This is a genomic window from Pseudarcicella hirudinis (assembly GCF_900115665.1).
Lineage (GTDB): Bacteria > Bacteroidota > Bacteroidia > Cytophagales > Spirosomataceae > Pseudarcicella > Pseudarcicella hirudinis.
Window position 1 is genome coordinate 173,015 of record NZ_FOXH01000010.1, and the last position, 49,311, is coordinate 222,325.

Sequence of the window (49,311 nt, forward strand, 5' to 3'; positions counted from 1 at the left end):
TCTGTATCGTTTCAATAACGACTTTCTTTGCTTCCTTGGTAGCGGTAAGCTTAGCTTCTTCGATGGTTTGTTTGATGATAGACGAAGCCTTGGTTTCAGCTTCTCCTCTCAGGGCATCTACTAATTGCTGACGAGCCTCATCCGCAGATAATCCAGCGATTTTTTCCAACTGAGCAACCTGAGAAGCCAGCATTTTTTCTGCTTCATCTTTCTTTCTGTCAGCTTCTTCAGTCTTACGTTTCAGATTTTCTTCCTTAGCAGTAAGTGATTGTTTCTGGCTGTTTAATTCAGCTTCCTGGCGCTTGCTTTGCTCTGCGGTAAGTTGTAGAGTTCGTTCACGTTCTTTCAGTTTTTGTTCATTCTGAACTAAAATCTGTTTCTTTTTATTTGATTCATCTTCAAACTCAGCACGAAGTTTCAGGAATTTTTCCTTGGCCTCTAAAATTCGGTCTTTCTTAATATTCTCTGCAGAAATTTCGGCATTCTTGATGATGTCATTTGACCGGGCATTAGCTTCGGCTTCGACTTTTTGAAAATTTTTCGAGAAAATCATTTTTCCCGCAAAAATCCCACCAATTAACGTAGCTAAAGGGAGAAAAATCTGGAGTAGGTCTGACATTTTATTATATCGTTGTTTTTAGTAAAAAAATAAACTAAAACAGACAATTCAAAATGCCGATAAGAAGTGATTCAGTTGCAGGAAAGATAATTCTTTTATGATAATATGTTTATTTATCTAAGTGTTTATCATTTTTATGACAACTGTTCCGGTTATAAGTTTAAATTAGAAGCGGGAATGGAAAACCAGTATATTCCCAGATAACTTATAATTATTTACATATAACTCAATAAACGAATACGAGAGAAAAGATTGTCTGAGCAGGTTCATTTAACGCCGGAATCTGAAATTCCGGGAAACCGGTAAAACAGAGTAATTGAAATTTTATCAGTTCACCACCCTGTCGGCTAATGTTTCAATTTCCCCTATTTTGGCCATAACCGTCTCTTTTACTTCGGTGAGATTATCATTAAATTTTAAATTATCCACAACATAGTCTAATGAAACCAATGCCAAAAGACGATCCGGATCATGTATTCCGGTGTGTGTTCGATAATAATCTATCCGTTCATTAATCAACGTTTTTGCTTTTCGAACATATTCTTCTTCTTCCGGTCCTACCTGAAGAGAGAAGTCATGAACGCCAATACTTATTTTACAGGTAACTTTTTCTTTCATCAGTTACTGAGTTGATTAATACACTTTTCTATTTCTAAAATATATTCGTCTAGTTTTTCCTTCAATTCGGCAGTATTGCCTGTAGATTTGAGATTGTTAGATACAATCTTAGTAAATTTCTCTGATTTTTTAAAGTTTTTTATATATTCGTTTAATTTTTTGTTCAATTCAGAAACTTCTTTATCCTTTTCCGCCAAATTTTTACGAAGTTCTTCATTTTCACGTTCCACTTCTGCCAATCTGTTTTTTTTCAATTCAAAAGCCATGACAATTCTTCTCAGCTTGGATTCCAGGCTGCTGAACTGATTCATGATTTCGAAGTCGATCATTGTTGTTAGACAAATTTTTGGAAAATTGAACAGGTATTTCTACCGCAAAATACAAATTTCTAAACTTTATTCGAATAAAGTGCATTATGTGACCGCAAAAAGAATGTTTTTATTGAACGGTCATATTGATCCACTTTCTCTTAACTACATTTGCCCCTGATCTCAGCTATCTTAAAAAAGCATATTTCTCTCTGATTTTCAATGGAATAACTGTTTTTCTTTCCACTAAGACTATCCCCAGAATATACAATGTGAGAATTGTCAGGTGATAGACAATTGAAACAAATAAATTTGAAATATGAATCTGACTATTAAAATAAATTAAAAGACCCGCTGAGGCAATATAGCCAAAAGCGGAAATTGTATCATAAGGCATTGGTGCAAATTTCTGGCCAAGTAAATAACATACTGCCATCATAGCGAAACATGATATTAAAAATGTATAGGCACAGCCCATATACCCTAATACCGGGATTAAAAGAAGGTTCAGAATAATTGTCAGTCCGGCACCGAGAAAGGTAATTAATGTTCCGAAATAAGTTCTGTCTGTTGTCTTGAACCAAACCGAAAGATTATAATAAATTCCCAGAAACAGGTTTGCCAGCAAAAGTACGGGAACAACACCTATTCCTTCACTGTAAATATCTTTGTTAAGCAAAAATGCGTCCAGAAAATCAAGGTTAAGACTTACTAACAGCCATAAAAATACACAAACTATTATAAACCATTTCATTACGTTGGAAAATATTTTCGGAGAATTTCTGTCTTCTGCCTTTGAGAAGAAAAAAGGTTCTGCCGCAAACTTAAACGCATTGATTGCCACCAACATAAAAATAGAAAGTTTGTAACAGTTTCCGTAAATACCCAGGGCTTGTTCTGCCGTCCGGTTAGGATAAAAGTTGTCAGGAAGGATATGTTTAAGTAATAGAATATCAGTTCTTCCGTTAATGGTGCTGGCTAGTCCCATAATCATAATAGGATAACCATATTCCCAAAGTTTCTTAAAAACAGTAAAGTCGAATCTGAAATGGAAATCAGAAAAAAGTTTCCATAATAAAGGTATCAGAAAGATATTGGCAATCAGGTTGGCAAGTATGATATATCCTGCGCCGATTTCAGGAAAATAAATGTGCGAAATGAGGGGTTTCAGAAATGTCAGGTATTTCCCTTCATAGATATCTTTGCAAAAAATCAGGAAGAATACGTTAAAAAAGATATTGATGAAAATATTGATCATTCTTGCCTTGACAAACTGGAGGGGTTTTTTCTCCAGACGCAATCTGGCAAAAGGAATGGCCATAACACTGTCGATGGCCAGTGCCATAACGAGCCAGGTCATAAATATTTCCTGATCCGGATAACCCAGCATATTCATAATCGGGGTGGAAAAACTGATCAGGATGATTGATAGAATAATAGAAGTAAGTATAAGAGCACTCAAAATGAGGTTGTAATACTCCATTTTGTTTTCTTTGGAAGCGAACCTGAAAAAAGTTGTTTCCATTCCGTACGTGTATAATACGGCAGCGATACTAAGCCAGCCATATAATTCGGTATTAACTGAGAGTTCTTCCGGTAAAAATACTTTAGTGTGGATACCAACCAGTAAAAAGTTTAGAGAACGCCCGACAATGGTACTGATTCCATATAAAGCGGTTTCTCCGGCTAATTTTTTTAATACAGACATTTTTAGAGTTTTAGGAGTCCCTTGTTAGGGTTTGAATAAACTTCCCGGCAAAAGTATAAAGTGCAAAGTTAATTCTTTGGAAAGAAATAATCTTTAATAGTTAAAAACATCTTGGTTATGTAAATTGCACAATATTAAGATTTCGGATGAAATCTGTGTAAAACAACCTGGTAAAGTGGTCCGGATTAAACCAATTATTCTAAATTTCCTCACCAGAATCCGATAACGGGCTTTACTGAACATTTTATTTGTTGAAATTGCATTTTATTCAGATATTATCTTAAAATAACCCAAAATAAATCACATTGCTAATTTACGGTGGAGATATTTTACGTCTTTACTGTAAAGCAGTTAAACTTTAAACATTTATTCTCTAATGAAAAAAATATGCTCTCCGGCCTTAATAACCGTTATTATTGCTTTGTTCTCATTGAAATCTAACGCACAATCAATCAGTTATTACCCTTTTAATTCTATTCTTTCGGTGGCAACCAACCCTTCAAACGCACTTTGGGCAGATTTCCGTTTGCAAATGAATTCAGCAACTTCTACTTTAAATACTGAGGTGGCTCCTATGATAAATGTTGCTTTTACAAGAAATGCTAATTTTTATGTTGGCGGCGGAGTTAATTTTGGTGTGCTGGGTTATGTAGTGAATAAAGACAAAATTGTAAAAGGATTTTTTGGAAGTATAGGGACTAGGGCATACCCATTTGAAAAAGCGCAGAGAGTTGGTATAAACTTTGAATTATCTCCTTATGTTGACAGAAATGGAGAAAGCGGACTTTTGAGAGCCTGGTTTGGGGTAAGCTATAATTTCGGACGTTCAAATAACTAGAAAGAGAATAAATTTCAGGAATCTTCTCTTTTTATAAATACAAAAAACAACATAAACAAGGCAGCAAATAAGAATGGAACCAGGAGAATAGAAGCCAAAGATCTGAACATTTTGCCCTTCATGTTAATTGAGATTTAAATTTTGCCTTTTGACAGTTCTCACTGCCGAAGGATTAATTTGGTATAGAAAATATTTTAACAATAAAAAAGGTCTTGTTTCCGCATGAAACAAGACCTTTTTTATTGGCCGATGGCTTTGAAAAAATCTTCTGAATAATGCTCACTCACCGGGATTTGGGCCGTACCGATTTTTATTTTCAGATTTCTGATTGACTCGATTTTATCCAGGGAAATAATGAATGATTTGTGAACCCTGAAAAATCCGGCAGAAGGAAGCTTCTCTTCAATTCCTTTCATGGTCATTCGGGTAATAACAGGTTTGGCAGAACTGTTTACATGAATTTTAATGTAATCTTTGAGTCCTTCAATAAACGTTATTTCATTAATCTTAATCTTCACCAGAGAGTAATCTGCGTTGACAAAAATCGAATCTGAAACAGGTTCAACGATTTCAGCGGTTTGTTTGCCAGATCTTAAATTGTATAACTCATAGGCTTTATTTACAGCTTTAAGAAACCTCTCAAAATCGATCGGTTTAAGCAGATAATCAATTACATCAAGGTTGAAACCTTCTAAAGCATATTGCTGATAAGCTGTTACAAAAATCACCATAGGACTGTTTTTCAGACTCTGGAGAAATTGTACGCCTGTAATTCCGGGCATTTGAATGTCAAGAAAGATCAGGTCGATATGCTCTTTTTGAAGAACATCTACCGCCTCAAAAGCATTTTTACAACGCTTAATCAGATTCAAAAAAGGAATTTTCTGAATATTATCCTCAAGTAAATCAAGGGCGAGACTTTCGTCATCTACTGCGATACAATTTAACATATTCTTTAAGTAAAGTCTGGGGAAAAAACTCAGCTTTTGGGCTTTCACTCCAAAAATAGTGTGTAACTCCTGGTTTTCAATATGAGCGGGAAGAAATGGCATATAATCAAAGGCACATAAAGCTAAAAATTGCCTGAGATCGTTTTAATCATTACCAATAATCAAAGTAACCTCGTACCAGTCTTCCTGTTCACTGATAATCAGATTATGGCTTTCAGGATAGAGTAATTCCAATCTTCGTTTTACATTATTCAGGCCAATGCCGGAGCTTCCGTCTTTTGTTTCCTTGAATTGATGATTAAATTTATTCCGAACCATAAATACAAGTTTGTGATCTTCCACACCAAGGAATACTTCTATCAAAGGCCTCTCAATCATGCCGACCCCGTGTTTAAACGCATTTTCGACAAAAGGGATGAGTAGCATCGGTTCGATACTTTTATCTTCTGTAATAAGCCCATGCTCAAATTTTACCTCTACATCATCTCCGAATCGGATTTTTTGAAGCTCAATATAACTTTGCAAATACTTATATTCTCTTTGTAATGAAACTTTTGCATCGTCAGATTCGTACAGCATATAACGCATTAATTCCGATAATTTTATCACTACTGGTTCAACCATCTGAGGTTTTCTTCTCGACAATGAAACAATACTGTTCAACACATTAAACATGAAATGCGGACTGATCTGTGATCTCAGAAATGATAATTCTGATTTTAATCGTTCATTTTCACGTTCTTTTCTGAAGTCTTCCTCCTGCAAGTTATCTGAAAGAATCCTGTAGCTGGTACTGATGGCAAGAATAAAAAGGATTTGAAAGGCAGTTCCGAAACCTGGCAATATACGATAGTTAATACTGTCATTAAGAAGAAATTGTCTCAGAAAGGAATTAAACAAAATCAATAGAAAGATGGTAGCAATAATCGAAATACAATACATGTAAAATCCTTTTATTTTCAGGATTTTCGGAATCAGGAAATTGGTGTTGAAATAAAAGAAGGGGATGTTTGTAAGACTTAGTACCGAAAAGTAATAAGTCGGAATTACAATTTTAGGATTATAATTATTAGCAGTCGGAGCCTTTAACAAGTAAGGCAAAGCCATAATGAATGTCCAGAAAATGACATGCAAAAGTAAAATTTGATTCCTTGTTAATTTATAAGTAGTCACTTGTCTGCGCTATGAAGATGATCTTAAGAAAAATAAAATGATTTCTATGATTGTTTATGTGTAATTTTCAACAAACATACTTAAAGATGTTTGCCTCAGCAATATAAGACTACAACGAAATGGATTTTGAAGATGAATACCTGATTTCCATAGATAAGACCAATTGGTTATTGAACCTGAGAAGACCTCTTTTCTCTGATATGCTTCTGATTTTCGGGAATTTATTCAAAATAATACCTGAAATAAGATAGGGGATATATTATTTTTAATTGTCTTTAGTAACGAACCTGTGAAGTTTCATTAAGGAATTGTATTTTTGCAAGCGAATTAAATGGTAAACCTCTTTTTTAAAGTTTTGCAAATTTCTGAAACTGATATTCTAAATGAAATCCAACAGGGCAATGAGCGTGTTTTCGAAATGATTTTTCGGAAATATTATCAGTCTTTGTCGAATTATGCCTTCAGTTTTTTGAAGGATATGGACGATTCTGAGGAAATTGTTCAGGGGGTGTTTCTAAAACTTTGGGAACAAAGAGAGAGTATTGAAATCTCGGTTTCTTTAAAATCGTATTTATACAGGGCAGTTCATAATACTTGCCTTAACAGAATTAAACACCTGAAAATACAGGATGTTTATAAAGAATACAATGCGGAATTTCTTGAGGAAACATATGATTCTGCAACGGACTTACTTTATAAAAACGAACTTGAAAAGCGGATTGCTGATGCTTTGAATAAGTTACCGGAACAATGCAGATTGATTTTCAAACTGAGTAGATTTGAAGAACTCAAATATCAGGAAATAGCAGATCAGCTGGGACTTTCCATAAAAACGGTCGAAAATCAGATTGGTAAGGCCCTCAGGATTATGAGAACAGAACTTTCAGATTATCTCATTATTTTATTGATTATACATTTTTTTTAATAAATTAATCACAGATATTTTAACATTTTAGCAATCCGGCCACTTTAATATTTATTGAGGTTTTAAAATTAAGAATGAAGATTACTCCTGAAAATATAGACGAACTTTTGGCAAAATACTTTGCTGAGGAGGGTGAACACTCTGAAAAAGAGTCTGTAGATGAATGGGTCGCTTCTGATAAAGCCAATCTTGATCTCTTTGAGAAGAGCGAAAAAGTATGGGACCTCAGTAAACAGTTGAAATCAGAGAGAACGGTTGATGTGGATGCGGGCTGGATGAAATTGAAGTGTTGTTTGTCTGACAAAAAAGAGCCTGATAATGAGGGTGTTGTTATGGAAGATAAACAGCCTCAGATTATTAGCCTTGAAAGAAAAAGAAATGTATTCCCTCTTTTCAGAATTGCTGCCGGAATATTACTGGTTTTAGGCATGGGATTAGCGGCCTATTATTTTACCCGTCCTCAACTTACCGAACAACTTACTTTTGCTACAAAAAATACTTCCGGAGAGAAAATACTTCCGGATGGCACCGTTATATTCCTGAATAAAAATTCCCTGATTTCATATCCTGCTTCGTTTGACGGAGATATCCGGGAGGTGAAATTAACAGGGGAGGCTTTCTTTAATGTAAAAAGAGATGAAAAGCATCCATTTATAATAAAAGCAAACGGAACAGAAATAAAAGTACTGGGAACTTCCTTTAATGTAAAGGCATATAGTTCTAATGTAGAAGTAGTAGTAGAGTCAGGAAAGGTACAGTTCTCTAAAAATACACAGAAAGTTCTTTTAATTAAAGGGGACAAAGCAGTGGTCACTGAAGGGAAAGACTTTATTGAAAAATCTGAAAATACTGATGAAAATATTTTAACCTACAAAACGCAGAAGCTGATCTTTGAAAAGACTTCATTAGAGCAGGTTGCACTTACGCTGACAGAAGTTTATGGGGTTCCGGTTACTTTGAGCCCTAATTTAAAAAATTGTAAACTGACTGCTACTTTCGAAAAAGAGAAATTTGAAAGCATTCTTGACGTTATAGCAGAAACACTCACCCTATCGATCGACAAGAAAGACAATCAGATTTATCTTGATGGGAAAGGTTGTGAATAATTAATCCCCCATTCTTAACCAATGACCAACTTTTTGCAAATTCTACGCAAGATTACATACCCCGGTCATTTCATTGCTGTTTTTCTATATTTTGCCTCCAATAGTTATGCACAATCCGGCTTATTAGACAAGCCTGTTACGGTCAAAGCTTATAATGAGCGCCTTACAAATATTCTTGACCTGATTGCTGCTCAGGGGAACTTTAACTTTTCATATAATTCAAATCTTATTGAAGACCGAAGGATTGATTTGACCGCTGTTAACAAACCAGTCAGGGAAATTCTTAATGTTATTTTTAAGGGTACCGTTAGTTATAAAGTCCGCGGAAATTATGTGATTTTGATAAAAGTCAGATCTAATGAAGAAAGGAATATCAGTTTTTTTGTAAGTGGTTATGTCGTTGATGATGAAACAGGTAGTGCTTTATCAGATGTCAGTATTTTTGATAAGGTTAATTTGTATTCTGCGTTGACGAATAAAAATGGCTATTACAAAATTAAAGTCCACTCGCAGGACCTTCCTGTGAAGCTGATTATTGAAAAGACCTCCTATGAAAAACAATTTCTGTGGATAAGATCAGCTAATAATGACTATCGTGATTTTTTCTTGAATCCTGAGATAAAACCCCAGAATGAGCAGGTTTCTCTCCCTTTCGATGATAATTCAACGGATTTTTTATCAAAACCGGATACTTTAAAGCCGATTGACCGGATTTCTGAGATTACACCTTTGCCAAGAAATCAGGAAAATGGCCCTCCGGACTTGCTGGATATTCCATTACCGGAACTTTATTACGATTCAGTCGGATTGGGCGAAAAGCTGAAGAATCTGGTTACAAGGTTTTTTACCCAAAAGTCCCAGCGAATCCATGCCCATAACTTATCTGATACCCTTTACAGGAATTTTCAGTTATCATTATTACCATTTATCGGGACAAACCGGATGCTTTCTGGAAGTATCGACAACAGAATATCAATAAACCTTATTGCGGGCTATTCCGGAGGAGTTCGAATGGTCGAGTTTGGAGGCGTTTTTAACTTTGTGAGGAATAATGTTTCAGGAACCCAAATGGGTGGTTTTTCCAATATCGTTGGCGATAACGTAGAAGGAAATCAGTTTGCCGGGTTTGGAAATATTGTCGGAGGAATGTTTACAGGCCGTCAGTTTGCCGGATTTCTGAATGTTTCGGGAACATTTAGAAAAGGCCTTCAGATGGCTCCTTTAAATATCGTATTAAAAGAGTCTAACGGTTTACAGATGGGGGTTGTAAATTATGCTACTAAAATCGGTTTAACAGGTCATCAGGTAGGATTATTTAATCTTGCTGACTCTGCCGAAAGAGCGCCGTTTGGTCTGATCTCCATAGTCAGGAGTAATGGATACAGGCGATTTGAATTGAGTACAGATGAAAATCGTGCGGCAAATCTGTATTTCAAAACCGGAATTAAACAGTTTTATAATATTTTTATGATTGGGATTAACCCGATCCGCACACTGCCCACTGCTGATCTGGGTTATGGCATCGGAAGGGCATACCGTCTGGGAAAAGCCTGGATGTTCAATACGGATATAGTGGCTCATTTTTTTGCTGAAAATGATTATGGTGAGCATTTCAATACCGGAGGGCTTTATCAGATTGATTTTGGTTTTGAGAAACAGATTGCCCGAAGAACAGCTGTTGTCTTTGGACCCTCCCTGAAATTTATGTCCCTGAATAATGAAGATTTGCCTTCATGGCAGACCAAACCATTTAAAGGAATTCCTCCATACGACTCCATCCTTTCCGGAAGGGATTATACTTTTTGGATAGGAATCAACCTTGGTTTGAGAATTATGCAGAAAACAAGAATTCCGAAATTCAACAGAAAGCAAAATAGAAGCTACAATTAATAACTTTGCGCATAAATTTTATAAATTCGGAACCTGAATAAATCAGGAAGGAATAAATATTTCTACAGTTTTATTAAACGCCGCTTTTCAATGAATATCAGATCTCTTTTTTTAATACTTTTTCTGTGTCTTGGTTACAGCTCATTCGCTCAGAATGCCATAGAGAATGCTAATCAGCTTTTAGGCAACTGGGAGAAAAGCTATATGGATATGAAGGATGGCAGTAAACTGCTGGATGAATTTACTTTTCAGAAAACATCTTCACTGATTTCCTTCGGAACAAAAGGAATCGGTGCTTTTACTGAAGGGAAGACCTCGTCAAGGTTTAGATATACGATCGCAGGAAAGACATTGGTGATGGGTGGGTTGACGTATGAGATAGAAAAACTTAATAGCGGAGAGCTGGTTTTTTCTGAAATAGACCTCAATCGTAAAGATTATCAGTTACTGAGATATCATTTTATTGCCACAAAAGATTCGCCGGAACAGTTTTTTATCAGAAAGTTTATTAATCCGAACGTGCGAATAAAAGCAGACGGCGACACGGCGTACTTATTTTGCAGTGCAGTTCATCCTGTATTTATCGCTGACGGGAGATACGGACAGGTAACCGAGAGTTCTTTTGAAGGAACGTATCAGAATTCCTATGATTTCATTGAACGTAGCTTTTTGTTTCCTCCCAATAAAAGTGGAAGATTCAGGATTAATTTTACCGTTACGAAAACAGGTAAGGTAGATAATATCAGGATAGCAGAGAGTACAGACTCGCTTCTTAATGCCAGATTAATTGAGGCAGTAAACAGTACCCAGAGAAAATGGATTCCGGCAGAAAGAAATGGTAAAAAGGTTGATGTTTATTTCTTCTATGAATTTGAATATAATGCAAAACTGACGGCCGATGATGAGTTTGAATATGTGCAGTACAGTGGATTTGAAGAAAGAGCTGATGCTTTGAAGGAAAGAAAGAAATATGCCAAAGCTATTGAATTATACACCAAATGTATTCTGATGAGAGACAATGCGATTGAACCGCTTTATAAAAGAGCCGATTGTTATTTCGCTTTGAATATTGTTAAAAATGCCTGTTCTGACTGGAGTTATCTTTCAAAACTAGGACAAAAACGGGCGGAAGGATTATTTATTAAGAACTGTCTCAGGTAGATTTACCGGAAATACCGGAGAGAAGAGAGGTTTTCAGAAGAAATGTACAGTCATATCCGATATTAAGTACCTGTTATGTAGCAACTATAAAAAATTAGCATAATTTAATTGAAATTAACTTATTGATTTACAGTAAATTGTGTTGGTTTATTCTAAAAGCCAAAAGCTAAATCTTAATTCCTTTTTGCTCTTTGAGGTTTTGAATTTACCTTTACGTAACTTTTACAACAATTCAAATAACGACACGAAAAATGAGTGTACTTGTTAATAAAAACTCAAAAGTAATCGTACAAGGCTTTACGGGTTCGGAAGGTTCTTTCCACGCTCAGCAAATGATAGAATACGGCACGAACGTAGTTGGTGGCGTTACTCCGGGAAAAGGAGGTTCAACTCACCTTGACAAGCCGGTTTTCAATACAGTTGCTGAAGCTGTTCAAAAGGCAGGAGCTGATACCTCTATTATTTTTGTACCACCGGCATTTGCTGCTGATGCAATTATGGAAGCTGCTGACGCCGGAATCAAAGTGATTATCTGCATTACCGAAGGTATTCCTACCAAGGATATGGTTTATGCAAAAGAGTATATCCAGGATAAAGATTGTCGTTTAATTGGTCCGAACTGTCCGGGTGTAATGACTGCGGAAGAATGTAAAGTTGGGATTATGCCAGGTTTTATCTTCAAAAAAGGTAAAGTCGGAATCGTTTCTAAATCCGGTACATTAACTTACGAAGCTGTAGATCAGCTGACTAAAGCTGGTTTAGGACAAACTACTGCAATTGGTATCGGTGGTGACCCGATTATTGGAACTACTACTAAAGAAGCTGTAGAATTGTTGATGAATGACCCTGAAACAGAAGGCATCGTAATGATCGGTGAAATCGGTGGAGGAATGGAAGCAGAAGCTGCATACTGGATTAAGGCTACTGGTAATAAAAAGCCGGTTGTTGGATTTATTGCAGGACAAACCGCTCCGAAAGGCCGTCGTATGGGACACGCTGGTGCAATCATCGGTGGTGCTGATGATACTGCTGCTGCTAAAATGAAAATCATGGAAGAGTGTGGTATTCACGTTGTTCACTCACCGGCTGATATTGGTGAAACAATGTTGAGAGTACTTGGAAATAATTAATTTTTAACCATTGGTCATTGATCGATATTGGGTTATAAATGAGTAAAATAGCAATATTTTTAAGATATTTCTTCCAAAACAAGCCTGTGGGAACGTCAAATTCTCACAGGTTTTTGGTTTTAAAGTTAAGTGTAATATTGCTCATTTCAGTATTCAGTGTTGAAAGGATTTCGGCAAAAGGAGTTGGCCCTGCGGAAGGTTATTACCTGGTACATGATTACCATGATGACTGGCAGATTTATGATGAAGGGTATAAGGCTTATGTACCTTATGTAAGAGAAAGACATCAGGAATACAGTTCTTTCAGTCTGTTTTTTGACTTTGAGAATTACAAAGGATATAAGCTTCTGTTTTATTCAAAGAAAGAAAATTATCTGTTTATAGACGCATCCCTTCAAAAAAAGCTTCCGGCTGATGTCTGGACCATCATGGATGTGGATAGTTTGCAAAAGGTTTACCGGAAAACACGTTTATTTCTTACTTTTTATGGAATAAACACTAATGCGGAGGACCTTAAAGTAATAGTCGGAAATAAAATTTCAAAAACAGAAAGGAGTATAGAGCTGACGGAATATCAGCTGACAGTAAGACCGAAGGCAATACCTGTTTTTAATAACTTTTTTGTGCTGGGATTGGTATTCTTATTGATTTGTTATGCTTTCCTGTACAATTTTCAGCCTAAAACCTTTGAACGATATTATAATTTTCAGGATTTATTAACCATTAATGTCCGGGATGATTCATTTGTAAACAAACCATTTGATTTGGGAAATTTACTATTTGTAATCAATCTAAGCTTTACGCTGGCGTATTTGTTCATGATTATACGAAACGAAGAAACGGACCTGTTTAACGTCAGTAATATTTTAAATGAAGAAGAAACCGTTTTAGGCTTGTTTCTGAACTTTATTGCTATAGCAATTTTGATATTTATTGCATTGATAATCAAATACTTGTCTCTTGCTATTTTGTCGAATCTATACCGGTTTGATAACGTGACAAATGTTCATTTCTTTAAGATTATGCAGGCTTCGAGTATATTCTTCTTATTGGTACTTTTTTTAGTAAGCTATAGCGCAATTTCCTATCCTTTCATTCTGCAGAACTTTGAAAAATACCTTTTAATTCCAGTAGTTATTTTCTTCATACTAAGGTTGTTACTGATTTACTTTACGATAAATAAATTGACTTCACTCAAAAATCTGTATTTATTTTCGTACCTTTGCATTGTGGAATTAATCCCGGTAATCATAGGCATTCGTTTCGCCCTGTGATTTTGTTATAACCAATTGAGCGTTTTGAGTGAGACTTTTGTGTTTAGAAAAGAGTTTTATCAGATAACCATTTTTATTAAATAATAGAGGGTTGAGCTCAATTATATCAATTCAAAAAGATTAACTACATTAAAGGATGAGTGAAACAACATTAGTTGCTAATCCAGACAGATTAACAAAAGTTTCCAGTATATTAGTTTCTCAGGCACGCCCTGCCGATGAAAAATCTCCCTATTTCGAATTAGCAAGAAAGTACAATATAAAGGTAGATTTTCGTCCTTTTATCGAGGTACAAGGCGTTTCTTTTAAAGACTTCAGGAAACAAAAAATCAATATTTTAGATCATACGGCCATTATCTTTACCAGTCGTAATGCCGTTGATCATTTCTTCAGAATTTGTAAAGAAGCAAGAATTGAAGTCCCGGCTGATATGAAGTATTTTTGTATCACGGAACAGACTGCCAATTATTTGCAGAAATACATAGTTATTCGTAAACGTAAGATTTTTACAGGTACGAAAACTGCTGCTGAATTGTTGGAATTAATCAAGAAACATAAAACTGAAAAGTTCTTGTTCCCATGTTCTGACAAGCGTAGAAATGACATTCCGGAATTTATGGGAACCAATGATCTTCATCTTACCGAAGCGGTAATGTATGAAACGGTTTCTGCTGACCTTACTGATCTGGAAGATGTTTATTATGATATTATTGCGTTCTTCAGTCCTTCTGGTATAACGTCTTTATATCATAATTTTCCGGATTTTGAACAGAATAAGACCAGAATTGCCGCCTTCGGGCCAACTACTGCAAAAGCAGTAACAGGTGCAGGCCTGATTCTGGATATAGAGGCTCCGCTTCCTAATGCTCCTTCAATGACCGGAGCACTGGAATTATACATTAAAAAAGCGAATGGTTTGTAGAAAATAGAACGGTGGTGTTTTATTGAAAAAAGCCACTTCTTTTTTCTTGACTTTCAACGAATTGACCTGATAGATTGTACCTTTCTGTCAGGTCTTTTTATTTTTAATACTTTATAACAATTTCCGTGAAATCTTCGTTAAATAGTTCTAATGCCCAAATTTTTCAAAAAAATCTATATAAGTTCTTACATTTAAATCAGTATTTTCATATATCTTTCCAAAAGAATATTCAATGAGGGCAAAGCTTTGGAAAGATGCCTGTCGCCAACTAAACTATGCGTAAAATTCTATATTTTTTGACTTTTACAATGATGATATTTAGTGTTCTGCCAACTTTTGCTCAGCAGGATGCTCAATTGAGTCAATATATGTTTAATCCTTTGTATCTGAATCCAGCTACTGCAGGGGCAGACGGGGTTACTCGTTTTCAGCTTCACCTTCGTAACCAGTGGGCAGGTTATCAGGCTACCTATGATGGCGGCGGGTCGTTGGGAACCCAGATTTTGACAGCCTCAGTACCACTGAATTTTATTAAAAGCGGAATTGGTTTACAATTTGCAAATGACAAAACACCTTCCGGTGCCGGTTACCAGAATGTGCTGCTCTCTTATGCTTATAAAATTGGTTTAACAAACGGTTCCAGTCTTTCGATCGGAGTCAGAGGCGGATTTCATACTTCATCTTTTGACGGGACACTTTACAGACCAAGAGACCCGAATGATCCCCTGGTTGATGCTGTTAGCGGTAAGAAAATTAATGAAACTCAGCCGGATTTTGCTTTAGGGGCTTATTATAATGCAGAAAGTTTTTTTGCAGGAGCAAGTTTAGGGCATATTAATAGTTCAAACTACAGATTCGGCTATAATGGTGCTCAAAACCCGCTTAAACAAGTTTTGAATGTAAATGCCGGATATAAATATTATCTTAACGATATGGTTGAAATGATGCCGACGGTACTTTGGCGAACTGATTTCTCCACAAACTCAATAGAAGGGGGGATGATTTTTACTTATGATACCAAATATTGGATTGGAGGTTCATATCGTGCGGGAGATGCTGGCATTGTTATTGCTGGTATCAATTTATTGAACAATTCATTGCGATTAGGATATTCGCTTGACCTAACCTCAAACGGAGCTAACGCAAAGAGTCCTAATTCGCATGAAGTTTTGATAAGTTATTCCTTACCCGCCCCGAAAATTGGAGGAAAAAAATCAATCGTGCGAACACCAAGGTTTCGTCATTAATTCTGATTTGGACTTAATTGACAGCCAGAATTAACAGGATAGCCACTCTAAGGTTTTCAGACTGACTTTTAATAGTAAAATGTCAGAAGCCACAAATCGTTAAGGTATTGAATAGCAATCAAAATTTTTACTAAATTTGCATGTTTGGAAAGTACCGAAAAGTACGTTGGATTTGTTTTTTTAACAATTTTTAACGGAGATACAATTTTAAGCATCATAACCCGTTTTTAGACAGGTATCAATCGAAAAGTTATAAAACCATGAATTACAGTGAAATATTCAGGAAATTCGTTCTGCTTCTTCTTGTAGCGATTCCTGTCTTTTTTCTCGACAGTTGTAGCTCTTCTGGAGGAGGGAAAAAGACCGCAAGCAGCAAGAAAAGTGGTAGAGGAAGAGCCGAGGTTGCTTCAAAGAGCAAAGGAGGTAAAGGTAAAGGGGGGCGTAAAACTAAGGAAGACGCAACTATGCAAAATGGTGAAATTGCTGCCTCTGCCAGAAAGGGCTGGAAGCAATCTACTCCACTTGGAATGGTACTTATTCCGTCAGGTTCATTTATGATGGGCCAGGCTGACGAAGATGTTACGGCTTCAGATGTAAGCTTTAACAAACGTGTTACTGTTGCTCAGTTTTTCATGGATGATACTGAGATTACAAATAATGAATATCGTCAGTTTACTAATGTCATGCTTACTGACTCCATTTCAATCATTGGAGAAGAAAAGATTATGGCGGAATATTATCCTGATACTGCTGTGTGGAGTAAAGATTTTACTTACCACAACGGAGACCCGATGACGGAATATTATTTCTCAAGCCCTGCTTTTGATATGTATCCGGTTGTTGGTGTTTCCTGGAGAGCTGCAAGGTATTTCTGTGAATGGCGCACAAAAGCGTTGAACGATTACCGTTCATCTGAAGGAATGTTTATTTCACCTCGTTTTCGTTTGCCTTCTGAAGCAGAGTGGGAATGGGCAGCAAGGGGAGGAAAGGCTTCTGCCAAATATCCCTGGGGTAACCCTTATGTAGCTAATGGCAAAGGTTGTTTACTGGCTAACTTTAAACCTCACAGAGGTAATTATGATGCTGATGGTTATGCATATACTGCTCCGGCCAATGCCTATAATCCAAATGATTACGGTCTTTACAATATGGCAGGAAATGTGGCAGAATGGTGTGAAGATGCTTACGCTGATAATGCTGTTGCAGTAACCTGGGATTTGAACACATTGAATAAAAATCCTGACGAACCCCGCAAAGTAATACGTGGAGGCTCATGGAAAGATGTAGCTTATTACCTTGAAACAGGGACACGTACTTATGAATATGAAGATAAAAAACGCTCATATATCGGTTTCCGCTGTGCAATGAACCACTTGGGACGTTCTTCAGGGAGAGAATTTAAATAATATAACGATTCTGAATCGGAAAGCGAGGGAGACCAATCGCATAGCGCGACAAAGTTCCCTCGCTTAGTTTTAAAATAGAGTTTGAACAAAATCACGAATGCTTTTTGAAATTTAGTAACTTAACAACTTAAAATCTCGAAAATATTTACACTAATAACTGAATCATTCACTTTAACATCTTTTTAAAATCAAATGAAGGGCTTAGAAAAAATCATTAATGTTATTGCCAGTTTTGGTGCCTCTGTAGTTATTGTAGGAGCTTTATTTAAAATTTTACACTTTGACGGAGCAAATCAGATGCTGATGATTGGGATGTTAACTGAAGCTGCGATTTTCATCCTTTTTGGTATATTATACTTAACTGCAAAACCTGAAAAAAGCTATGATTGGGAAAGAGTTTACCCTGAACTTTCAAAAGAATTTCAAGGTGAATTGCCTAAAGCAGTATCTCGTCAGACTTCTGGCGGAACTGGTATTACTGCAAAAATGGACGAAATGCTGGCAAATGCAAAAGTTACACCTGAAATTTTTGACAGCCTTGGAAAAGGTTTGAAATCATTGACTGAAACTGTTTCTAAAGTAGGTGATATCACTGATGCAACTGTTGCTACAAAAGAATATGCTTCTAATGTGAAGACTGCTTCAGGCGCAATGCTGGAAATGAATAAATCTTATGGTTCTACAATTACTGCATTGTCTGAAATGTCAGGTGCTTCTGCTGATGCAAAGGAATACAGAGTACAATTTCAGAAAGTAACTCAGAATATGGGAGCTTTAAATGCTGTGTATGAATTGGAATTACAAGATACTAACAAGCATTTGAAAGCCATGAATGCTTTCTATGGTAACCTGACTTCTGCTATGGAAAATATGTCTGAAGCCAGCAAGGATACACAACAGTTTAAGCAGGAATTATCTAAATTGACAAACAATCTTTCTTCTCTTAACAATGTTTACGGAAGTATGTTGTCTGCCATGAAAGGTAACTAATTCCTTTTTCAATATTCAATTCGAATATTTTATTATTTGAAAGGAATATTGTTTATCCAAGAATCTTAAACTAAACTCCTTAAGCATAGAATAAAATGGCAGGTTTAAAAGAGACTCCCAGACAGAAAATGATTGGGATGATGTATTTGGTGCTGACAGCCTTGCTTGCTTTGCAGGTGAGCGATGCCCTTTTACAGAAATTTGTGTTATTAAATAATAGTTTGGAAACCGCAAACCAGTCGGCTACAGATAAGAATAAAGGTACCGTTAAAGGAATAGAGGAAAGAATTAAAGACTTACCAAACCCGGGAGCGTATGCTGATATTATCAAAAAAGCATCTGAGGTGAGGAAGATTTCTGATGCTATCGTTTCTCAGATTGATGAAATTAAGTCAAAAGTAGTTGAAGCGGGTGGCGGTGTTGATCCTGAAACCGGAAATATCAAAAATCCTAAAGAGGAAGAAAAAGTATATCATCTGATGGTAGGCACCGGTAAAAAAGGAGAGGCTTACAAACTGGCAGATGATATGGATGCTTTTGTAAAAACATTAACAACCCTGGCAGATAAAGGGACTAGTTTTCCGGCTCTGGCTTTGGATGCAAAAGATGACCCTATTGTTAGTAAAGACGGAAATCAACGTAATAAAGATTTTGCAGAATTGAATTTTGCGCAGACTCCGGTTCCGGCTGCATTGGCAACATTAAGCCAGAAACAAGCTGAAATCAGACGTTATGAAAGTGAGGTTTTAAGTCAGCTTGCTGCTAAAGTTGGTGCAAAAGAGATTAAGTTTGATAAAGTTTTTGCTCAGGTTTCGGCAAATGCCAATACGGTTGTTGCCGGAATGGATTATGAAGCAGAAGTATTTATTGCAGCAACATCAAGTGGCTTTACACCAAGAATGAGCTTCAATGGTGGTTCAATCCCTGTGAGAGATGGACGTGGCCAGATTAAATTTAAAACTTCCGGCGGTGGTTATGATGCAAATGGTCTTTCTAAGAAATCTTATACTGCTGCGGTTTCATATATGAGTCCTGAAGGTCCGAAAACAGAGACAATTACGAAAGAGTATTTTGTATTAAAACCAACATACAATATTGAAACAGCAACTTTACCAGCTTTATATTTAGGATGTGCTAACCGCTTAAGTGTAGTTAGTCCGGGATTAGGTTCTCTATGGAATCCATCTTTTTCTGCGGAGGGCGGTGATGCTATTGCGGGTGAAAGCAGAGGAAAAGTAACAGTTGTTCCTTCCTCTTCTGTTGTTACATTAAATGTTAACAATGGAGGTACTTTACTTGGTAAAGAGACATTCAGAGTAAGAAGAGTACCAAGACCTGAAATTAAGATCCTTGGAAACGGTGGAGAACTGGAAGAGAAAAGAGGTGCCAGTGCTTCAGGTTTGAGAAGCATTTCAGCAGTAGCTGTTGCGGATGAGTCTTTCAAAGCAACAAACCCGGAGGATGCGCAGTTCAGAGTTACAGAGATTTATATTGCTTTGGCAAGAGGTACACGTAAGATCAATGACCTGACTTTACAAGGTGGTGGTTCTATCGCTTCTCTGGCAGCACAGGCTCAGGCTGGTGACAGATATTATATTGAAGTGAAAGGCGTTCAGCGTAAAAATTTCAGAGGTACTGTAGAAACCATTCCGATTGGTTCAGTAGTTAAAAATATTCCTTTGAACTAATTACAATATTCAAATAAATGATTGGTTTTGCCTGATATTAAACAATAAAGGAATCGACTAATCGTTTTTTGACTGTAATTATTTGATAATCAGCAAAAAGATTATGAAAGCATTAGTAAAAACAATTGCAGGAGCAGCTATACTATCTGTGGCGACCTGTACAATGGTATCAGCTCAGGAAAGAGATAATAATAAGAATTCAGATTCTGTTCGTCCGATTGACGACTCGAATGTGATGTGGAAAGCTCGTTTGTGGAGAAGAATGGATTTGAATGAAAAGCAAAATCAGCCTTTCTTTTCTGCAAATAATGAAATTACTAAATACCTCATTGAATGGGTTCAGAGTGGTGTTTTACAGGCTTACAGAAATGACTCATTAAAGACTAAACTTACAAAAGAGCAGTTTATGGGTAATCTGGAGGTGGATGATGCGGGTGGTGACGGACTTTCAGATGCTGAAAAAGCCGCCGGATTTGGAAACCAGACAGCTGCTGCCAGTGGAGTAGATGATGGCTGGGGCGATGCGAAACCTAAGGCTAAATCGGGAACCGGAACTGCTGCTACTCCTGCTGCAAAGCAAGATGATTTTAGTAATCCTCCTGCAACAGCAGGAACAGGAATCTATTATTTTCCAAAAGAATTAACGATTCTTGAGCTAAAAGAAGATGCGATTTTTGATAAACAGAGATCAAGATTGTATTTTGATATTCAGGCAATTACTATAATCATCCCTGCTAATAAAACAAAGGCGGGTTTTGATAAAGCTGTAGCCTCATTTAAATACAAAGATCTTGATAAATTATTCAGAAGTAACCCGAACTGCGTCTGGTATAATTCAGAAAATGAAGCTCAACACAAAAACATGGCTGATGCTTTTGACTTAAGATTATTTTATGCCCGTCTTGTAAAAAAAGGAAATCCTTTGGATAAGGCGCTTGTTGATATTTACAATGGCGAAAGACAAGGTTTGATTATGTCTCAGCAATTAGAATACAAATTGATGGAAATGGAGCATAACCTTTGGGAATATTAATCCTGATTCATTGAACTTACAAAAAAAGGAAAGCAACTATGCTTTCCTTTTTTTGTGAATAAGCTATCTTACCTCATCATTAATCGCCTGTAGTTGTTCTTTTAACCTCAATGCTCTTGCTTTTCCCAGTACTTTCTCAAGTTCTTCAATCGGGGCATCATAAATGTTTTTTACCGTATTGAAATGCTTTAATAGTTTGGTAGCGGTTGTTTTACCTATGCCCTCAATACTCTCTAATTGGCTGACAATAAAGTTTTTACTTCTTTTGTCTCTGTGATTTGTAATACCGAACCGGTGAGCTTCATCTCTTAATCGTTGAATAAGTTTCAAAGATTCTGATTTTTTATCAATGTACAACGGAATGCTATCTTCCGGAAAATATATTTCTTCAAGTCTTTTTGCAATACCGATTATAGGAATTTTTCCATAGAGCCCCAGACTTTTTAAGGCATCCCCGGCTGCACTTAATTGCCCCTTTCCACCATCAATAATGATTAAATCCGGAAGATCCTGATCTTCTTCCAGGAGGCGTTTATATCTTCTGCTGACTACCTCATTCATGGTAGCAAAATCATTCGGTCCGATAACAGTTTTGGGAGTAAAATGCCTGTAATCTTTTTTAGAGGGTAATCCGTCTTTAAAACATACCATCGCTGAAACAGGATTTGTTCCCTGAATATTTGAGTTATCAAAACATTCGATATGTCTTGGAAGGCTTTTCAACTGTAAATCATTTTTTAGGGTAAGCAGAATCCTCATTTTCCTGTCTCCGCCACTTTCCTCAGAAGCTTGTCTGTCAGCTTTCTCTTTTCTGAAATACAGTACATTTTTCAGAGACATTTCTAATAGCTTTTTCTTGTCTCCGATTTGGGGAATGGTATTTTCAACCCCTTTCAGTTCTATTGACAAAGGAATATTTGTAATTACTTCTTTAGCCTCACTGTCATACTGTTCCCGCATCTCCCAGACCATCATTGTCAGAATGTCTTCATCTGTCTCATCTAATTTCTTCTTAACTTCCAGGGTTTGTGACTGAGTGATCGTTCCGTTGATGACCTTCATGAAATTGAGAAAAGCGGCATTTTCATCGGATACAATGGAAAATACGTCTGCATCCCGGATATTAGGATTAACAACCGTTGACTTGCTATGAAATTTATCAAGAATAAGCAGCTTTTCTTTAAACTCCTGTGCTTCTTCAAATGCTAACCTGGAAGCAGCATTTAACATCAGTTCTTCAAAATGCTGTTTGGGTTGGTTTAAATTCCCTTTAAGAATATATTTGGCTTGTTCTATCTCCTTATTATAGTCCGTCTCCGTCTGCAAGCCTTCGCAGGGGCCTTTGCAATTGCCGATATGGTATTCGAGACAGACCTTAAATTTACCATCCTGAATATTTTTAGGAGACAGATTTAAGTTACATGACCTGAGTGTATAAAGTTGTTTAAACATCTCAAGAACAGTATTCATGGCTTTGGGGTTAGCAAAAGGGCCAAAAAAAGTCCCCAGCGAACGATCTACTTTTCTGGTGGTAATAATTTTAGGGAAAGGCTCGTTGGTGATACAAATGTAAGGGTACATTTTATCATCACGAAGCAAGATATTATAACGGGGCTGATACTTCTTAATAAGTGTATTTTCAAGAAGCAGGGCGTCAAATTCAGTGTGAACAATCGTAAATTCGATTTTACGTATCTGGGTAACAAGTCTTTTTGTTTTACGATCGTGCTGATTGGATTTGGCAAAATAGCTGCTGACTCTGTTTTTCAGGTTTTTAGCTTTACCAACATAGATAATAGTACCTTCTTCATCAAAATAACGATAAACTCCGGGAGTATCCGGAATTTTAGCAAGCTCTACTTTATAATCAAATTCAGTCATATTCATCAATAAGTTCTTTACGAATATAACGCTTTTTGCCGGAATAGAGTTTTTCGGAATCGTAGTGATTTAAGGTAAAGAGGAAGAGGAATGATTCTATAATGAACCACGGATGATTAAAGAACTGGAGCTGGCAACTTTACCTTTTTTCCGGTTATGGATAATTTTAGCTGCCATTTTTCCCATTTTAGTAAAGTCGTTTGTTATAACCGTTATCCCTTCATCAGCAAGTATCTCCTTTACTGGCGTATCATCATATGACAAAAGTCCTATGTCTTTCCCAAGTTTCAATCCCATTTTATTAGACCAGTTGACAAAGCGGATAAGATCGCTTTCCAGAAAAATGATATAAGCATCACCTTCTACAAGGTATTTATCTTTGATGTCGTCATTAATGATTTCCCCTTTTATTTTAAATTCCTTGCAAAACCGCTCAAACCCTCTGATAATTCCCTTAGGGGTATATTGGAATTTATTTTTACTTACGACAAGTTTTATGGTATTGTATTTATTTATCAACTGGAGTCCCTGCTGAAGCCCCTGATACATATTGGTTTCAAAATCCTGATAAAGCACAGAATATTCTTTACCCAATTGAGGCACATCAATGTCAAGGATCAGCAATTTATCCGGAGGAATCTGTTTAACAATTTCTGAAACATCCTCATTGAAATGAGGCATTACAATGTAATAATTATAATTACCGATGTTATTAAGAATAATATTTTCAAAAACCTTTAAATCATGGTAGTGGAAGAACAGGTTCGTAGTCACGTCCTCCCCAAGTGCTTCTCTGAGAGAATTAAACAAAATTTCCTTATAAGCATTCATAGCATCAAAGAGCACAAATATGTGCATAGATCTTTTGACATCTGTCGTAGCTACATAATACCCTTTACCATGATGCGCAGCAATAATGCCCTTTGAGCGAAGTTCCTCATAAGCTCTGATAATTGTCATTCTGGCAATTCCTAATGAGCTCTGAATTTCATTGATAGTCGGCAGCTGATCACCTCTTTTCAGTTTGCCTGTTTTTATCATTTCAATGATTTCATCTATTAGTTGCTGGTACTTTGGTTTGGGAGAGTTTGGTTCAATTTGAAAAGAGTTTTTCATGAAAAAATTCTAAGTAATCTTCTTATTGTTAATAACTAATCCGTTTGTCGAATTTGATAAAGGCTTTAAAGATATAAAGGTACTCTAAAGATATAATGATTTTTTTTGTAAAACCTAACAAAATTTGCCAAAATATAATATAATCAATATAAAATATAATTAAATTGAATGTATGCTGTGCTATGCTTATCTTTGTTGAAGATAAAACCATAAAAAAATGAAGAAAAATTTGCACGAAAAAAATATTGTAATCAATTTTATGCTGTAGAACAGTTGATAAAAGAAAATGCAAAACTGTTTCGGCAATATCCACCCGATTTTTTTCACATTTATAAACCAGAAAGGAGGTATTTTAACCAGAAACGTGTACTAAAATTTCCGCGTATTTACCAATACAATCAATTTTACCCAAAACAAAACTCCTATGAAAAACAACTATTTTTATTGTCTCAGAAATGTCTTCGTAATGGCAGTTCTGATGGCACTAAGTTTTACTGCGTTTTCCCAAGATCGCAGAGTGACAGGAACAGTGAAAGGTCCGGACGGACAAGGAATCCCAGGTGTAAGTATTCTTCTTAAAGGAACTCAAACAGGTACCACTTCAGACGCTAATGGTAATTTTGCCATCGCTTTAAAACAAGGCAAAGATGTATTGACAGTGACAGCAGTAGGTTACAAAGCTGCTGAGGTAAAAGTTGGTGCTCAATCCAGTGTTGCAATATCACTTGAAGATGACATCAGCCAATTGAGTGAAGTTATTGTAACAGGTTATAGCAGTGACAGTAAACGTGAATCAACTGCGGCAGTTGCCACAGTTAAAGCAAGGGATTTGAAAGCAATTCCTTCAGGTAACGTTGAACAGCAGTTACAGGGCCGTGTTGCCGGGGTAACTGTAATCACTAACGGTCAGCCTGGTACAGCAAGTATCATTCGTGTACGTGGTTTCGGTGCTTTTGGTGGTAACGAGCCATTGTATATCGTGGACGGGGTTCCGGTTCAATCGACCGACTTCTTAGCTCCGGATGATATTGAAACAACAACTGTGTTGAAAGATGCTGCTTCTGCTTCTATTTATGGAGCTCGTGCAGCTAACGGTGTAATTGTTTATACTACTAAAAAAGGAAAAAAAGGTGCCAGAAACCTTGAAATAAGCTACGATGGACTTTACGGATTTACTGATCCGGGTAAAGGACAACAAATGTTGAATCCACAGGAACAAGCTGACTGGACATGGAATGCTATCAGAAATACAGCAACAGCCAACGGTGAAACTCCTGTTTTCAAACATGATCAGTATGGTTCTGGTTCAACTGCAGTTCTTCCTGATTATATCAATGTCGGAGGCCGTTCAGGTGTTATCGGATCTGTTGATTTAAATGCGGAAAGAGCTAAATATAACATCAATCCGAATGCCGGTGCGATTTATCAGGTTGTAAAAGCGAATAAAGCGGGAACAGACTGGTATGGTGCTATTACAAGAGTTGCTCCATTAATGAGACATAATCTTGGATTTTCAGGCGGAACGGATAATAGCCGTTATTATTTCGGTTTAGGTGTGCAGGAGCAGGCGGGTATTTTGATTTATAACCAGTTCAAACGTTATGATTTCAGAGCAAACGCTGAGTTCGATTTGAGTAAGAAAGTTAGAATTGGTGAAAACCTGCAGTTTACTTACCGTTCAGTATTAGCTCAAGGTGGTGGTAATAACGGATTAGGAAGTTCATCAGATGAAAATGATATCTTGTTTGCATTCCGTATGCCTCCAATCATTCCTGTATATGATGAGTTTGGTGGATATGCCGGTACTGCCGCTAAAGGTTTTAACAACCCTGCAAACCCGGTTGCACGTCGTGACAGAAGTTCTAATGACAGAAGCTTTAACGTAAATGCCTTTGGTAATATTTATTTAGAGTATGATGTTATTCCTGAGTTGACTCTTCGCAGTAGTTTTGGGGGTCAGTACAATAACTTCTATTCTTATTCATATAGCCCGCAGAGTTATGAGAATGCTGAAAACAATGCCAGCTTTAGCTATAATGAAAGTTCAGCATACAATTATTCTTATACTTTCACAAACACTGCTAACTTCAAAAAGAAATTTGGCGTTCATTCAGTAGATGTTTTGGCTGGTATTGAAGCATTGAATACTGCACCGAACCCGTATTCACCTGCAACAGGAAGATCAATAAGCGGTTCAGGTTTGAATCCATTCTCTTTAGACCCTAATTATATTACTTTATCTACTGTATCATCAACTGGTAAAGTTGTAAATAGTGGTTTGTCTAGCGGTATTAACTTCTATTCATTATTTGCTCAGGGTAAATATTCGTTCAATGACAAATATTATCTGACTGGTATCATTCGTCGTGATGGTTCTTCAAGATTTGGTTCTAATACACGTTATGGTATATTCCCTTCATTCTCAGCAGCATGGAGAGTTTCAAGTGAGGAATTCATGAAAGATATTCCTGCTATTTCAGATTTGAAAATTCGTGCAGGGTGGGGACAAATGGGTAACTCTAACAACGTAGATCCGAATAACCAGTACAGTTTGTATTCTTCAAGTGTAGCTAACTCTTACTATGACTTAAACGGAAGCAATACAAGTGTGGTTGAAGGTTTCTACAGAAGCCGTATCGGTAACCCTAATGCGAAATGGGAAACCAGTACTACTACTAACATTGGTATCGACATTGCATTATTCAAAAGCAAATATGAAATCGGTATTGATTTGTGGAGAAAAGAAACGAAAGACCTTTTATTCCAGGTACCGGTTGCCGGTGTAACCGGGGTATTGGCCAGTGCTCCTTCTGTGAACATTGCAAGTATGATGAACCAGGGTCTTGATATTCAGTTTATCAGCCGTGGAAAAATCAGTAATGATGTTAAGTATGAAGCAACTGTTAATGGTTCATTCTTACATAACGAAATCACTGGTTTAGCTCCTGGAATTTCATATATCCCTGGTAGCCCGAACTTCAGAGGTATCGAACCGACCCGTAACCTGGTTGGAGGAACAATTGCAGGATTCTATGGATATAAGGTAATTGGTTTGTTCAAAGATGCTGCTGAAGTATCTGGTGCTCCGAAACAAGATGGTGCCGGCCCTGGCCGTTTCCGTTATGCTGATATCAATGGTGACGGTGTAATTGATGCAAATGACAGAACTTCTTTAGGAAGTCCGGTTCCTAACTTTACTGGCGGTATTACTTTGAGATTGAATTATAAGGCCTGGGAACTTCAGACTTATATTTACTCATCTTTGGGTAACAAAATCTATAACTTCTCTAAATGGTATACAGATTTCTATCCGTCATTTACCGGGGCTGCTGTTAGTGCTCGTGTTAAAAATTCTTGGACTCCAAGTAATACTAACACTGACCAACCTATTTTTGAAGGTGCTTCAAACTTTAGTACGAATACCCAGTCTAACTCATTTTATGTTGAGAACGGTTCTTATTTGAGAATGCAGAATATCTCTTTGGGATATACTTTACCAAACTCGTTCCTAAGCAAAGTCGGAATTAAAAGAGCAAAAGTTACAGGATCTGTAAACAACATCTTTACAATTACCGGATATAAAGGTCTTGACCCTGCTGTAGGTGGTGCTGCTGATACTAACTTCGGTATTGATGTTGGAAACTACCCGGTGACTAGAAGTTTCAACATAGCTCTTAGTCTTGGTTTCTAAAATTAAATAAGAAGAATTGTGAAAGAAGTAATATTCTCAACAATTATTAAAAATATATAAGAATGAAAAACAACTTTAAAAATAAAGCGATAATAGCATCAACAGTCTTGTTGACCACGCTCGTAGTTTTTGCTTGTAAGGATAGTTTTTTGGAAGTACCCCCTACAGGACAGCTAACGAATGCTCAGCTATCATCTAAAAGTGGAATTGAAGGCTCTTTGGTTGGGGCCTACAGCATGCTGAACGGTAGAGGAACTGACAGATTGGCCAGTTCTGAGAACTGGGTTTGGGGTAGTATTCTGGGTGGTGATGCCAATAAAGGTACCAACGCCGGTGACTATAACCAGATCAACCCGATTCAGCGTTATGCAACACTTGCTTCTGCTGCTGAGGTAAACAATACCTGGAATGCAAAGTATGAAGGAATTGCAAGAACTAATGCGGTTCTTAGAGGCCTAGCTTCTGCGGGCTCTGATGTTAGTGCTGATGATAAGAAGAGAATCTCTGGTGAAGCCCGCTTCCTTAGAGCTCATTACTACTTTGAATTGAAAAGAATCTTCAATAATACTCCGTATGTTGATGAGACTTTAGATTATGGTACCGGAATTGACAAGGTTAACAATTCAGCTGACTTATGGCCTAAAATTGAGGCAGATTTGAAATATGCTGTTGATAACCTTCCTGAAACTCAGGCTGCTGTAGGTAGAGTTAACAAATGGGCTGCTGTTTCTTATCTTGCAAAAGTGTATTTATATCAGAAAAAATACCCTGATGCAAAAACGTTGTTCGACCAGGTTATTGCTAATGGTAAAACTACTAATGGTAAGAAATATGGTTTAGTGGCGAGATATTCTGAAATCTTCAATGCTACCAATGATAACCACGAAGAATCAGTTTTCGTTATTCAGTCTGCTGCTAACACTGGTAACGTTAATAACTCTAACTGGGAAGATGATTTGAACTATCCTTACAATACAGGTTCAAACGGTCCTGGTAACTGTTGCGGTTTCTTCCAGCCAAGTTTTGAGTTAGGAAACTCATTCCGTACAGATAATAACGGTTTACCATTGTTGGATGGATCTTATAACACTGATGCAAATGCTTTGAAAACTGACTTCGGTCTTGGTTCAGCTGATGCGTTTACTCCGGATGCCGGAAACGTTGACCCTCGTCTTGACCATTCTATCGGTCGTCGTGGTATTCCTTATTTGGATTGGCAGGATCACCCTGGTAAAGACTGGATTCGTGATCAATCTTACGCAGGTCCGTATTCTCCTAAGAAATATATCTACTATAAGAGCCAGGAAGGTACATTAACTGATGGTAGTTCATGGACAAGAGGTTATGCAGCGATGAACCACTTATTGATTCGTTATGCTGACGTATTATTGATGGCAGCTGAAGCTGAAATTGAAGCGGGAAGTGTTGAAAAAGCAAGAGAATATGTAAACCTTGTTCGTAAAAGAGCATCAAATCCTGCCGGATTTGTATCTAAAGGCGGAGCTCCTGCTGCAAAATATGTAATCGGTCTTTATAATACTCCTTGGACTGACAAAGCCGCAGCTCGTACTGCTGTTCAATTTGAACGTAAAATTGAGCTTTCAGGTGAAGGTCACCGTTTCTTCGACTTAGTTCGTTGGGGAACTGCGGGTACTGTATTGAATGGATATTTGAACTATGAAGGTAAAAAACTGGTAACAATGTTCGGTGGTGCTACTTATACAGTTGGCAAAAACGAATACCAGCCGATTCCTCAGACTCAGATTGACTTACAGGGTAAAGATGTTCTGAAACAGAACCCTGGATATTAATATTGTTTGTGCATTTGGAATGCAAGGTGTAAAAACCAGGCATTTAGTTCATGTACCAGTTCTAAAACCCCTTCTCCGACCGAGAAGGGGTTTTGCTTGAATATGAATGCTTTTTCAGAAGAAATTTCTAAGATTCACAATGCCTGCTTATTAAGGACAGACAAAAATTGACCTATTTATTTCATCCAATTATTAACTTGCGCTGACTGTCGGATTTAGTAATTTGGAGTTAAATTGCAATCAGGCTATTTTGGAATTGCTTTTAAAATCTCCCTTCGGAAGATGAAAACACTCTTTAAAATGAAAAATAAACTTTTGCGATATTTTCTGGGATTAAATGTCCTCCTTCTCGTTTCCTGTGGACAGGAGAGTACCCTGTTTACGCAATTAACCGCTGGGGAAACAGGAGTGACATTCTCTAACCGACTCACTGAAACCGACTCATTAAATGTGCTGACTTTTGAGTATTTCAACAATGGAGGCGGTGTAGCTTTAGGAGACTTTAATAATGATAATCTGACTGATATCTATTTTACCGGAAATCAGGTAAGTAATAAATTATACCTCAATAAAGGGGATTTTAAATTTGAAGATGTTACTGATAAATCAAAAGTAAATGGTAATCATAACTGGTCTTCAGGTGTGGCTTTAGTGGACATAAATAATGACAATAAACTTGATATTTATGTATGCGCCACTGCTAAAAAGAATGCAAATCAGAGACAAAATCTATTGTATGTAAATCAGGGTGTGGACAAAGATAATGTACCCGTTTTTAAGGAAATGGCACATGAATATGGCATTGCTGATACTACTCATACAACCAATGCTGCTTTCTTTGACTATGATAATGATGGTGATCTGGATTTATTCCTGGTTGTCAATGAAATGGATGATGTTCGGTTCCCTAACAAATACCACGAAAAAATTAAAGATGGTTCTTCAAAAAGGACTGATAAACTGTATAGAAACGACTGGGATGAAAAATTAAAACATCCTGTTTTTACCGATGTATCAAAACAGGCCGGCATTCTCATTGAAGGTTACGGCCTTGGTATAAATATTACTGATATTAATAAAGATGGCTGGAACGATATTTATGTAACGAACGATTATCTTACCAATGACCTGCTTTATATCAATAACCATGATGGTACATTTACCGATCAGGCGGGAGACTACTTCAAGCATACCTCATATTCTGCTATGGGAAATGATGTAAATGACATTAACAATGATGGCCTGGTGGATGTAATTGCGTTAGATATGATGCCTGAAACGAATTATCGTAAAAAGATGATGACTCCGGCCAATAACTACGTGACTTATCAGAATAACGAGAAATTTGGCTACCAGTTCCAATATCCGAGAAATACGCTTCAGGTAAATCAGGGCGTTAACCCTTCAACAGGTAAACCTATTTTCAGTGAAGTGGGATTACTGGCAGGAATTGCTGAAACAGATTGGAGCTGGACTCCGATGGTAACGGACTTCGATAATGATGGATTGCGGGATATTATTATTACAAATGGTTACCCACGTGATATTACCGATCAGGATTTTATTGTTTACAGAGCCGAAATGTCAAATATCATGACAAAGCTCATGCTCCTGAATTATATCCCTTCTGTGAAAATCAAAAATTTTGCTTTTCATAATAAAGGAGATCTGAAATTTGATGATGTAACAGACTCATGGGGAATTAATCAGCCTAGTTTTTCAAATGGTGCTGCCTACGCAGATTTGGATAATGACGGAGATTTGGATTATGTTGTAAATAATATCAATGATTCGGCTTCGGTTTATCGGAATAACCTGACTCAGGTGAAGCCAAATGAAAGTAATTACCTGCGAATCAAATTTAAAGGAGCTGATAAAAATCTGATGGGGCTTGGAGCCTGGATTGAAGTCTCGTACGATGGAGGGAAAAAACAGGTTTATGAAAATACACCTTATCGGGGATACTTATCTACCATAGAGCCAATCGCTCATTTTGGACTCGGGAAAAATAATACTATCGAACAGGTAAAGATTATCTGGCAAAGTGGTAAAGTTCAGGTATTGAAAAATGTAAAAGCTAATCAGGTGTTGACACTTGAAGAAAAGAATGCCTCAATTCCTTCAAAAACTGAGCAAAAACCGCTTGAAGCTGCTTTGTTTAAGGATGTAACAGAATATCTGAATGTAGCATATAAGCATGAAGAGACAGATGTTATCGATTTCAATGTGCAGAAACTAATGCCTCATAAATTATCTCAGTTTGGCCCTGCAATAGCTGTAGGGGATGTTAACGGAGATAAACTGGAAGATATTTTTGTCGGAGGATCAAATGAACATAAAGGGAAATTCCTGATTCAGAACAGCTCCGGGAAATTTGCTGTACAGGATCTTTTGCCAGGCATGGATGGTGCAGATAAAAAATCGGAAGATATGGGTGTTCTGTTGTTCGATGCTGAAAACGATGGTGATCTTGATCTTTATATTGTAAGTGGGAGTTATGAATTTCCTTCGGATTCTCCTTCTTTACAGGATCGTTTTTATATAAACGATGGCAAAGGGAATTTTCAGCTGAATGAAAAAGCAATACCTGCTTTACTGAAAAGTGGTTCCTGTATCAAAGCGGTTGATTATGATAAGGATGGTGATCTTGACCTTTTTGTAGGAGGAAGGGTTGAACCAGGCTCTTATCCTAAACCGGTAAGCAGCTATATTCTCAGAAACGAATCACCTAAATTGCAGTTTACAGATGTGACGGTACAGGTTGCACCGCAATTACAAAGAGTAGGTTTGACATGTGACGTCTTATGGACTGATTTTGACAATGATGGCTGGCAGGATTTGGTTCTGGCAGGAGAATGGATGCCAATTACTTTTCTGAAAAACAATAAAGGAAAATTTGAGATACATCGTACGCAGTCTGATGTTGATACAAAAGTTGGTTGGTGGAGTAGTCTTTCTGCCGGAGATTTTGACAACGACGGGGATGTGGACTTTATCGCCGGAAATTTAGGAATGAATACCTTAAACCGGGCCAGTGATGAATTCCCGGTGAGTGTTTATGCCAAAGACTTTAATAATGACGGCAATTATGATGCAATTCCGACAGTTTATTACAAAGACCTGAAAGGAGAGAAGAAGGAGTTTCCTTACAATACCCGGGATGATCTTGCGAAGCAGTTTATTCAGACAAGACAGCGATTTGATAATTTTGCTAAATTTTCACAGGCAACTATCACTGAGATTCTGAAACCGGAAGAGCTGAAAGATGCTTTGGTTTTAAGAGCGAACTGGCTGAAGAGCAGTTATATTGAGAATAAGGGAAATGGAAAATTTGAGATAAAAGAATTACCGGTTGAGGCACAATTCGCTCCGATTTTTGGTATGATTACTGAAGATTTTGATCAGGATGGAAATCTGGACGTACTTATTACCGGAAATGATTACTCCTCAGAAGTTTCAGTGGGACGTTATGACGCTTTCAACGGATTATTGCTAAAAGGTAAGGGAAATGGCACATTTGAACCTTTATCTCTGCAAAAAAGCGGATATTCTGTTCTCGGAGATGCTAAAGGACTGGTTAGATTTATCAATGCACAGGGCAAAGTACTGACCGCGACTTCTCAAAACAGGGATATTCTGAAGTTTTTTGAATATGCTCTGCCTGTCAGAACGCAAACTCTGGGAACATTTGAAACAACTGCCTTATTGAAATTGAAAAACGGTAAAATCAGGAAAGAAGAGCTGGGATATGGTACTTCATTCTTGTCACAATCTTCAAGAACATTGCTTTTAACACCTGATGTAATAAGTGCAGAGGTGATAGATTCAAAAGGGAAGAAACGGATTGTAAAATAAACGAAGAAACGGGATGTTAAAATAATAAGCAAGATTATTTTAACATCCCGTTTTTCAAACATGAGATAATGCCTTCTTATTTGCCCCTTAATTCTTATTGCAGCAAACCTTCATCTTTTGGTTTCTGTGTCGGTGAAATCACCTGAATGCTATCCTGTCCGGCTACCGTGCCACAATTGAAATCAAAACTAAAATTATCAGGTTTCTTGAAGGGTTCTTTTTTATAGCCGATTTCCGCAAGAGAACGATCGGCGTAGACCTTATCCATAAATAAACCAAAAGCAGGCATGGCCATTTTTGCTCCCTGACCAAGGTTAATATTTCTAAAGTGAATACTACGGTCATCACCGCCAACCCATACACCCGTTACCAGATTCTGTGTTGCTCCCATAAACCAGCCATCTGAGTAATTGGAAGTAGTACCGGTTTTAGCACCAATTTCATTTCCTTGTGCGCAGGCATATCTTTTTAAGCCTTCTGCTGTTCCGCCCGGTTCTAACACCGCACCTCTCAGCATATAGGTCATCAGATAGGCGGTCTGATCAGTAATTACAGGTTTTGAAATGGTGAAAAACTCTTTTAAAATATTCCCGTCTTTGTCTTCAATTCGGGTAATCATAATCGGGTCAACCTTGTCTCCTCCGTTAACAAATGTACTGTATGCAGCTACCTGTTCAAATACAGAAACTTCACTTGCTCCCAGACATAAAGAAGGTACTTCGGCTAATGGACTTTGTATGCCGACTTTATGAGCAAAATCTGCAATTTTCCGGGGACCAATTTGTTTCATTAATCTGGCGGAAACAGAGTTAATAGATCGCCCCATAGCCCTTCGCAGGCTCAATGATTCTCCGGAATATTTACCATCAGCATTCTGAGGAGTCCAGCTTTGTAAAACACCATCTTCCGGACCGAATGTGACAGGTTCATCAATGAAATGATCACATGGTGTGGCTATGTCATTTTCAATCGCTGTGGCGTAAACAAAAGGCTTAAATGTTGAACCGGGTTGACGCTTACTTTGACGAACGTGATCGAATTTGAAAAATTTATAATTAATTCCGCCTACCCAGGCCTTCACATGACCATTATTCGGATCCATCGCCATAAAACCGCAATTGAGGATTCTTTTGTAATAGTTCAGAGAATCCATCGGACTCATGGTCGTGTCAATTTCTCCCTTCCATGAAAAAACAGTCATTCTTACCGGACGTTTTAAGTCTTCCCATACTTTATCTTCATCACCATTGTAAACTTCCATCAGCGCTTTGTATTTCTGGGTTCTCATCATTGCCGTTTTAAGAAAACCTTTCAACTCACGCATATGCTCATCCACCCATGGGTTACGGCCTTTCCAGTGCTCATAAAACTTTTGCTGTTCCTGTTTCATGTGCTGCAAAAGAGATTCCTGCGCATATTCCTGCATTCTTGAATCAATGGTTGTATAAATTCTTAAACCACTGGTGTAAAGATTCAATTGGTCTTCTTCATCTCTGGTGCTGTTCAGATCAGCAATAATACCCTGTAATTGCTTTTTGATCGCCTCCCTGAAATAAGGAGCAAAACCAGTATTCTGATTTTCGACTCTGTAGTTAAGATCAAGGCTTTTTTCCTGTAAAGACAAAGATTCTTCTTCAGTAATAAAGTTATATTTAGCCATTTGTCCTAAAACTACATTTCTTCTCATACGTGCCTTATCAGGTCTGAGTTTAGGATCATAAAGAGAAGGATTTTGTAATAATCCAACCAAAAGTGCAGCTTCCTGAACACTTACACTTGAAACATCTTTTCCAAAATATGTTTTACAGGCCACTCTGATTCCATAGGAGTTGTTTCCGAAACTTACCTCATTCAGATACATTTTCATGATCTCCTGTTTGGTATATCGGCTTTCAAGACGAATCGCAAGTATCCACTCTTTAGTTTTGGCAATGAGGGTTTTTAACCCTTTGATTCTCATCAAAAGCCCGCGGTATTGGTTTCCTTCTTCAGGGTCATCGGCATCACGGGTATCAAATAAATTCTTGGCAAGCTGCTGAGTAATTGTACTACCGCCACCTGAAGTACCAAAACTGGTAATAACCCTGAATGTACTTCTCAGATCTATCCCGGAATGTTTGGAAAACCGGGCATCTTCTGTAGCCAGAAGTGCATTGACAATATTAGGAGAAAGCTGCTCGTATTCAGCCGGACTTCGGTTTTCGCGGAAATACTTTCCAAGTTCGGCACCATCTTCTGAAATAAGCACTGATGCTAGCTGGCTGCGGGGATTTTCTAATTCCTGCAGACTCGGCATATCTCCGAAAAGCCAGAAAACATTATAATTGACGGCTGCAATGTAAAGAAGGAAAGCAATCAGACCCCGGAATGTCCATTTCCATAGGCCGGTTATTAATGATTTATATTGACCAGCTTGTATTTTTACCATGTAACTTTTGTATTATTTTTCAGGCAGTTAACTTTAAAAAAAAATGCCGGAAAAGTATCATTTTTTATGACGATACCCGTATGATATTTAATTGAGAAAATTGCAGATTTACAAATTTAGATAATTATTATTAATACGATTGAATTCAATAAAAAGTATTCGATCCGAAATGATTTGAACCCTGGATTAAAGGTAATTACAGCATTTTCAAATAAGAAATGATAAGGCTGTCTGTACTTTTTGTAATTTTGGAAGATGTACTATGCCAGGCAGAGAAGTTTGGCCGTGATTGTTTTTCCGGGTAAAGCGACAGCCGGATGTATTGAAAATGAGTTAAAGTTTAATAAAAATAAGAAATGAAACAAAACCTGAAAGACCGTAGGGAATTTATAAAAAAGAGTTTGGGGACTGCATTATTTTCAGCAATCGGAACCGATATCGTCTTTGCCGATAAAATCCCTGCCGGGGTAAAGATTCTGGGTGAAGAAAAGCCTTTTGAAATGGCCGGAAAACACAAGGATCTTGTTGTACTGAATGACCGCCCCTGGAATGTGGAAACTCCGGCTCATCTGCTGGATGATGAAGTTACGCCAACAGATAAAATTTTTATCAGGAATAATGGAAATCCACCTGAAAGTGTGGATGTTAAGAATTGGACCCTGACGATAGAAGGGGAGTCAGCCAGAACCAAAAAAAGTTTTAGCCTGGCTGATCTCAAAAAGAAATTTAAAACCTATACTTATCAGATTCAGCTGGAATGCGGAGGAAACGGAAGAAGTGGTTTTTTCCCGGTAACTTCAGGGAATCAGTGGAAAGAAGGAGGAATAAGTTGTGCTGAATGGACCGGAGTAAGGCTTAGGGATGTCCTGGAAGCTGCCGGTATTAAGGAAGATGCTGTTTATATAGGATACTATGGAAAAGATGTGCATTTGAGCGGAGACCCTTCCAAGCCGGTTATTTCCAGAGGAGTTCCTATAAAAAAGGCCCTGGAAGATGAAAGTCTGATTGCCTGGGCTCTCAACGGACAGGATATACCAATGATTCACGGTTATCCGCTTCGTTTGATTTTAGGGGGTTATCCTGCCTCTGTGTCCGGAAAATGGCTGCAAAAGATCGTAATCCGTAATAAAGTACACGATGGGGAAAAAATGGACGGAAACCATTACCGGATTCCATCATATCCTGTTGAACCTGGGGCAAAAGTTCCGGATTCGGATATGAAAATTATAGAGTCTATGCCGGTAAAATCTCTTATTACCTATCCGCGCTCAGGAGCTATGCTGGAGGAAGGCAAGGTTTTAGACGTTCGGGGACATGCCTGGGCAGGTGACCTTTCTGTAAAAGAAATGTATGTGTCGATAGATTTCGGGTCCACCTGGCAGAAGTGTGAACTGAGAACTCCTAAAAACAGATTAGCATGGCAGCATTGGTCTGCTAAGCTTTCTTTTCCCCGTAAAGGATACTATGAAGTATGGGCCAGAGCAGTAGATTCCGAAGGGATAAGCCAGCCTATGGTAATGCCTGCATGGAATCCGGGAGGATATCTCAATAATTCATGCCACAGAATAGCTGTAAAGATTGTGTAAATAATTCTCAGGATCTAATGAACTCAAAAATGAAAGCTTTTTTGACAATATTAATTTTTACGGGAATGGGACTGATTTTTATCAATGCTGGAACAACTGACAGAGTTCTTTCCCCACCCGAAAAACATTATTCTGCAGGAATTGATTCTACCAAAGGAATTGATCCTGAAACAGGTTTGGTTAATGGCCCGGGCATTGACATGGTAAAAGCCCAGTGTACCGCCTGCCATTCCAGTAAACTGATTACCCAGTTCAGAGCAAATCGTGAAGGCTGGACAGAGAAGATCAGATGGATGCAAAAGAAACAGAAACTATGGGATCTGGGAGAAACAGAGCCGATCATTCTGGATTATCTGACCAGATATTATGGTCCTGGTGTAAATCTGCAAAATGCCAGAAGAACGCCTCTGAAAGACATTAAATGGTACAAATTGGAAAAATAGTTACGATTTTTCAGTAATTAAATACTTACAGGAACCTTTCTGTCTTAAAATCATTAACCAATATCAAAATGTCATTACAAGGTAAAACAGTATTAATTACAGGAGCCTCTAAAGGGATTGGCCGTGCATTGGCGCTGATGCTAGCGCAGAAACAGGTAAATCTTGGTCTGGTGGCCAGAAGTGAGATAGAATTATTGAATCTGAAAGCAGAAATTGAACTGCTCGGAGCACAGGCTGAAATTTTCGTCGGAGATGTTTCTGATTCAGAATTAAGCAGAAGAACTGTGGAAACACTTCTTTTGAAATTCGGAAAATTGGATGCTGTAATCAATAATGCAGGTTATGGCGTATTTAAGGCCGCCGAAGATGTTACTGAAGAAGAGTGGGAAAATGTCTATAACGTAAATGTTAAAGGGACATTCCTTTTTTCTAAAGCTGCGATTCCTGCCATGAAAGCTGCCGGGTCAGGGCATATTATCAATATTGCTTCTGATGTTGCCAAACGCGTATTCGACGGAGGTTCTCTGTACTGTTCTTCCAAGTTTGCGCAGGATGCTTTCTCAATGGCATTGAGAAAGGAAGTCCGCCGATATGGAATTAAAGTGTCCGTCGTGTATTCAGGGCTGGTTGATACACATTTTCATACTGATCCGCAGGGAGATGAAAAACATAACGACTGGTTGAAAGACACTGATATGGCAGATGTGATTACTTATATACTTTCGGCTCCTAAACATGTTGTAATAGATGAGTTGATGATTCACCCGATGAGTCAGGAGTATTAAGGCAGATAAGAACAGGTCTTTAAAGTAACAAGCGGGAGGTTTCGAAAATCATCGAAACCTCCCGCTTGTTACTTTAAATCTTATTTCGGAGTCTTTTCCAGGGCCGTTACCATTTCCTTCGCTCTTGGAATCAGCGGACTTTTCGGATAACTCTTCAGAAATGTATCAAGTGCTTTTTGATAAGCCTGTAAATCCTGGGTTTTTCCCAGCAATAAGATCTTAAGGAATACAAACTTATCCTCCAGATGATTATTGGGATATTCTTTGAGTGCAGTATCAATAAAGCTTAATGCATCTGTATAATTCTGCTGAGAATAATATTCGTACGCTTCTTCATAAAGTTTCTGAGCCTCAGATTCTTTTCCCGAACTTAAAGGGGAATCCTCACCTTTGGTTACGAGTCTGGTAAAATAAGAATCTGGGAATTTATTAAGCAGCTTCTCTTTATAGAATGCCTGACCGGTTGAGTTTCCTTCACTCAGCAGATATAGTAAATACAGCACTTCAACCTCATAGCTTGTTTTAGGGAAATCCGACAGTAATTTCTCAAAGGTAATAACTGCATTTCTCGGCTGATTTAAGCTGAGTTTATAAATCTTTCCCAAAGCAAAATAGGCATCTTCCTGTTTCTTTTTAGACGCTGATAAGGTTTCAGGCGTAAAAGGGATTTTGGCAAGAATTTCCTGTTTCATAGCCTTTAATTTACCTTCATTTACATCTGCAACAGGCTGAAGATTGGCCGGCTGGCCTACTCCGGTCGGATTGGAAAGAGAATTTCCGTCTCCAAAACCATTTGAATCTTTATTTCTTCTTCTCCAGTTATCTTCCAGCGGCCGGATACTCCATTTTTGAACAAACTCTCCTTTCCCTTTCAAAACGGCTACTGAATTATAAAAGTAAAAGGATTGCAGTGAAGGATCCGCAGGATTTCTTGCCGCAAGTTGTTGTTGTCCTCTGTTTACTACTTCCTGAGCTTTGGCCATTTCCATAATTTCTTTGGCCTGTTTATCACGGATAATTTTATCAATGGCTTTGTCCAGCGCATTCCGGTCCAGTTTTGCTAATTTCTGAAGAGAATCTTCAGTTTTAATGATGGTAACCTGTTTCACATAATCGTCCAGGAAAGCTTTTCTTTCAGATACTTTTTTTGCCTGAGGATCTTTGGGCGGAATTAAAGCAGCCGTGCTGTCGTAATAGGCTGCAGCAATTTCGTAGTTCTGAAGTTTTTCATAATTCAGGTCTGCCAGTTTCAGGTAAATAAATGGAAGCTGAGCCGTATTGGTATTTTTTCGAATAGACTCATTCAGGTATTTAGAAGTTCCGTCAGGATTATTTTTACGTTCTTCTACCGAGGCCATAGCCTCATAAATTTTATCCTGAAGGTCTTTATTTTTAGAATCACTTAAAAGTTTCTGGAAACCTTCTGTCGTTCCTTTCAGAAGAGAATTGTTAAGATTAGCATAGAAACCTAAGTCATAGGAAGGACGGTTTTTCCGAACCTGATCATAATGATACATTGCTCTTTCCATGCTTCCGAGTACTTCATACATTTGTCCGCATGCGAAATGAATCCTGGCCTTTTGTTCATTTTTCTTCATCAGCGGAAACGTCTCTTCCAAAATTGCGACACTGGTCTTATATTCTTTTTTCTGTTGATGAAGATAAGCTTTCGTGATATAGAAATCCCTGAGGTTTTCATCGTTTAAGGGCTCTTCTCTCAAAAGTTCTGCTACACGTCCGGCAGTCTGATAATCTTCCTGCTCAATGTAGGCACGCATAAGCTGGATAAGACCTTTGTCTTTGGCATTATCATCGTCACTGATCGTGTTGACATATTTAAAAGTTTCTACTGCATTTTTAAAGTCTTCTTTCAGCAAGCGGGCGATACCAATTAAGACATAACTGTCGTCAAGCCACTTTGAATTCTGGTGTCTTTCTGCAACAAGTGAAGCTTTCTTAATAACGGCATCCAGCTGGGTTTTCACAGATCCGGCAGAAATGGAATCAGTAGGAATAAGAATTGGAAGAATCTGGCTGTAATTATCGTTTCTTGAATCAAATAATTTTTTTTGAGCTTCTTTCAATAAAAGATTAGCTTGCCAGTAAGCGTTATATTTTGCGTTAAGATTGTGGAATCCTACGTTAACAGGGGAATTGCTGTATTGAGAGCAAGCTCCTGATAAAATACTGATAATGAAAAGATAATATATTTTTTTCATCCAAAATTGATGTAAGAAACAAGAAGAGGTAGGTTGAACGAAACAAGATTTTAAAACCGGAAGCCTCCGGGAATTTATTTGTCATGTTTACCCTAACGTAAATTAATGCAAATTTAGTATCAGTTTCCATGCCAATTCTTTAAATTGACAACTAAGTTTAAATTTAAGTTAATAATCGTTGATTTTTGATCTGAAACGAACATTTACAAAGATTTTTATATGGAAAACAAGAATCAGGAACCCGATCAGAACCCCTACCTGAAATATATGGGAGCAGGTACACAAATGCTGGTGAGTATTGGTGCAGGAGTGTACCTCGGCCTTAAGCTGGATGAATGGTTTCAGACAAAAACTCCATGGTTTACCATTGCCTGTTCTATGCTTTTTATTTTTGGATCGATGTACCTCTTTATTAAAAGCCTTCCCAAAGAATAACTAATCAGGTTAGTCCGGGATCAGGGATGAAACCAGAAAAAGGTTCTGATGACAATTATTAAAAATTCTTCAATGTAAGCCCTAAAAATAATACAACTCTTTCGCTAATAACTTGATAATCTTCTGAAAAAATTCAAATTTTGTATTAATTACAAAAAGGGAGAAAAAAATAGGGTTTTACTCATTGTTTCTTATCCTTTTGGTGGATGGAAAAGATTTTTTCGCTCTTTTGCATTTAATATTGAAAGCCATTCGTTAAAATTTCAGAAAGTATAATTGCCTAAATTAACCAGTAACCCGTAGCGTATTAAGAAGTAGTGGACGAGTTAAGAAAACGAGTAATTCAAGGATTTTTCATATTGGTGGGATTAATCTTTCTCATCAAACTATTATTTATACAGGTATTGGATGATACTTATGAAAGAGCTGCGGATAATAACGCCATTCGTAAGGTCGTTCAGGTGCCGTTCCGCGGAGAAATCTATGACCGGAATAAGAAATTAATCGTGTATAACACACCTGTTTACGATCTGTATATCACACCCAGAAAAGCCAGAGTACAGGATACCCTCAGATTTTGCAGGATTTTTGATATCAGGAAACGGGATTTTGACAGCCTCACCACAATCGCCAAAAGATTCTCAAAAGTAAGACCTTCGCTTTTTCTCCGTCAGCTTTCCAAAGAAGATTTTGCGAGAGTACAGGATGCTTTGGTAGATTATCCGGGCTTTACTTTTTCTACAAATGCCCGAAGAACTTATCAGGCACCTACCATGGCAAATGCCCTTGGATATATTGGCGAAATCAGCCCGGAAAGACTTGAAAATCAGGAGGAAGAGTATTACCAGCAAGGCGATTATATTGGTGTGACCGGACTTGAAAAGCAATATGAAGATGTTTTGAGAGGCCAGAGAGGTGTGAAATATATGATGGTAAACAGCAATGGTGTTGAAAAAGGAGCCTATAAAAACGGAGCGCTTGATATCAACCCGGTAGCCGGAACAAATCTTATTTCTTCTGTGGATTTAGGAGTTCAGGAACTGGCAGACAGCCTCATGCAAAATAAAGTAGGAAGTATTGTAGCCATTGAGCCTAAAACCGGAGAGGTGATTGCTATGGCTTCAGCACCAACTTATGATCCGTTTCTCTTGTCGGGTCGTAATTTCTCCAAATATTACCGCACACTTGCCTTAAATAACTTAAATCCTTTACTGAATCGTCCGCCAAGTGCGTATTATCGTCCCGGATCAACATTTAAAATAATCCAATCTCTCGTTGGTTTGCAAATGGGTGTGATTACTCCCAATACAATTCAGGGTGATGGCGGCTCTCCGATGCATTGTCATGGTCATAGTGCACTTAATTTAAGGGGAGCTATTATGCAATCCTGCAATGGTTATTTTTATCATACTTTCAAACGAATGATTTATAATAACAATGAACCCAATCTGTTTAAAAAATCGGCAATCGGATTGAGAAAATGGGATGAACTGGTTGCTAAATTTGGAATCGGACAGGAGCTGGGTATTGATTTGCCAAATGAGAAAAGAGGAAAGTTACCGGACGTGGATTACTATAACAAAGTCTATAAAGGTCAGTTTACCTGGAAATTTTCCAATTTCTACTCTTTAAGTATCGGGGAAGGAGAGTTAATCGTAAGTCCTTTGAAAATGGCAAACGTCGCCGCTATCATAGCGAACAGAGGCTGGTATATTCGTCCACATCTGGTGAAAGGAATAGGAACATACGGTAATATTGACCCTAAATATAAAGAGAAAATAAGTGTTGGGGTGGCTGAAAGGCATTTCAATGTGGTGATTGACGGGATGATGGATGTGGTAAATCATGGAACAGGTACCGGCGCAATTGTTCCGGGAATTCAGGTTTGCGGTAAGACAGGAACTTCCCAAAACAAAAAAGGAAAGGATAGTGCCATTTTTATTTGCTTTGCTCCTAAAGATGATCCCAAAATTGCTGTAGCTGTTTTTGTGGAAAATGCCGGATTCGGGGGGTCAGCAAGTGCTCCGATTGCCTCATTGATTATAGAAAGATATTTAACCGGTAAGGTTGAAAGGGAGGCTATGAAGCAGAAAATTATTGCCACCAGCTATGAAGCGAATGTTATTCCTACCGGAAGCCCTGTGAGATCGAGAGTTGATTCTCTGAAGATCCAAATGTATAAATCTTTAAAAGACGGAATCAGAAACCTGGACATCTTTAAGGGGAATTATTACCCTAAAAAGGTTGACAAACCAGTACCGCTTGTACTATTACCCGGCAATCCGGAAACAAAAAAACAATAAAATTTTCATACAGTAAATTTTGGCAAGAGAAGAGCAACAAATATCGAGAAACCTGGATTGGGTGACTGTCCTTTTATTTTTAATTTGTGTAGGAGTAGGATGGTCTAACATTTATGCAGCCGTGTATGACCCGGAACATCCGCTGTGGGTTTTTGATAAGGAATTTTATGATACCAATGCCGGAAAGCAGATTATCTGGATTGGTACCACTATATTGCTGATTATCTCAATATTGGTAATAGACTACAGGTTTTATGAGACTTTTGCCTTTTTCATATATGGTTTCTTTATTTTACTGCTGATAGGCGTAATTCTTTTCGGGGCGACAATTAACGGTTCTCACTCCTGGTTTAAAATCGGAGGTTTTTCCCTGCAACCCGCCGAATTTGCCAAGATGGCCACAGTACTGGCACTGGCAAGGTATATCAGTACCCCTCTTGTAAATTTAACCCGTTTCAGAGACCAGTTCAATGTGGCTTTAATTGTCGCAGTTCCTCCATTATTGATTATTGCTTCAAACGAAACAGGATCAGCTCTGGTCTTTGCTTCTTTAATGATTGTGCTATACAGAGAAGGCCTTCCGGGGATTTATCCGGCTATTTTACTGACGCTGATTACTTTGTTCATTCTGGCTCTTTTAGTAGAGTCTCTGTATATTTTTATAGGATTGCTGATATTGGCCGGAATCATTATTCTGATACAGCCACGTTACGAAAGAACCGTCAGAAATGCAGTTCTTTTAGGGGTTATTATTGCCGGAATGATGGCACTGGTTTTTGCTGTTGATTTTGTGATAGAGGATGTTCTAAAAGAACACCAGCGCAATCGTATTAAAGTACTCATCGACCCGACTATCGATAGAAAAGGGGTTGGTTATCACGTAACACAATCTAAAATTGCGATTGGCTCCGGTGGTTTATTGGGAAAAGGTTTTCTTGAAGGAACACAGACTAAATTCGATTTTGTACCCGAACAAAGTACAGATTTTATTTTCTGTACCATTGGAGAGGAGCATGGATTCCTGGGAAGCATTTTTGTTATTTCCTTGTTTATAGCACTTTTGCTCAGACTGGTTTATCTGGCAGACCGACAGAAGTCGAGGTTTGCCAGAGTATACGGTTATGGGGTGGCTTCCATTATTTTCTTCCACTTTTTGGTAAATCTGGGGATGACCATTGGCTTAATGCCCGTAATCGGAATCCCATTGCCTTTCTTTAGCTACGGAGGGTCTTCTCTCTGGTCTTTTTCAATCTTGTTATTTATCTTCCTCAAACTGGATTCTCAGCGTTCTCAAATGCTGGCCCGTTGGTAGTAAACAGGTTTTCCGGTAATAAATGAGCTTTTTGGTGCACAGCAATTGATTTTCAATATCAGGATAATCTTTTGCTGTGTTTCGAAGGGGCAATACTTCATTTCTCCCATATCAAAACTCCTCAGGTGATCATCAGGGTATTATTTTTCCGAAAATTGTATCAGGATTCATTAAAACGAAGTAAATTCAGTTTCTAACTCTTTTTTCTTTGAAAATGACTGAAACTTCTATCTCACGAAACACTAAAATTCTTATTGCAGTAGCCTCCCTGGGCTACTTTGTAGATGTATATGACCTGATATTATTTGGCGTGGTAAGAAACCAAAGTCTGGCCAGTTTAGGACTATCCAAAGAACAACAATTGTCGCAAGGTTTAAATCTGTTGAATATCCAGATGGCAGGTATGCTGTTAGGAGGCATAATCTGGGGGATCTGGGGCGACAAAAAAGGAAGAAAATCGGTATTGTTTGGCTCCATTCTCCTGTATTCACTTGCCAATGTTGCCAATGGATTTGTACATGACCTTACTACCTATGCAATTCTCAGATTTTTAGCAGGAATAGGGCTGGCAGGAGAATTAGGTGCCGGGATAACACTCGTTAATGAATCTCTGCCCAGAGAAAAAAGAGGAATTGGTGCTTTGTTTATCGCAGGAGTCGGGGCATTGGGAGCTGTGACTGCCGCAATCATTGCCGGTTTAAGTCCTGACCCAGAATGGTGGAGGATTTCCTATTTTATCGGAGGAGCAATGGGGCTGGCGTTGCTGGTTTTGCGTGTCGGAACGTTCGAATCTGTACTTTTTAAGAATGTAAAAGAAGATGTTTCCAAAGGAGATTTTATAAGTCTTTTTACCAATACAGAGCGATTTAAAAAATACATTTACTGCATTTTGATAGGCTTACCTGTCTGGTGTGTTGTCGGTATTCTGATTCTTGCCGCTCCTGAACTTAGTAAAGCGTTAGGTATAACAGGAGAACCGATTCTCGGGAATAAAACGATCATGTACACGTATATAGGTCTTTCAATCGGGGACTTTTTAAGTGGTTTAATAAGTCAGCTGTTACGAAGCAGGAAAAAGACCGTCTATATATTTGTCGGGATCTGCTTCTTTTTTATTGTCTGTTATCTGTATCTCTGTAACGGAGTTTCTTCTGACATTTTTTACATCATATGCTTAATGCTGGGCTTCTTTGGAGGATACTGGGCGGTTTTCGTAACGATGGCTTCAGAACAATTTGGTACAAACCTGAGAGCCACTGTTACCACCACGGTACCTAATTTCGTTCGGGGAGCACTGATTCCTATCACCATAGGTTTTAAAGCATTAATACCACAAATAGGTATTGTAAATGCCGCCATGGTAGTAGGGGTGGTTTGTTGCTTTTCAGCACTTTGGGCTACCACTAAACTGGATGAAACTTTTACAAAAGACCTCGATTACCTGGAATAATTATCGTAATCCTGATTTCAAGGCGCAGAGAGCCTTTTTATTTTTTCAGTAAACTGTTTGAAATGGCCCTTATTACAAAGAAAAAAATACCGTTCAGAATTAATAATCAACTCCGTAAGTATTTGATGAAATACAACCGTGAGTTTCCGTTACCAATTCAATATGAGGATCTGAAGCGTTTCGAGAATACGATTTCTTTGTATGACAAAAAAGGGAATGATACTTTATGGGAAACCGTTTTCTACTCTCCTTCAGAAATTGAAGAGATTTATGAGGCATTAAAAACAATTTATGCCGATTTAAAGACTGACGGAGATGAAAAGGTAATCAAACACCTTACTGTTGACAGAGTGGATATTTGTTCTTATGGCAATACCCAACCTTTCAGAATCAGGATTGTTAACCGGGTGAATGACAATTTTGACTATTTCTATATCAAAAGAGCTGATGCATCCAGGGTGTATGGCCTGGAACTTGAACATATTCTTTCTCCAAATCGTATCAGTTATATCACCAACCGGGAAACGCTTATAGAAGAACATATTGCCGGAATACCGGGAGATCAGTTTTTCAAATCAAATCTGACCGCCCCTGATCTGAATCCTATCAGGTTGGCAAAAGAGTTTATTAAATTCAACGAGCGCTGTTTTGTACAATTGCTGGGAGATATGCACTCTTCCAATTTTGTTATAGTTACTACTCCTGATTTTGAGGAAACTTATTACCGGATCAGAGCAATTGATTTCGATCAGCAAAGTTATGAAGCCAAGAGATCTGTTTATATGCCACAGTATTTTAAACAGAATAATCCGCTGATAGAGCTGGGAATGAAATACATGACGCCGGAGTCGGTAAAGCAATATCAGTATGAAGAAAGAGCCTTAATGTCCGGAAGACTAAGGGTGGAAAGCCAGCGGACATATGATTTAATGGACGTAATGGCTAAAGATGAAATATCATTGCCTGAGAATATCGACCAGCTCAGAAAGGAACTGGCTGATTTCTATGGAGACAAGAAGTTTTTGAAATGCAAAACAATGGGAGAGATTGTCTGGACAAGTCTGGAGCTCGTGATGATGCATTAAAAGGATTTTGAATAAGTATTTGTCTTATGCAAAATCCTGGAAAAGGGATATTTAGGTTTAAGCCGATTTTTTGGGAATTGAAAATTATACTCATTGGCAGTTATAAAGCAATAGCAAAAAATGTTTTGAATCAAGCGGGGTAAACCCTTATCTGTTTATTATTCCCGGAAGATATTTTCGATGTTGCTTGCGATTTACTCATTTATGCGGACAGATGAGGGGAATGATCTACCAAAAAGAAAAGCAAGCCTTCCAGCCTGCTTTATTATAGCTATTCTACATCGTTTTTCTTTATCCAGCCTTCGATGGTTTTCGAGCCATAGTATCGGATTTTTAGCCAATCATCTTGGGTTTCTAAAATCTCTACTTCATCACCTTTGAGGAGGTACATTTGGGATGGTTTCCCGGGGGATTTATTAATGATAACTTTATTGTTGCTTATCTTATCCATTTTATCTCTACGTAGGTATCTAATAAAATCTTGGACAGACTGGGGAGGTTCTAAGATACGTGTTATTCCACCAATCGTTGTAGGGGACGGAAGCCAAGTCCTATTCGTTTCAATATGATTTGGCATACTAATTACAAATGAATAGGACATCGTTCCATGTTGATTCTCAATATTTGGATTTGGAATCGTATCAGCATCCTCAGTAACGAAAAGGTTGTTATTCCCTATTGGATTTATTTTCAAATCCAAAAAAATCGAATCTTTGGGAATAGGAATATAAACATCATTTTTAACAGAATCTATATACCGAAAAGGACTTCGTTCGAAAAAACAATAAAAGCTAATTGGTTTCTTGGGAATTTTCTCATTCTCAATATTATATAATCTATTTTCATTATATATCCAGATGCTTTGATCAGCATTAGGAAAATTATCATTTCTTTCATAAACCCATGCATATCCTTCTAGAAATTTATTTGCAGTTAATACTGTTTTATTTTTTCTATTTGAAGCTTTATCTTGTTGTATTTGTGCTGTACCTTTTGTAACAATCAGCAAACATAGTATCCAAATCTTATTCATTTTTTTAAGACATTATATGCGTTTGTAAATATTCTCTTTCTGTTTTCATTGTTCTCGGCTTTTGTGTTGACTACCTTTGAAACAAGTTTAAACTTTTCATCAAAATTCTCATTACTAGGTATGGCTTCATCTGAAGCTTTATTTCCATCATTTAATTTCCAATACCACATACCAGATAGACAAGAGATTTCCATATCATCAAAGGCTTCATCTGGATCTGACACCACTTTTTTGTAATCTCTACCCATTCCCTGAGCATAAAGCCAATCATCAAATTCTTTATATTGTTTTTTCCATGTTAAATGTAAGAAGCCATGCCCCCTATATGTATATCCATCACAACTAGCTTCCCCTCCATTCCCTCCTTCACATCTGTACACATAACAAAATAAGTTTTTACCAGCTTCTTTTGCTGAAATCTCACCAGCCCCACACCTGTATTTTTTAGGAACATCAGATAAAGTATTCCAATTATTTTTCTCATGACCTACATTAACATCACTACACGATGCTCTATCATAAGGAGCCTCCTTCCATGTTTGATTAAACCATATTGACCATTTTCCTGTTTCGCTATAGCAAGTCCCTTCCTTGAAACTGTTACCTTTAAATTCTCCAGTTTCATGACCTACCTGCCCCAGGAAATGAGCCATCCTTAGTGGAGTATTTATCTCAAACTTATCTGAATATTTGTTCAACAAAGCAGCCACCTCATCACATCTGTCTTGTGGTGTGTCCGGAAATGTTTCATGTAATTGAGTACCTGTAACCGGAAAGGTAGCTTGATGGTCTTCCTGGGTTTTATCCCCATCACCCAAATACCCCCAAACAGCCTCTATTTTCTTGTCCTTCTCTGCTTTATCCAATACATTTACATTCAATACTATATTGC

At 37.7% G+C, this 49,311-nt stretch carries 37 protein-coding genes (1 of these 37 running past the window's edge); 25 read left to right on the forward strand and 12 right to left on the reverse strand.

What is annotated here, in order from left to right:
• From rny to BM179_RS16995, 4 genes are all read right to left on the reverse strand, one after another.
• Positions 1 to 619, reverse strand: the 5' end (the start) of a protein-coding gene (gene rny / locus BM179_RS16980) for a ribonuclease Y (RefSeq protein WP_092018349.1). Its footprint begins 965 nt before the window's first position; 619 of the gene's 1,584 nt are visible here — the first part of the coding sequence; the start codon lies at positions 617 to 619; the stop codon falls past the left edge of the window.
• A gap of 327 nt (positions 620 to 946) precedes the next feature.
• Positions 947 to 1,237 carry a cell division protein ZapA gene (locus BM179_RS16985; RefSeq protein WP_092018350.1) on the reverse strand — a complete coding sequence of 97 codons (291 nt, stop codon included), beginning with the start codon at positions 1,235 to 1,237 and terminating at the stop codon, positions 947 to 949.
• Positions 1,237 to 1,548 carry a hypothetical protein gene (locus BM179_RS16990; protein WP_143095253.1) on the reverse strand — a complete coding sequence of 104 codons (312 nt, stop codon included), beginning with the start codon at positions 1,546 to 1,548 and terminating at the stop codon, positions 1,237 to 1,239. Before BM179_RS16990 ends, BM179_RS16985 begins: the two co-directional genes overlap by 1 nt.
• 184 nt (positions 1,549 to 1,732) lie before the next feature.
• Positions 1,733 to 3,253 (reverse strand): lipopolysaccharide biosynthesis protein, encoded by a 1,521-nt coding sequence (locus tag BM179_RS16995; RefSeq protein ID WP_092018352.1) that lies wholly within the window; start codon positions 3,251 to 3,253, stop codon positions 1,733 to 1,735.
• Between the two features lie 376 nt (positions 3,254 to 3,629).
• Here BM179_RS16995 and BM179_RS17000 point away from each other — a divergent pair, with 376 nt between their 5' ends.
• Entirely contained in the window at positions 3,630 to 4,091 is a 462-nt protein-coding gene (locus BM179_RS17000; RefSeq protein ID WP_092018353.1) for a hypothetical protein, read from the forward strand.
• 239 nt (positions 4,092 to 4,330) lie between these two features.
• Here BM179_RS17000 and BM179_RS17005 read toward each other — a convergent pair whose 3' ends face one another.
• Positions 4,331 to 5,041 carry a LytR/AlgR family response regulator transcription factor gene (locus BM179_RS17005; RefSeq protein WP_092018394.1) on the reverse strand — a complete coding sequence of 237 codons (711 nt, stop codon included), beginning with the start codon at positions 5,039 to 5,041 and terminating at the stop codon, positions 4,331 to 4,333.
• Positions 5,042 to 5,185: 144 nt separating this feature from the next.
• Positions 5,186 to 6,148, reverse strand: coding sequence for a sensor histidine kinase (locus tag BM179_RS17010; protein ID WP_092018354.1), 963 nt, complete (start codon positions 6,146 to 6,148; stop codon positions 5,186 to 5,188).
• 185 nt (positions 6,149 to 6,333) lie between these two features.
• Between BM179_RS17010 and BM179_RS25735 the strand changes: the two genes are divergently transcribed.
• The 13 genes from BM179_RS25735 (at position 6,334) to porN (ending at position 20,986) form a co-directional block, all read left to right on the forward strand.
• Positions 6,334 to 6,465, forward strand: coding sequence for a hypothetical protein (locus tag BM179_RS25735; protein ID WP_262503428.1), 132 nt, complete (start codon positions 6,334 to 6,336; stop codon positions 6,463 to 6,465).
• A 104-nt stretch (positions 6,466 to 6,569) separates the two neighbouring features.
• Positions 6,570 to 7,139: an RNA polymerase sigma-70 factor gene (locus BM179_RS17015; RefSeq protein WP_092018395.1), complete on the forward strand. Its 570-nt coding sequence runs from the start codon at positions 6,570 to 6,572 to the stop codon at positions 7,137 to 7,139.
• A 74-nt stretch (positions 7,140 to 7,213) separates the two neighbouring features.
• The gene (locus BM179_RS17020; protein WP_092018355.1) at positions 7,214 to 8,245 is read left to right on the forward strand and encodes a FecR family protein; all 1,032 of its coding nucleotides are present in this window, start codon (positions 7,214 to 7,216) and stop codon (positions 8,243 to 8,245) included.
• A gap of 21 nt (positions 8,246 to 8,266) precedes the next feature.
• A complete protein-coding gene (locus tag BM179_RS17025; protein WP_092018356.1) occupies positions 8,267 to 10,135 on the forward strand; it encodes a hypothetical protein in 1,869 nt (622 codons plus the stop codon).
• A gap of 90 nt (positions 10,136 to 10,225) precedes the next feature.
• The gene (locus BM179_RS17030; protein WP_092018357.1) at positions 10,226 to 11,296 is read left to right on the forward strand and encodes an energy transducer TonB family protein; all 1,071 of its coding nucleotides are present in this window, start codon (positions 10,226 to 10,228) and stop codon (positions 11,294 to 11,296) included.
• A gap of 251 nt (positions 11,297 to 11,547) precedes the next feature.
• Complete coding sequence (gene sucD / locus BM179_RS17035; protein ID WP_092018358.1) at positions 11,548 to 12,426, forward strand: succinate--CoA ligase subunit alpha; 879 nt, start codon at positions 11,548 to 11,550, stop codon at positions 12,424 to 12,426.
• 38 nt (positions 12,427 to 12,464) lie between these two features.
• Complete coding sequence (locus BM179_RS17040; RefSeq protein WP_092018359.1) at positions 12,465 to 13,700, forward strand: DUF4271 domain-containing protein; 1,236 nt, start codon at positions 12,465 to 12,467, stop codon at positions 13,698 to 13,700.
• Between the two features lie 136 nt (positions 13,701 to 13,836).
• Positions 13,837 to 14,622, forward strand: coding sequence for a uroporphyrinogen-III synthase (locus BM179_RS17045; RefSeq protein WP_092018360.1), 786 nt, complete (start codon positions 13,837 to 13,839; stop codon positions 14,620 to 14,622).
• Between the two features lie 275 nt (positions 14,623 to 14,897).
• Positions 14,898 to 15,869, forward strand: coding sequence for a PorP/SprF family type IX secretion system membrane protein (locus tag BM179_RS17050; RefSeq protein WP_092018361.1), 972 nt, complete (start codon positions 14,898 to 14,900; stop codon positions 15,867 to 15,869).
• A 260-nt stretch (positions 15,870 to 16,129) separates the two neighbouring features.
• Complete coding sequence (gene porK / locus BM179_RS17055; RefSeq protein WP_092018362.1) at positions 16,130 to 17,275, forward strand: T9SS ring complex lipoprotein PorK/GldK; 1,146 nt, start codon at positions 16,130 to 16,132, stop codon at positions 17,273 to 17,275.
• Positions 17,276 to 17,467: 192 nt separating this feature from the next.
• Entirely contained in the window at positions 17,468 to 18,265 is a 798-nt protein-coding gene (gene porL, locus BM179_RS17060; RefSeq protein WP_092018363.1) for a type IX secretion system motor protein PorL/GldL, read from the forward strand.
• 95 nt (positions 18,266 to 18,360) lie between these two features.
• Positions 18,361 to 19,953 (forward strand): type IX secretion system motor protein PorM/GldM, encoded by a 1,593-nt coding sequence (porM, locus tag BM179_RS17065; protein ID WP_092018364.1) that lies wholly within the window; start codon positions 18,361 to 18,363, stop codon positions 19,951 to 19,953.
• 103 nt (positions 19,954 to 20,056) lie between these two features.
• On the forward strand, positions 20,057 to 20,986 hold the full coding sequence (gene porN / locus BM179_RS17070; protein ID WP_092018365.1) for a type IX secretion system ring subunit PorN/GldN: 930 nt from the start codon (positions 20,057 to 20,059) through the stop codon (positions 20,984 to 20,986).
• A 63-nt stretch (positions 20,987 to 21,049) separates the two neighbouring features.
• Here the strand turns inward: porN and uvrC are convergent, their stop codons facing one another.
• Entirely contained in the window at positions 21,050 to 22,867 is a 1,818-nt protein-coding gene (gene uvrC / locus BM179_RS17075) for an excinuclease ABC subunit UvrC (RefSeq protein ID WP_092018366.1), read from the reverse strand.
• A gap of 96 nt (positions 22,868 to 22,963) precedes the next feature.
• Positions 22,964 to 23,983, reverse strand: a complete 1,020-nt coding sequence (locus BM179_RS17080; protein WP_092018367.1) for a GntR family transcriptional regulator — start codon at positions 23,981 to 23,983, stop codon at positions 22,964 to 22,966.
• A gap of 424 nt (positions 23,984 to 24,407) precedes the next feature.
• Between BM179_RS17080 and BM179_RS17090 the strand changes: the two genes are divergently transcribed.
• The 3 genes from BM179_RS17090 to BM179_RS17100 all read left to right on the forward strand — a co-directional run bounded on the left by BM179_RS17090 (position 24,408) and on the right by BM179_RS17100 (position 33,340).
• Complete coding sequence (locus tag BM179_RS17090; protein ID WP_092018369.1) at positions 24,408 to 27,674, forward strand: SusC/RagA family TonB-linked outer membrane protein; 3,267 nt, start codon at positions 24,408 to 24,410, stop codon at positions 27,672 to 27,674.
• 62 nt (positions 27,675 to 27,736) lie between these two features.
• Complete coding sequence (locus BM179_RS17095) at positions 27,737 to 29,485, forward strand: RagB/SusD family nutrient uptake outer membrane protein (protein ID WP_092018370.1); 1,749 nt, start codon at positions 27,737 to 27,739, stop codon at positions 29,483 to 29,485.
• 300 nt (positions 29,486 to 29,785) lie between these two features.
• On the forward strand, positions 29,786 to 33,340 hold the full coding sequence (locus BM179_RS17100) for a VCBS repeat-containing protein (protein WP_092018396.1): 3,555 nt from the start codon (positions 29,786 to 29,788) through the stop codon (positions 33,338 to 33,340).
• 94 nt (positions 33,341 to 33,434) lie between these two features.
• On the opposite strand, the gene BM179_RS17105 is transcribed toward BM179_RS17100, so the two are convergent.
• Positions 33,435 to 35,768, reverse strand: a complete 2,334-nt coding sequence (locus BM179_RS17105) for a penicillin-binding protein 1A (protein ID WP_092018371.1) — start codon at positions 35,766 to 35,768, stop codon at positions 33,435 to 33,437.
• A gap of 356 nt (positions 35,769 to 36,124) precedes the next feature.
• Between BM179_RS17105 and BM179_RS17110 the strand changes: the two genes are divergently transcribed.
• The 3 genes from BM179_RS17110 to BM179_RS17120 all read left to right on the forward strand — a co-directional run bounded on the left by BM179_RS17110 (position 36,125) and on the right by BM179_RS17120 (position 38,582).
• The gene (locus BM179_RS17110; protein WP_092018372.1) at positions 36,125 to 37,354 is read left to right on the forward strand and encodes a sulfite oxidase; all 1,230 of its coding nucleotides are present in this window, start codon (positions 36,125 to 36,127) and stop codon (positions 37,352 to 37,354) included.
• Between the two features lie 29 nt (positions 37,355 to 37,383).
• Positions 37,384 to 37,797, forward strand: a complete 414-nt coding sequence (locus BM179_RS17115; protein ID WP_229632971.1) for a hypothetical protein — start codon at positions 37,384 to 37,386, stop codon at positions 37,795 to 37,797.
• Between the two features lie 68 nt (positions 37,798 to 37,865).
• Positions 37,866 to 38,582, forward strand: a complete 717-nt coding sequence (locus BM179_RS17120) for an SDR family oxidoreductase (RefSeq protein ID WP_092018374.1) — start codon at positions 37,866 to 37,868, stop codon at positions 38,580 to 38,582.
• 80 nt (positions 38,583 to 38,662) lie between these two features.
• Here BM179_RS17120 and porW read toward each other — a convergent pair whose 3' ends face one another.
• Positions 38,663 to 40,801, reverse strand: a complete 2,139-nt coding sequence (gene porW / locus BM179_RS17125; RefSeq protein ID WP_092018375.1) for a type IX secretion system periplasmic lipoprotein PorW/SprE — start codon at positions 40,799 to 40,801, stop codon at positions 38,663 to 38,665.
• Between the two features lie 219 nt (positions 40,802 to 41,020).
• Between porW and BM179_RS17130 the strand changes: the two genes are divergently transcribed.
• From BM179_RS17130 to BM179_RS17150, 5 genes are all read left to right on the forward strand, one after another.
• Positions 41,021 to 41,236: an AtpZ/AtpI family protein gene (locus tag BM179_RS17130; RefSeq protein WP_092018376.1), complete on the forward strand. Its 216-nt coding sequence runs from the start codon at positions 41,021 to 41,023 to the stop codon at positions 41,234 to 41,236.
• A gap of 362 nt (positions 41,237 to 41,598) precedes the next feature.
• The gene (locus tag BM179_RS17135) at positions 41,599 to 43,539 is read left to right on the forward strand and encodes a penicillin-binding transpeptidase domain-containing protein (protein ID WP_229632972.1); all 1,941 of its coding nucleotides are present in this window, start codon (positions 41,599 to 41,601) and stop codon (positions 43,537 to 43,539) included.
• Between the two features lie 19 nt (positions 43,540 to 43,558).
• Positions 43,559 to 44,851 (forward strand): rod shape-determining protein RodA, encoded by a 1,293-nt coding sequence (rodA, locus tag BM179_RS17140; RefSeq protein WP_092018378.1) that lies wholly within the window; start codon positions 43,559 to 43,561, stop codon positions 44,849 to 44,851.
• A gap of 214 nt (positions 44,852 to 45,065) precedes the next feature.
• A complete protein-coding gene (locus BM179_RS17145) occupies positions 45,066 to 46,301 on the forward strand; it encodes an MFS transporter (RefSeq protein ID WP_092018379.1) in 1,236 nt (411 codons plus the stop codon).
• 62 nt (positions 46,302 to 46,363) lie between these two features.
• Positions 46,364 to 47,386 carry a hypothetical protein gene (locus tag BM179_RS17150; protein ID WP_092018380.1) on the forward strand — a complete coding sequence of 341 codons (1,023 nt, stop codon included), beginning with the start codon at positions 46,364 to 46,366 and terminating at the stop codon, positions 47,384 to 47,386.
• A gap of 271 nt (positions 47,387 to 47,657) precedes the next feature.
• On the opposite strand, the gene BM179_RS17155 is transcribed toward BM179_RS17150, so the two are convergent.
• Both BM179_RS17155 and BM179_RS25375 read right to left on the reverse strand, forming a co-directional pair.
• A complete protein-coding gene (locus tag BM179_RS17155) occupies positions 47,658 to 48,419 on the reverse strand; it encodes an SH3 domain-containing protein (RefSeq protein ID WP_092018381.1) in 762 nt (253 codons plus the stop codon).
• On the reverse strand, positions 48,416 to 49,311 hold an 896-nt coding region (locus BM179_RS25375), incomplete at its 5' end, for a glycoside hydrolase family 19 protein (protein ID WP_177219434.1). The genes BM179_RS25375 and BM179_RS17155, both read right to left, overlap by 4 nt.

What these genes read in the sequence shown, in the direction of transcription:
- BM179_RS17130 (WP_092018376.1), top strand. Translation starts at nt 41,021, where the DNA reads ATGGAAAACAAGAATCAGGAACCCGATCAGAACCCCTACCTGAAATAT.
- BM179_RS17000 (WP_092018353.1), top strand. Translation starts at nt 3,630, where the DNA reads ATGAAAAAAATATGCTCTCCGGCCTTAATAACCGTTATTATTGCTTTG.
- porM (WP_092018364.1), top strand. Translation starts at nt 18,361, where the DNA reads ATGGCAGGTTTAAAAGAGACTCCCAGACAGAAAATGATTGGGATGATG.
- BM179_RS17080 (WP_092018367.1), bottom strand. Translation starts at nt 23,983, where the DNA reads ATGAAAAACTCTTTTCAAATTGAACCAAACTCTCCCAAACCAAAGTAC.
- BM179_RS17105 (WP_092018371.1), bottom strand. Translation starts at nt 35,768, where the DNA reads ATGGTAAAAATACAAGCTGGTCAATATAAATCATTAATAACCGGCCTA.
- porL (WP_092018363.1), top strand. Translation starts at nt 17,468, where the DNA reads ATGAAGGGCTTAGAAAAAATCATTAATGTTATTGCCAGTTTTGGTGCC.
- BM179_RS17005 (WP_092018394.1), bottom strand. Translation starts at nt 5,041, where the DNA reads ATGTTAAATTGTATCGCAGTAGATGACGAAAGTCTCGCCCTTGATTTA.
- BM179_RS17025 (WP_092018356.1), top strand. Translation starts at nt 8,267, where the DNA reads ATGACCAACTTTTTGCAAATTCTACGCAAGATTACATACCCCGGTCAT.
- BM179_RS17050 (WP_092018361.1), top strand. Translation starts at nt 14,898, where the DNA reads ATGCGTAAAATTCTATATTTTTTGACTTTTACAATGATGATATTTAGT.
- BM179_RS17100 (WP_092018396.1), top strand. Translation starts at nt 29,786, where the DNA reads ATGAAAAATAAACTTTTGCGATATTTTCTGGGATTAAATGTCCTCCTT.
- BM179_RS16995 (WP_092018352.1), bottom strand. Translation starts at nt 3,253, where the DNA reads ATGTCTGTATTAAAAAAATTAGCCGGAGAAACCGCTTTATATGGAATC.
- BM179_RS16985 (WP_092018350.1), bottom strand. Translation starts at nt 1,237, where the DNA reads ATGAAAGAAAAAGTTACCTGTAAAATAAGTATTGGCGTTCATGACTTC.
- BM179_RS17145 (WP_092018379.1), top strand. Translation starts at nt 45,066, where the DNA reads ATGACTGAAACTTCTATCTCACGAAACACTAAAATTCTTATTGCAGTA.
- BM179_RS17030 (WP_092018357.1), top strand. Translation starts at nt 10,226, where the DNA reads ATGAATATCAGATCTCTTTTTTTAATACTTTTTCTGTGTCTTGGTTAC.
- BM179_RS17045 (WP_092018360.1), top strand. Translation starts at nt 13,837, where the DNA reads ATGAGTGAAACAACATTAGTTGCTAATCCAGACAGATTAACAAAAGTT.
- BM179_RS17010 (WP_092018354.1), bottom strand. Translation starts at nt 6,148, where the DNA reads ATGGCTTTGCCTTACTTGTTAAAGGCTCCGACTGCTAATAATTATAAT.
- BM179_RS17110 (WP_092018372.1), top strand. Translation starts at nt 36,125, where the DNA reads ATGAAACAAAACCTGAAAGACCGTAGGGAATTTATAAAAAAGAGTTTG.
- sucD (WP_092018358.1), top strand. Translation starts at nt 11,548, where the DNA reads ATGAGTGTACTTGTTAATAAAAACTCAAAAGTAATCGTACAAGGCTTT.
- BM179_RS16990 (WP_143095253.1), bottom strand. Translation starts at nt 1,548, where the DNA reads ATGAATCAGTTCAGCAGCCTGGAATCCAAGCTGAGAAGAATTGTCATG.
- uvrC (WP_092018366.1), bottom strand. Translation starts at nt 22,867, where the DNA reads ATGACTGAATTTGATTATAAAGTAGAGCTTGCTAAAATTCCGGATACT.
- BM179_RS25735 (WP_262503428.1), top strand. Translation starts at nt 6,334, where the DNA reads ATGGATTTTGAAGATGAATACCTGATTTCCATAGATAAGACCAATTGG.
- BM179_RS17040 (WP_092018359.1), top strand. Translation starts at nt 12,465, where the DNA reads ATGAGTAAAATAGCAATATTTTTAAGATATTTCTTCCAAAACAAGCCT.
- porK (WP_092018362.1), top strand. Translation starts at nt 16,130, where the DNA reads ATGAATTACAGTGAAATATTCAGGAAATTCGTTCTGCTTCTTCTTGTA.
- BM179_RS17020 (WP_092018355.1), top strand. Translation starts at nt 7,214, where the DNA reads ATGAAGATTACTCCTGAAAATATAGACGAACTTTTGGCAAAATACTTT.
- BM179_RS17120 (WP_092018374.1), top strand. Translation starts at nt 37,866, where the DNA reads ATGTCATTACAAGGTAAAACAGTATTAATTACAGGAGCCTCTAAAGGG.
- porW (WP_092018375.1), bottom strand. Translation starts at nt 40,801, where the DNA reads ATGAAAAAAATATATTATCTTTTCATTATCAGTATTTTATCAGGAGCT.
- BM179_RS17090 (WP_092018369.1), top strand. Translation starts at nt 24,408, where the DNA reads ATGAAAAACAACTATTTTTATTGTCTCAGAAATGTCTTCGTAATGGCA.
- porN (WP_092018365.1), top strand. Translation starts at nt 20,057, where the DNA reads ATGAAAGCATTAGTAAAAACAATTGCAGGAGCAGCTATACTATCTGTG.
- BM179_RS17155 (WP_092018381.1), bottom strand. Translation starts at nt 48,419, where the DNA reads ATGAATAAGATTTGGATACTATGTTTGCTGATTGTTACAAAAGGTACA.
- BM179_RS17150 (WP_092018380.1), top strand. Translation starts at nt 46,364, where the DNA reads ATGGCCCTTATTACAAAGAAAAAAATACCGTTCAGAATTAATAATCAA.
- BM179_RS17115 (WP_229632971.1), top strand. Translation starts at nt 37,384, where the DNA reads ATGAAAGCTTTTTTGACAATATTAATTTTTACGGGAATGGGACTGATT.
- BM179_RS17095 (WP_092018370.1), top strand. Translation starts at nt 27,737, where the DNA reads ATGAAAAACAACTTTAAAAATAAAGCGATAATAGCATCAACAGTCTTG.